General features: G+C 51.2%; 45 protein-coding genes, 1 tRNA gene and 1 rRNA gene. 14 read left to right on the top strand and 33 right to left on the bottom strand.

What is annotated here, in order from left to right; translation table 11 throughout:
* Positions 1 to 109 precede the first annotated feature (109 nt).
* The 4 genes from Q0418_RS08315 (at position 110) to Q0418_RS08300 (ending at position 5303) form a co-directional block, all read left to right on the top strand.
* A complete protein-coding gene (locus Q0418_RS08315) occupies positions 110 to 1033 on the top strand; it encodes a C39 family peptidase (protein WP_298483671.1) in 924 nt (307 codons plus the stop codon).
* A gap of 332 nt (positions 1034 to 1365) precedes the next feature.
* Positions 1366 to 2397, top strand: coding sequence for a dockerin type I repeat-containing protein (locus Q0418_RS08310; RefSeq protein WP_298483670.1), 1032 nt, complete (start codon positions 1366 to 1368; stop codon positions 2395 to 2397).
* 523 nt (positions 2398 to 2920) lie between these two features.
* The gene (gene feoB, locus Q0418_RS08305; protein ID WP_298483669.1) at positions 2921 to 5017 is read left to right on the top strand and encodes a ferrous iron transport protein B; all 2097 of its coding nucleotides are present in this window, start codon (positions 2921 to 2923) and stop codon (positions 5015 to 5017) included.
* Between the two features lie 112 nt (positions 5018 to 5129).
* Positions 5130 to 5303 carry a hypothetical protein gene (locus Q0418_RS08300; RefSeq protein WP_298483668.1) on the top strand — a complete coding sequence of 58 codons (174 nt, stop codon included), beginning with the start codon at positions 5130 to 5132 and terminating at the stop codon, positions 5301 to 5303.
* Positions 5304 to 5430: 127 nt separating this feature from the next.
* On the opposite strand, the gene rsmI is transcribed toward Q0418_RS08300, so the two are convergent.
* The 3 genes from rsmI to Q0418_RS08285 form a co-directional block, all read right to left on the bottom strand.
* Positions 5431 to 6264 carry a 16S rRNA (cytidine(1402)-2'-O)-methyltransferase gene (gene rsmI, locus Q0418_RS08295; protein WP_298483667.1) on the bottom strand — a complete coding sequence of 278 codons (834 nt, stop codon included), beginning with the start codon at positions 6262 to 6264 and terminating at the stop codon, positions 5431 to 5433.
* Positions 6265 to 6360: 96 nt separating this feature from the next.
* Complete coding sequence (locus Q0418_RS08290) at positions 6361 to 7953, bottom strand: DUF1653 domain-containing protein (protein WP_298483666.1); 1593 nt, start codon at positions 7951 to 7953, stop codon at positions 6361 to 6363.
* A gap of 21 nt (positions 7954 to 7974) precedes the next feature.
* Positions 7975 to 8559: an HD domain-containing protein gene (locus Q0418_RS08285; RefSeq protein ID WP_298483665.1), complete on the bottom strand. Its 585-nt coding sequence runs from the start codon at positions 8557 to 8559 to the stop codon at positions 7975 to 7977.
* Between the two features lie 529 nt (positions 8560 to 9088).
* On the opposite strand from Q0418_RS08285, the gene Q0418_RS08280 reads away from it, so the two are divergent.
* Positions 9089 to 9493, top strand: a complete 405-nt coding sequence (locus Q0418_RS08280) for a hypothetical protein (protein ID WP_298483664.1) — start codon at positions 9089 to 9091, stop codon at positions 9491 to 9493.
* Positions 9494 to 9594: 101 nt separating this feature from the next.
* Here the strand turns inward: Q0418_RS08280 and dnaJ are convergent, their stop codons facing one another.
* From dnaJ to hrcA, 5 genes are all read right to left on the bottom strand, one after another.
* Positions 9595 to 10752, bottom strand: a complete 1158-nt coding sequence (dnaJ, locus tag Q0418_RS08275) for a molecular chaperone DnaJ (RefSeq protein ID WP_298483663.1) — start codon at positions 10750 to 10752, stop codon at positions 9595 to 9597.
* A 97-nt stretch (positions 10753 to 10849) separates the two neighbouring features.
* Positions 10850 to 12694 (bottom strand): molecular chaperone DnaK, encoded by a 1845-nt coding sequence (gene dnaK, locus Q0418_RS08270; RefSeq protein WP_298483662.1) that lies wholly within the window; start codon positions 12692 to 12694, stop codon positions 10850 to 10852.
* A gap of 102 nt (positions 12695 to 12796) precedes the next feature.
* A complete protein-coding gene (locus tag Q0418_RS08265; RefSeq protein ID WP_298483661.1) occupies positions 12797 to 13465 on the bottom strand; it encodes a hypothetical protein in 669 nt (222 codons plus the stop codon).
* 14 nt (positions 13466 to 13479) lie between these two features.
* Positions 13480 to 14094: a nucleotide exchange factor GrpE gene (gene grpE / locus Q0418_RS08260; protein WP_298483660.1), complete on the bottom strand. Its 615-nt coding sequence runs from the start codon at positions 14092 to 14094 to the stop codon at positions 13480 to 13482.
* Between the two features lie 19 nt (positions 14095 to 14113).
* Positions 14114 to 15172, bottom strand: a complete 1059-nt coding sequence (gene hrcA / locus Q0418_RS08255; RefSeq protein ID WP_298483659.1) for a heat-inducible transcriptional repressor HrcA — start codon at positions 15170 to 15172, stop codon at positions 14114 to 14116.
* Between the two features lie 394 nt (positions 15173 to 15566).
* On the opposite strand from hrcA, the gene Q0418_RS08250 reads away from it, so the two are divergent.
* The 7 genes from Q0418_RS08250 (at position 15567) to Q0418_RS08220 (ending at position 20815) form a co-directional block, all read left to right on the top strand.
* Positions 15567 to 16088, top strand: coding sequence for a biotin transporter BioY (locus Q0418_RS08250; RefSeq protein WP_298483674.1), 522 nt, complete (start codon positions 15567 to 15569; stop codon positions 16086 to 16088).
* Entirely contained in the window at positions 16081 to 16467 is a 387-nt protein-coding gene (locus Q0418_RS08245; protein WP_298483658.1) for a DUF1284 domain-containing protein, read from the top strand. The genes Q0418_RS08250 and Q0418_RS08245 overlap by 8 nt, the downstream gene beginning before the upstream one ends.
* A 96-nt stretch (positions 16468 to 16563) precedes the next feature.
* Positions 16564 to 17952 (top strand): glycine--tRNA ligase, encoded by a 1389-nt coding sequence (locus Q0418_RS08240; RefSeq protein ID WP_298483657.1) that lies wholly within the window; start codon positions 16564 to 16566, stop codon positions 17950 to 17952.
* A gap of 545 nt (positions 17953 to 18497) precedes the next feature.
* Positions 18498 to 18731, top strand: a complete 234-nt coding sequence (locus tag Q0418_RS08235; protein ID WP_298483656.1) for a TM2 domain-containing protein — start codon at positions 18498 to 18500, stop codon at positions 18729 to 18731.
* Positions 18728 to 19129 carry a DUF2752 domain-containing protein gene (locus tag Q0418_RS08230; protein WP_298483655.1) on the top strand — a complete coding sequence of 134 codons (402 nt, stop codon included), beginning with the start codon at positions 18728 to 18730 and terminating at the stop codon, positions 19127 to 19129. Before Q0418_RS08235 ends, Q0418_RS08230 begins: the two co-directional genes overlap by 4 nt.
* A gap of 126 nt (positions 19130 to 19255) precedes the next feature.
* A complete protein-coding gene (locus Q0418_RS08225; protein ID WP_298483654.1) occupies positions 19256 to 20452 on the top strand; it encodes a carbohydrate-binding domain-containing protein in 1197 nt (398 codons plus the stop codon).
* A gap of 108 nt (positions 20453 to 20560) precedes the next feature.
* Complete coding sequence (locus tag Q0418_RS08220; protein WP_298483653.1) at positions 20561 to 20815, top strand: hypothetical protein; 255 nt, start codon at positions 20561 to 20563, stop codon at positions 20813 to 20815.
* A 367-nt stretch (positions 20816 to 21182) separates the two neighbouring features.
* Here the strand turns inward: Q0418_RS08220 and atpC are convergent, their stop codons facing one another.
* The 19 genes from atpC to malQ all read right to left on the bottom strand — a co-directional run bounded on the left by atpC (position 21183) and on the right by malQ (position 44483).
* A complete protein-coding gene (gene atpC, locus Q0418_RS08215; RefSeq protein ID WP_298483652.1) occupies positions 21183 to 21599 on the bottom strand; it encodes an ATP synthase F1 subunit epsilon in 417 nt (138 codons plus the stop codon).
* Positions 21600 to 21609: 10 nt separating this feature from the next.
* On the bottom strand, positions 21610 to 23001 hold the full coding sequence (atpD, locus tag Q0418_RS08210; protein WP_298483651.1) for a F0F1 ATP synthase subunit beta: 1392 nt from the start codon (positions 22999 to 23001) through the stop codon (positions 21610 to 21612).
* A 226-nt stretch (positions 23002 to 23227) separates the two neighbouring features.
* Positions 23228 to 24124, bottom strand: a complete 897-nt coding sequence (atpG, locus tag Q0418_RS08205) for an ATP synthase F1 subunit gamma (protein WP_298483650.1) — start codon at positions 24122 to 24124, stop codon at positions 23228 to 23230.
* 1 nt (position 24125) lies between these two features.
* Positions 24126 to 25634, bottom strand: coding sequence for a F0F1 ATP synthase subunit alpha (atpA, locus tag Q0418_RS08200; protein WP_298483649.1), 1509 nt, complete (start codon positions 25632 to 25634; stop codon positions 24126 to 24128).
* Positions 25635 to 25643: 9 nt separating this feature from the next.
* Positions 25644 to 26147, bottom strand: coding sequence for an ATP synthase F1 subunit delta (gene atpH / locus Q0418_RS08195; protein ID WP_298483648.1), 504 nt, complete (start codon positions 26145 to 26147; stop codon positions 25644 to 25646).
* On the bottom strand, positions 26144 to 26632 hold the full coding sequence (gene atpF, locus Q0418_RS08190) for a F0F1 ATP synthase subunit B (protein ID WP_298483673.1): 489 nt from the start codon (positions 26630 to 26632) through the stop codon (positions 26144 to 26146). Before atpF ends, atpH begins: the two co-directional genes overlap by 4 nt.
* Positions 26633 to 26702: 70 nt before the next feature.
* Positions 26703 to 26918: an ATP synthase F0 subunit C gene (gene atpE, locus Q0418_RS08185; RefSeq protein ID WP_295216255.1), complete on the bottom strand. Its 216-nt coding sequence runs from the start codon at positions 26916 to 26918 to the stop codon at positions 26703 to 26705.
* Between the two features lie 19 nt (positions 26919 to 26937).
* Positions 26938 to 27153: an ATP synthase F0 subunit C gene (atpE, locus tag Q0418_RS08180; protein WP_295216251.1), complete on the bottom strand. Its 216-nt coding sequence runs from the start codon at positions 27151 to 27153 to the stop codon at positions 26938 to 26940.
* 46 nt (positions 27154 to 27199) lie between these two features.
* Entirely contained in the window at positions 27200 to 27934 is a 735-nt protein-coding gene (locus tag Q0418_RS08175; protein ID WP_298483647.1) for a F0F1 ATP synthase subunit A, read from the bottom strand.
* Between the two features lie 427 nt (positions 27935 to 28361).
* On the bottom strand, positions 28362 to 30920 hold the full coding sequence (locus Q0418_RS08170; RefSeq protein ID WP_298483646.1) for a cellulase family glycosylhydrolase: 2559 nt from the start codon (positions 30918 to 30920) through the stop codon (positions 28362 to 28364).
* A gap of 285 nt (positions 30921 to 31205) precedes the next feature.
* Positions 31206 to 32150, bottom strand: a complete 945-nt coding sequence (locus Q0418_RS08165; protein WP_298483645.1) for an ROK family protein — start codon at positions 32148 to 32150, stop codon at positions 31206 to 31208.
* Between the two features lie 17 nt (positions 32151 to 32167).
* Positions 32168 to 33148: a type I phosphomannose isomerase catalytic subunit gene (locus Q0418_RS08160; protein WP_298483644.1), complete on the bottom strand. Its 981-nt coding sequence runs from the start codon at positions 33146 to 33148 to the stop codon at positions 32168 to 32170.
* A 52-nt stretch (positions 33149 to 33200) separates the two neighbouring features.
* Positions 33201 to 33974, bottom strand: a complete 774-nt coding sequence (locus tag Q0418_RS08155) for a GH25 family lysozyme (protein WP_298483643.1) — start codon at positions 33972 to 33974, stop codon at positions 33201 to 33203.
* Complete coding sequence (locus Q0418_RS08150; RefSeq protein WP_298483642.1) at positions 33971 to 36178, bottom strand: cellulose-binding protein; 2208 nt, start codon at positions 36176 to 36178, stop codon at positions 33971 to 33973. Before Q0418_RS08150 ends, Q0418_RS08155 begins: the two co-directional genes overlap by 4 nt.
* 638 nt (positions 36179 to 36816) lie before the next feature.
* Positions 36817 to 38253 carry an adenylosuccinate lyase gene (purB, locus tag Q0418_RS08145; RefSeq protein ID WP_298483641.1) on the bottom strand — a complete coding sequence of 479 codons (1437 nt, stop codon included), beginning with the start codon at positions 38251 to 38253 and terminating at the stop codon, positions 36817 to 36819.
* 494 nt (positions 38254 to 38747) lie between these two features.
* Entirely contained in the window at positions 38748 to 40049 is a 1302-nt protein-coding gene (locus Q0418_RS08140) for a right-handed parallel beta-helix repeat-containing protein (RefSeq protein ID WP_298483640.1), read from the bottom strand.
* Positions 40046 to 40459, bottom strand: a complete 414-nt coding sequence (locus Q0418_RS08135) for a hypothetical protein (protein WP_298483639.1) — start codon at positions 40457 to 40459, stop codon at positions 40046 to 40048. The genes Q0418_RS08140 and Q0418_RS08135 overlap by 4 nt, the downstream gene beginning before the upstream one ends.
* A gap of 110 nt (positions 40460 to 40569) precedes the next feature.
* A complete protein-coding gene (locus tag Q0418_RS08130) occupies positions 40570 to 42915 on the bottom strand; it encodes a glycogen/starch/alpha-glucan phosphorylase (RefSeq protein WP_298483672.1) in 2346 nt (781 codons plus the stop codon).
* A gap of 14 nt (positions 42916 to 42929) precedes the next feature.
* Positions 42930 to 44483 (bottom strand): 4-alpha-glucanotransferase, encoded by a 1554-nt coding sequence (gene malQ, locus Q0418_RS08125; protein ID WP_298483638.1) that lies wholly within the window; start codon positions 44481 to 44483, stop codon positions 42930 to 42932.
* Positions 44484 to 44651: 168 nt separating this feature from the next.
* Here malQ and Q0418_RS08120 point away from each other — a divergent pair, with 168 nt between their 5' ends.
* Both Q0418_RS08120 and Q0418_RS08115 read left to right on the top strand, forming a co-directional pair.
* Entirely contained in the window at positions 44652 to 45050 is a 399-nt protein-coding gene (locus Q0418_RS08120) for a putative ABC transporter permease (RefSeq protein ID WP_298483637.1), read from the top strand.
* Between the two features lie 173 nt (positions 45051 to 45223).
* Positions 45224 to 45406 carry a hypothetical protein gene (locus tag Q0418_RS08115; RefSeq protein WP_298483636.1) on the top strand — a complete coding sequence of 61 codons (183 nt, stop codon included), beginning with the start codon at positions 45224 to 45226 and terminating at the stop codon, positions 45404 to 45406.
* A gap of 461 nt (positions 45407 to 45867) precedes the next feature.
* On the opposite strand, the gene htpG is transcribed toward Q0418_RS08115, so the two are convergent.
* From htpG to rrf, 6 genes are all read right to left on the bottom strand, one after another.
* The gene (gene htpG, locus Q0418_RS08110) at positions 45868 to 47769 is read right to left on the bottom strand and encodes a molecular chaperone HtpG (protein ID WP_298483635.1); all 1902 of its coding nucleotides are present in this window, start codon (positions 47767 to 47769) and stop codon (positions 45868 to 45870) included.
* Between the two features lie 238 nt (positions 47770 to 48007).
* Positions 48008 to 48874 carry a dockerin type I repeat-containing protein gene (locus Q0418_RS08105; RefSeq protein WP_298483634.1) on the bottom strand — a complete coding sequence of 289 codons (867 nt, stop codon included), beginning with the start codon at positions 48872 to 48874 and terminating at the stop codon, positions 48008 to 48010.
* A gap of 25 nt (positions 48875 to 48899) precedes the next feature.
* Positions 48900 to 50063 (bottom strand): hypothetical protein, encoded by a 1164-nt coding sequence (locus Q0418_RS08100; RefSeq protein WP_298483633.1) that lies wholly within the window; start codon positions 50061 to 50063, stop codon positions 48900 to 48902.
* Between the two features lie 236 nt (positions 50064 to 50299).
* Positions 50300 to 50947 carry an HAD family phosphatase gene (locus Q0418_RS08095; protein ID WP_298483632.1) on the bottom strand — a complete coding sequence of 216 codons (648 nt, stop codon included), beginning with the start codon at positions 50945 to 50947 and terminating at the stop codon, positions 50300 to 50302.
* A 227-nt stretch (positions 50948 to 51174) separates the two neighbouring features.
* A tRNA-Ile gene (locus Q0418_RS08090) sits at positions 51175 to 51251 on the bottom strand.
* Positions 51252 to 51336: 85 nt separating this feature from the next.
* Positions 51337 to 51443, bottom strand: a 5S ribosomal RNA gene (gene rrf, locus Q0418_RS08085); the annotation flags it as partial.

The following is a 51443-nucleotide window of genomic DNA, read 5'->3' as shown; positions in this document are numbered from 1 at the left end:
TGCCTCCCCTGAAAGGGGAGGGGGACCATTGCGCAGCAATGGTGGAGGGGTTCTTACGCTAACAATAATTTATCGTTTTTCCTAATTGAGAAAAGCAGAGGATGACATTATGGCAAAGGTAACAAAAAAACAACTGGGCAGACGGCGGCGCATGGGACTACTGGTTCTCATTCTGCTGATCGCAGGGATCTGTTTTTCCATCTCCCGGTGTGTCTCTCACTTTCAGAAAAAAAGTGCCGAAGAAGTATCTGTTTCAGAAAACGGCGCTGTCACAACAACGATAACAACAACTTCATCTGCCACCGCTGTCCCCGGGGTATTATATCAGGGCACAATTCCCCTGGTAACAGAGGAAACACTCCCGGAAGAGCCGGCAGAGCTGCCCGCAGACATCTTCCAGCTGAATGTGACACCGATCATGCAGAATCCCGAGCTTCCTACCGGATGTGAGATCACCTCTCTCACCATGGCGCTGAATTATGCCGGCTACTCTGTGGACAAGCTGACCATGGCAGACGAATATCTGATTCGTTCCGATCCCTATCTGACCACTTTCGGTGAAGCATTTGTCGGCTCTCCCCACGATCCCACTGCCTGGGGCTGTTATGCTCCGGTTATCGAAAAAACGGCTGAAAAGTACATTGCCGCCCAGAACGGCACGGAAACGGTACAAAATCTCACCGGCTGTTCTCTGAAAACGCTCCTCTGGGAGGTGGCAAACGGAACTCCCGTTGTCACCTGGGCAACCATTGGTATGACAGACAAGGTGGAGGAACGGTACTACTGGACCACACCCAACGGAGACGATGCAGTATTTCTCATCAACGAGCACTGCGTCCTGCTCTGCGGCTATGACCTGAACACCAATACGGTTATTGTCTGCGACCCTCTGGAGGGTCTGGTCTCCTATGACATGACCATGTTTGAAGACCGATATGGGACGATGTATCGACAGGCTGTTGTCATCCGTGAAAACACATCCGATGGCAATGAGATCAACGGTGAAAGCGTCACTGCGGCAGTGGGAGAATAACGATTACAAAGGGGCTGTTGCAAGGACAGCAAAATCCTGATTCACGGGTCGATGTGGACATCACACCGTTTTCTTGTTGGATTTTGATGTTTGCAACAGCCTCTAAACTGTATATAGACGCCCTGAGGACACCATATTTTTCACAAATGAAAAGATTGTTTTTTGTGCAAAACATAGAAACTGATTCAAAAAATTTGATTTCTGCAACATTTTGCGGTGCTCATTTGTATCCATTATAGAATGGTTGATACAAATGACAATTTGATTCTGCGTTCTCTCCACAGCGGAATTGGATTCGGTTTTCTCTGCAATTTGAATAGGAGGTAATCTTTATGAAACGACACAATTGGATGGGCATTGCAATTGCCGCAGCTATGTTGACAGGTACGCTGTCCGGACTTTCCGTCAGCGCAGCAGACAACACTGTACCCGGCGATATTGACAACGATGGCTATCTCACAGGACACGACACTGCCATGCTTTCCCGGTATCTTCTGGACGACACCTACACCCTGACAGAAAATCAGCTGTCCCGGGCGGATATCACCGGAGACGGTCTCATTGACGAGGCAGATGTCACCTGGATCCATGTGAACCAGGAGTATGCCCTGGGGGATTATGATCTGGGTGGAGTAACAACACCTGACGATGCCTATTACATCATACTGCATATCATGGAGCAAACCATAGAAGAAATGACGCCGTTACAGCGCAATCTGGCTGACACAGATGCGAATGGCTTGATCTCTTACATGGATATAGAAGGCATTATGGACATTTACGCCAACGAAGGCGTTGGTCATGAGGCATTTTGCGGTGAACCGTTCTGCTACTACTATCATTATGAAGAAGGCAGTCTGGGAGAATACTTTATCCTTGGCGACCTGGACGGCGATTTGGTTCTTACCGACCATGACGCCCTGATGGCAGCAAAGATAGACACGCTGGAAACGCCGAAAAACACCACCACTCTGCACTTTTACATGAAGGGCGATTTGAATTATGATGGAAAGGTCGATCAGGCAGATTCCGACTGGATTCACGAACATGCAGAGTATGCCATCGGCGAACTGCGCAAGGACGGCACCCTGGGCGACTCCAATGCCGCTTATGAAGCGCTACGGATCTATGCGCTGGAATCGGTGGGAAAGGAAATCCAAATCGTAACTGGAGTAACCTATGATAATATCATTGTGCAGGATTACAAGCAATACAAAATCGGTGCGCTGGATTACAACCTGCTGGATGCCAATGCCGACGGAAAGGTCGATATGACGGACGCCCAGCTGCTGCTGACTTCTTCCGCATATGTCAGCGTGGGGCGTTCCTATGAATCTGCTTATCGGGATGTTATGCTTTCCTGATAGAACACTGTATTTTTTCAGAAAAATGAAGAGATGAGAGAAACTGTTTTGTGAAAAGCCGCCGGCGGTACTTTTGGGTATCGCCGGCGGCTTTTTGTCACGGCGTATTCTGCATAGCAGGCTTTCGGGATGCATATACTGTTAGCAAAATGAAGCTTTTGTTTATCGATATAATACCCCTCCACCGCCTGTTGGCGGTTCCCCTCCCCTTTCAGGGGAGGCATTGTGCGCAAAATTTATCATTCGCTAAATATGATCATTTTCAGCCTCCCCTGAAAGGGGAGGGAACCATTGCGCAGCAATGGTGGAGGGGTTCTCATGTCATCAGGGCATCTCTAAAAACCCCGAATCCGTCAGATGTGGTGCAGATTTGCGACAGATTCCCTTGCGGAAAAATGCAGGAATACTCGATGTATTTCAAGTTTTTTCGCAAGGGAAGATGGCGTAAAGATGCGCCGCAGATGACGGGTGAGCGGGTTTTTAGAGGTGACCATCTATAAAAAATACGAAAGGATCTGATCCCATGGGAAAGACTGCCGCATCCGCACAGCTGCCGGAGCTGATCGACACGCAGACCCCTGTTGTTGCCCTTGCCGGGATGCCCAATGTGGGGAAATCCACGGTGTTCAATGCCCTGACGGGACTGCACCAGCACACCGGCAACTGGGCAGGAAAAACGGTGGCAAGTGCCGTGGGTGTCACCATCTGCGGCGGTCGTCCGGTGACGCTGGTGGATCTGCCGGGGACGTATTCTCTCCGGGCACGCTCCGCAGAAGAGGCAGTGGCACGGGATTTTCTCTGCTTCGGCGAGCCGGATGCCGCTGTGGTGGTCTGCGATGCCACCTGTCTGGAACGTGGGATAACGCTTCTGCTCCAGGTTCTGGAGACCACCTCCCGTGTGCTGCTCTGCGTAAATCTCCTGGACGAAGCCGAAAACCGTGGCATCACCGTGGATCTGAAACAGCTGGAACAGCAACTGGGAATTCCCGTGGCAGGCGTCACCGCACGAAGCGGCAAGGGTCTGGATCGCCTGAAATGCAAGCTGGATGCACTGCTGCTGGGGGAATTTCCAGACCCTGCACCTCAGCCTATGCCGGAAGAAATCACCGCCGTCATACAGCCTGTTCTGGATGTTCTACCGGCAAATCTCCACGGGCTGCCGCCGGACTGGACAGCGCTGCGGCTGTTGGAACCGGAGCCGGAACTGCACGCACAGATTGCCGCCTACACTGGGATTTCCCTAGAGGAAGAACCTCTTTCCGCCGCATTGGAGCATGCCCACGGGGTGTTTTCCGCCGAAGCTTTTGCCGACAAGGTTATTGCCGCCATTGTCACCCGGAGCGAAGCCATTGCCGCCGCTGTCGTCACTGCGCCGGAAAATTCCAGCCAGCGTGACCGCCGCATAGACCGCATTCTCACCGGACGGCTGGGTTTTCCCATTATGCTGGTGCTTCTGGGTCTGATCCTGTGGATCACCATTGTGGGGGCGAACTATCCCTCCGCCTGGCTGTCTGCAGGATTTGCCCAGTTGAAAGAGGGCTTTTCCTGGCTGCTGGAGACGATACATACACCGGGATGGCTGTACAGTCTGCTCATTGACGGCATATATACAGTGCTCACCTGGGTCGTTTCTGTCATGCTGCCGCCCATGGCAATTTTCTTTCCCCTGTTTACGCTGCTGGAAGATTTCGGCTATCTGCCCCGAGTGGCGTTCAACCTCGACAAGCGCTTTCAGCGTGCCTGCGCCTGCGGTAAGCAGAGTCTCACCATGTGCATGGGCTTTGGCTGCAACGCCGCCGGCGTCACGGGCTGTCGCATTATTGATTCCCCCAGAGAACGGCTCATTGCCATTCTGACCAACAATTTTGTCCCCTGCAACGGGCGTTTTCCCACTATGATCACCTGCATCACCCTCTTTTTTGCTGTGGGCAGCGGCTTCGGGAAAACCCTTTCCTCTGCCGCCATGCTGCTTGGCATGATCGTGCTGGGCATTCTCGTTACCCTGGGCGTTTCCCGGATTCTCTCCCACACCATTCTCCGGGGTGTGCCATCCTCCTTCACCCTGGAACTGCCACCCTACCGGAAACCCCAGATCGGGCGTGTGCTGGTACGCTCTATTCTGGATCGTACCCTGTTTGTTCTGGGAAGAGCCTGTATGGTAGCGGCTCCTGCCGGTGCACTGCTGTGGGTATTGGCAAACTGCCGCATCGGCGGCGACAATCTCCTGACCATTCTCTCCGGATTTCTGGATACGCCGGGAAAATGGCTGGGTATGGACGGGGTTATTCTTCTTGCATTCCTGCTGGGATTTCCGGCAAATGAGATCGTCCTGCCCATTGCCCTCATGTGCTACACCTCCGGCACGACACTCACCGAGACCAGCGATATGACCCAGCTGTACACCATTCTGACAGACCACGGCTGGACGTGGCTCACGGCGCTGTGTGTACTGCTGTTTATCCTGTTCCATTTCCCCTGTTCCACCACCTGTCTGACTATTTTAAAAGAAACCAAAAGCTGGAAGTGGACAGCAGCGGCGTTTTGTATTCCCACACTGGTGGGAATTGTGTTCTGTTTTCTGGTGACATTGATCGCCCGTGTGGTGACCTGTATATTCTGACGAGATCCGGGCAAACTATGTGCAAGCGGCAAAAAACACCATGCCGCTCCGGTACCAACATGAAACGAGCAGTCTCCGACCGCACACAGAGGCTGTTTCATGGGGTACCGCCATGTGCGGAGAAACGGAGACCATGATGTCCAATCAGAACAACCAGAACCAGAATCAGAACAATCAGCAGAACCAGAACCGGAACAACCAGCAGAACCAGAACCGTCAGCAGCAGCAGAATCAGCAGAAGCAGAACCGCAACGAGCAGAACTGCCGCAACAACTTCGACAGATAACATTCGCTGAATGAACGAAAACGCCCCTGCCGCTTCGTGATTTGACACGAAATAGCAGGGGCGTTTTTATATGGATGTGCAAAGTGAAAAGGGTTGAGAAACGTTCTTTCTGAATGATGCATATGCCTTACTCATTCGTCTGCACGGCGTCATACAACTCGCTCTTCCGGTATCCCGTTTCAGCGGCAACTGTCTTGCACGCTTGGGTCAGTTTCTGCCCATCCTGCACCAGCTGCTGCACCCGTGCCACAGCTTCTTCCAGGGAGATCTCCTCCGGTTTTGCCGGTGCTGCACCAGCTACTACCAGGACAAATTCACCCCGGGGCGGCGTCTGCTCGTAATATGCCATGGCTTCTTTCAGTGTGGTGCGCCGCACCTCCTCGTGGAGTTTTGTCAATTCCCGGCAGAGGGAGATTTCCCGGTCTCCTCCGAAATATTTCGCCATATCCGAAAGCGTCCGGCACAGCTTATGAGGCGCTTCGTAGAAGATCATGGTTCGTGTCTCCTGCCGCAGCTGCTCCAGATGTGCACTCCGCTGGTTCTGATTCACCGAGAGAAATCCCTCAAAGGTAAATCGTGCCGTATGCTGCCCCGAGATCGCCAGGGCTGCAATTGCCGCCGATGGCCCTGGGACAACTTCCATGGGAATGCCCTGCTCATGACAGAGCTTTACCAGCGGTTCGCCGGGGTCGGAAATGCACGGCATTCCGGCATCCGTCACCACGCCGCAGGATTCCCCAGCAAGAATTCGGTCTGCAATGCTCTGTGCCACAGACTGACCGCTGTGCTCGTGATAGCTGACCGCAGGTGTGTGGATGTCATAGTGAGACAGCAGCTTCCGGGTCACACGGGTGTCCTCTGCGGCAATGAAATCCACCTCTTCCAGCAGCCGAAGCTGGCGCATGGTGATATCCTCCAGATTGCCGATGGGTGTACCGATAATATATAACGCACCACACATTTGAAAGATCTCCTTTCTATGCATTATGGAACAATACAGCAACAGCGGTCGGCGAATCCACGCCCACCGCTGCTTTGTATCTATAAAAAGCTTCGCTTAAACCATAGTAAATCTCGGCTGGTTGTCATGTGCTGTGCCAGTGAAGATCGACTTCGGCATTGCCCAGACGGTGCCGTCTGCTTCCTTGCGGTAAACCACCAGTTCTTCCTGTGTCTCCGCATGGCGGACAGAGGTCTGGAGCAGTACACAAATGGAACCATCCAGCAGATCACGATACCGTGCGCCCTCTTCCAGACGGGTGGGCTCCGGAATAGAGATTGCCTCTTCCACGGTCTCAATGTTGTTGACAATATCATCCTCTACCAGGATCATCTGGGAGAAGGGTGCCAGACGGATATAGGCGCCGCCGTTCTGTACTTCCACCGGCTGACCGCTGATTACATCCACCAGAGACGGCACATTTGTGCCAAAACGGAACTCGCTGGGGTTCTCGTCCAGGTTCAGTGCCACATAGACAGTTCTGCCGTCCTGTTCCTTGGCGAAGAGCAGCTGCTGGTTGCGTACTTCCACTGTCCGGTATGCACCGGTGCGCAGTGCCGGATATGCCCGGTAGATTCTGCCCAGCTTCACCAGATGGCGGTACAGATCCAGATTGCCGCTGCGGTTCAGCTCGTCCAGTTCCAGACACGGACGCAGACCGTCATCGGAATTGTTCTCATGACGACCCATAACACCGTATTCACTGCCGTAGTAAATGGACGGAATGCCCGGCATACCGTACATCAGCGTGTAGCACAGAGGCAGATAACGCTGATCCACCAGGGTGCTGGCAAGGCGATTGACATCGTGGTTGTCCACAAAGTTATACAGTGCGGTACCCTGATAGATACCGCCGTTGCCGAACTGACGGTTGATGCTGTAGTTGATCTCGAAATAGTTTTTATCATTATGAGAGGAATAAATTCCCTTGTAGCACTCGTAGTTGGTTACGCTGTCCAGCATTTCTGGGTTTGCCCAGCGCTTGTAGTCGCCGTGGATGATCTCACCCATGAGCCAGAATTCCGGATTGCGTTCCTTGCAGAATTTGTGTATCCGGCGGAAGAAATCGAAGTCCACGCAGTCTGCCGCATCGAAGCGGATACCGTCAATGTGGAACTCGTCCATCCACATGCCCACGGCGTCGATGAGATAATCGCACACGTGCCAGTTTTTCAGGTTCAGCTTTACCAGATTGTAATAGCCGTTCCATCCCTCATACCAGAAAGGGTCGCCGCAGGGGCTCTGACCGCCGAAGTTCAGACCTGCGAACCAGTCACAGTACGCCGAAGCCTGTCCCTTTTCCTGAACATCCTTGAATGCCCAGAAATCCCGTCCCACGTGGTTGAACACACCGTCCAGGATGATGCGGATGCCGTTCTTGTGCAGCTCGTCACAGATGTGTGCAAACATCTCATTGGTGCCCAGTCTGCGGTCAATGATACGATAGTCTGTGGTGTCATAGCCATGCTCTACAGACTCGAACACCGGACCGAAATAGAGGGCATCTACGCCCAGTTCTTTCAGATGCGGAATCCAGTCCAGCACCTTTTCCAGCCGGTTCACCGGCTCGCCGCCCTCGTTGTGCTTCGGCGCACCGCAGAAGCCCAGGGGATAGATGTGATACATCACAGCATTTTCATACCAACTCATTGTTTTTTCCTCCAACCGTTCTTAATTTGATCCTTCTAAATAATATGACGCCTCCATATCAGCGACGCTCACGGCCAATGCCAGGGGGAACATTTCCAGCGCTCTTCCCACGCTGTTCTTGTCCTCATTCCCAGAAAAGCCCATGTGATAGCGGATGGCAAACGCCTCCTCCCGGGTCAGCCGCATAAAGCCCTGGATCATGTAAACAGATTTTTCCCCGTGTCCATAGGGCAGCGTATCCCGGATGGTGTAATAGGGCACACGTTCCCATACGCCCTGTTCGTTTTTGGCGTTGCGATAATCCACCGCATAAAAATTTACCTTGCAGATGTCATGCAGCAGTGCCGTCACCGCAATGGTCTCCGGCGTGTAGTCCATACCATACAGTTCCCGGGTTCTGGGGCGTGCCAGATAGTCTTTCAGGCACTCGTACACATTCAGGCTGTGTTCCACCAGACCGCCCTCATAGGCGCCGTGAAAGCGTGTGCTGGACGGTGCTGTGAAAAAGTCGCTGGCATCGGAATCCAGCCACTCCAGCAGCCGATCTGCACCCCGGCGTGTGATATTTTCCTGATAAACGGCAATGAATTCTTCCCGTTTGGTCATACTGCGCACCTCCTCCGCCGTATTATTATATCATATTTTCACAGAATTGGCAAGTCTGTTGCAATAAAAGTTTGTAAACAAAGGGAATCGGGGGTTATTTCCGGATCATTTGCGGGATATCGGGGAATCATATGTCCATAATTCCTCTGTAAACATTCAGCGGTTATTTCCACACTTCTCCCAGACTTTCCACCGGGTTTTCCACAACTTGTGGAAAACAAAAAGTGCCCTTTTCTCGTATATTCCACTCATACGGTTACAGTTATTGCACATTTTGCATTTTTTCAATGACAAAATAATTACTACGGAAGCTTTATTTGTAATTGTTTTGTCATCAACTTTCCCGAAATTGTGGAAAACTCTGTTGAAATGTTGGGGAAATACTGCGGAAGAATTTGACGATATCTGTAAAACGCCCGAAAATCCGCATATTATTGCATCGTGGAAATGTGGAAAGGGAATAATTCTTGAAAGGTTGGAAAGACTAAGGAAGCAGAACTTCTGCAAACCAGCATGCGAGGTGAATACAATGAAAAGAACCTATCGATATCTGGCACTGCCCGCAGCACTGCTGTTGACAGCTGCCATGCTGACCGGCTGCGGCGGCAGAAACAATGATTCCAACGGAAACAATACCACAAGTACTGTCACAGAGGAAAACAAGAACAACACCGAAACCAACGTGGTTGACAACAACAATGACGACCACACCGACAATGACGGCAACGGTGTTGTTGGCGATGTGGTCACCGATGTGGAAAACGGCGCACGTGACATCGTGACAGGTGCCGGCGATGTGGTCAAGGACGCCGGTGACGCTGCCGGTGACGTGGTCAAGGATGCCGGCGATGCCGTAGGCGACGTCCTGGGCGGGGGAGAGAACTCCAAAACCGAGACTACCACACACACCGGGGAAAAGAATCAGAACAGATAACCGTCCGATTCTTTGGCAGGAATCCCCTGCCATACGTGAAAAAACCTACCGGATACCATAATGGTATGAGGTAGGTTTTTTGTTTATGCGGTTAATGCGAATTACTGCTGGTCAAACTTGCGCTTGAGCTTTTCAAAGAAATTCTGGCGCTTCACCTGGTTTTTTTCCTCCAGGGAATCATCAAATTTTTTCAGCAGTTCCTTTTGCTGTTTCGTGAGCTTTTTCGGCACTTCCACCACGACAGTCACATACTGGTCGCCATAGGATTCTCTGCCCAGATACTTCACGCCCTCGCCGCGGAGACGGAACTTGGTGCCGCTCTGGGTACCCTCAGGGATGTCATATTCCACTTTGCCCTTGATGGTAGGTACTGTGACCTTGTCACCCAGAACAGCCTGGGCATAGGTAATGGGGATCTCGCAGTAAATATCGTTGCCGTTTCGGGTGAACAGCTCGTGAGAACGCACGGTAACAGAGACGTTCAGATCGCCGCTGGTGCCGCCGTTGACACCTGCATCGCCCTGACCGCTGACACGGAGCACCTGCCCGTTGTCGATGCCAGCAGGAACTTTCAGCTCGATATCTGTTGTGGTGCGGAACCGTCCGCTGCCCCGGCACTTGCTGCACGGATTGGTGACGATCTTGCCCTTACCGCCGCAGCGGGAGCAGACCTTTGTGGTGGAGATCACGCCAAAGGGCGTCCGCTGGTTCACACGGACAGAACCCTGACCGTTACATTCCGAACAGGTGGTAGTGGTCGTATTGGCGTCCGAACCGGAACCACCGCACTGGTCGCACTTCACCATGTGGGTGACGCGCATTTTTTTCTTGACGCCCTTGCATGCCTCCATGAAATCAATGGTAACACTGCTGTTCACATCGCCACCCCGTCTGGGTGCGTTGGCGTTGGACGCAGTACTTCTGCTGCCGCCGAAACCGCCAAAGCCGCCGAAAATACTGTCAAAAATATCGCCCACATCGCCGAAGCCACCGAAGCCGCCGCCGTAACCGGCACCGCCGCCGTAATTGGGATCTACGCCGGCATGACCGAACTGATCGTACCGTGCACGCTTATCCGAATCAGAAAGCACCTCGTATGCTTCGTTGATCTCCTTGAATTTCTCTGCGGCTTCCTGGTCGTCCGGATGCAGATCGGGATGATACTTTCTCGCCAATGTCTTGAACGCCTTTTTGATCTCATCCTCGGACGCACCTTTTTTCAGCCCCAGCACCTCGTAATAATCCCGTTTTTCTGCCATGATATGCCGGCTCCTTTCCTATATACAACGATGCCGGGACAAGCCGAAACCTGCCCCGTCACCGCATCCTTATTTCACGGCGTTTCAGCCGATTATATTAAACTTCCTTAAAATCAGCGTCAACGACACCGTCATCATTTGCGCCGCCGCCAGCTGCACCGCCGAAGTCAGCGCCGCCCATATTCGGGTCTGCGCCCGGCTGACCGCCTGTCTGCTGATACATCTTCGAGGACAGTGCATAGAATGCCTGCTGGAGTGCATCGGACTTTTCCTTGATGGCTGCGCTGTCGCTGCCGCCCAGTGCAGTCTTCAGGTCTGCGATCTTGGCTTCGATGTCGGACTTGTCTGCCGCATCAACCTTGTCGCCGAATTCCTTCAGTGCGTTCTCGCACTGGAAGCACAGGCTCTCTGCGTTGTTCTTGGTATCCACTTCCTCACGGCGCTTCTTATCCTCTTCGGCATACTGCTCAGCTTCCTTCACAGCCTTGTCGATATCGTCCTTGGACATGTTGGTAGAAGCAGTGATCTTGATATCCTGCTCCTTGCCGGTGCCCAGATCCTTTGCAGTTACGTGTACGATACCGTTCTGGTCGATATCGAAGGTAACTTCGATCTGAGGTACTCCTCTCGGAGCCGGAGCGATGCCATCCAGACGGAAGGTTCCCAGCTGCTTGTTATCCCGTGCGAACTCACGTTCACCCTGGAGTACGTTGATATCTACAGCAGACTGATTATCCGCAGCAGTGGAGAAGATCTGGCTCTTCTTGGTGGGGATAGTGGTATTTCTCTCGATGATCTTGGTGCAGACACCGCCCATGGTCTCCAGACCCAGAGACAGCGGGGTAACATCCAACAGCAGCAGACCATCCTTGACGTCGCCGCCGAGAACGCCGCCCTGATATGCAGCACCCAGTGCTACGCACTCATCCGGGTTAATGCCCTTGAACGGTTCCTTGCCCAGCTTGGAGCGTACTGCTTCCTGTACAGCCGGGATTCTGGAAGAACCGCCGACCATGAGCACCTTGTTCAGATCTGACGGAGACAGACCGCTGTCGGACAGTGCCTGCTGTACCGGACCCATAGTAGCATCTACCAGGTCACGTGTCAGCTCATTGAACTTCGCCACAGTCAGGTTCATATCCAGGTGCTTTGCACCGCTTGCATCTGCTGTGATAAACGGAATGTTGATGTTGGTCGTGGTAGTAGAGGACAGCTCGATCTTTGCCTTTTCTGCGGCATCCTTCAGACGCTGTACTGCCATCTTATCGTTGGACAGGTCAATGCCCTCAGTCTTCTTGAATTCTTCAACCATCCAGTTGATGATTCTCTGGTCGAAGTCGTCGCCGCCCAGACGGTTGTTACCAGCTGTTGCCAGTACCTGCTGTACACCATCGCCCATTTCGATAATGGAGACATCGAAAGTACCGCCGCCCAGGTCATAAACCATAACACGCTGGTCATCTTCCTTGTCAATACCATAAGAAAGTGCAGCTGCGGTAGGCTCGTTGATGATACGCTTTACTGTCAGACCTGCGATCTGTCCTGCGTCCTTGGTTGCCTGACGCTGTGCATCGGTGAAGTATGCCGGAACGGTGATAACTGCTTCTGTTACCGGCTGACCCAGATAAGCCTCTGCATCGGTTTTCAGCTTCTGCAGGATCATTGCGGAAATTTCCTGAGGTGTATACTTCTTGCCGTCAATGTCTACTTTGTAGTCGCTGCCCATGTGGCGCTTGATGGAGGAAATGGTGCGCTCCGGGTTTGCGATTGCCTGGCGCTTTGCCGTCTGACCAACCAGACGCTCGCCGGTCTTGGAGAAGCCCACAACAGACGGTGTGGTTCTTGCGCCCTCTGCGTTGGGGATAACAACGGCGTTACCGCCCTCCATAACTGCGACGCAGGAGTTTGTGGTTCCCAGGTCGATACCAATAATTTTTCCCATAGTAATCTCTTCCTTTCTGCATTTCCCGCTTTGGCGGGGACATATCAAAAAAATAGATTGTAATGATTTATATGAACTGTCCTTTCGGGCAGGAGTTTTTTGCTATAGCCGCATGGTGTCGTGATAGGTCTGCAATTCCTCCGGCTCCAGAGTATTGCCCTCTGCATCTGCACCGATCAGCGCATAATAGACGCTTTCATCACCGGTCAGTCCGTACAGCGCATACGCCTCCGGATTCTCCACCTTGCAAACCACCCAGCTGCTGCCGATATAGCCATCCTGTATCTGTGTGCTGTCAGATGCTTCCAGCTGTGATTTCAATTCCTCCGCAGATGCAAACTGCATTTCATGGGACACCGTAAGCAGCAGTGAATCTCCTTCCGGCGTTGTCACAGCATACTCATAAAGAGGCTGTTCTCCGGAAATAAGAAGATAAACTTTCGTGACCGTCCATTCCCCGGAAACGATCTGGGACGGTGCGATCATTGCCACACCGGGATAATGTTCTCCCAAAGATTCCAAAAATGCATCATAGCTGTCGAATTCCAGATTCGACTGTCCGCTTTCCTGGGAATCTGCTGCTGTTGCAGCGGCGGATGCCGTCTGACTTTCTGTAGAAGCACCATCTGCACTGCTCAATGTCAGTGCTGTTGTTTCCACAGCAGAAACGTCCGTTCCGGTCTGTTCCACCTTCCCGGAATCGCATCCCGTCATCCACGCCACAGTCAGAAGCATTGCCGCTGTCATGAGCGATGCTGTATGTTTTTTCAAGAGCACCCTCCTGACTAAACAGAAACGGCAACCATTGCCGGACGGATGAGCCGGTCACCCAGCATGTAACCCTTCTGGAATACCTCACAGACCTTGTCGCTTTCATAGTCGCTGTCGTCCACCTGCTTGATGGCATTGTGCAAATTGGGATCAAATGTCTCACCCAGTGCTGCAACCTCTGTAACGCCCAGCTTTTCGAATGCCTTCTGAATCTGGGTGAAGGTCAGCTCCACGCCTTTTTTATAATTCTCATCGGTACAGGGTGCCTCCAGTGCACGCTCAAACGTGTCCATAACACCCAGCAATTCCTTGACGCAATCCACCTTGGCATCGCCGTAAATCTTTTTCTTCTCCTCCGTGGTGCGGTTCCGGTAGTTCTGATACTCTGCCATAAGCCGCAGGTACTGGTCTTTCTGCTCTGCCAGTTCTGCCTCTTTCTTTTCCAGGGCATCCTTCAGATCTTTTTTCTTCTTCTTTTTGTCGTCCTTGGTTTCCTTTTCCGGCTCCTCCGCTGCCTTTTCAGCAGTTTCCGGCTCCGGTGCAGCTTCTGCTTCCGGCGTTGTTTCTGTTTCCGGCGCAGTCTCCTCTGTGGTTTTTTCCTGTTTCAGATCGTCCTTTTCGTTTTCCATCAAAAGCACATCCTTTCCTCTACAATTGCTCCGGCTGATCCGGTTTCTGTTCCAGTTTGAGTTCTTCTGGCTCCTCTTCCGAAATCAGATGCGAAATCTTCTCGGTGAAATATTCAATATATGGAATGATCTTGGCGTAATTCAGCCGCACCGGGCCAATGACGCCAAGGGAACCGGCTGTGTGCTCACCTTTCTGGTATTTGGACACGATCATGCTGGAATTGCCGATGACAAAATCGTTGCCCTCTTCGCCGAACATGACCTTGATACCCTGGAAGGAATCGTCCAGCAGTCCGGACAAATCCTGCTTGTGCAGCATAAACTGTGCCACTTCGGCTTTGTCCAGATCCTCGCAGGAAAACAAATTCTGCTCGCCTGTGACGTACAGCTCATTTTTTTGCAGATCTCTGGACATTTCGCAAATGCCCTGTACCAGTGGGCTCAGCGTCATCATATAGGTGCCCATGGCAGTGACCATCTGCTCCATCTTTTCATCCGACAGATCCGAAACGGAAACGCCCTCCAGATTTTCCTCCATAAAGTGTTTGAAGAAATCCATATGCTCATGGGTCAGATCAAACTGAAGGCGACAGGCACGGTTCTTGATCTTGCCGTCGGATGTGATCAGGAGCACCACATACATCCGCTTTCCCGTAGGGATCACATCCACCTTTGTAATCACGGAATATTTCGGTGCAAAATTGGAGACCACTGTAGCACACTGGGTGATCTGGGAAAGTGCCGCCGTGGCACTCTGCAAGATCAGATCCTCCGTCAGCTGGGATTCATCCCCCAGCATCTCATCTAGTCGTTCCCGCTCTTCCTCGGGAAGGGTGCTGCTGGCGCCGATCTCTTCAATATACATGCGATAGCCGCTGAATGTGGGCACACGCCCTGCCGATGTGTGGGGCTGTTCCAGATAGCCCAGTTCTTCTAAAACTGCCATGTCATTGCGGACTGTCGCAGCCGACACGTGAATGTCCGGCAGCTGTGAGATGGTCTTGGAACCCACCGGCTCACCGGTACGAATATATAAATCAACTACCGCCGATAAAATCCGACGTTTCCGAGCATCCACACTGACCATCCTTTCTGGCAGATTCACTTTTCAAGTGTTAGCACTCAATCTCTCTGAGTGCTAACACTAATTTACCACGATTTCAGTCAATTGTCAAGGGCGTTTTTTTATTTTCGTGATTTTTTACAATGTATTCATGAATCGAAGTGCTGTTTTTATCTATTTTTATCTATTTCCTATCCTGCGACAGAATATTAGTCAACCAAATTTAATATAATATTCGGTTGACAATTCGCATATCCTATGGTATAATCATATTTGTCAACCGTTAGCACTCTTTTACGGTGACAAATGAGAAAAGGAGTTATGTCTTATGAAACAGCAAACACAAACCACAATTCCCACGGAAACCGGCACATCTGTCTCCCGGAATCAGCATCAGAAGATCGTTGCCATGGTGCAGATCGCACTTTTTGCCGCCATTATGGCAGTCTGCTCCTGGATCCAGATTCCCATGACCGTACCCTTTACATTACAGACCTTTGCGATTTTCTGTGCGCTGGGGACGCTGGGCGGAAAATCCGGAAGCATTTCCGTGCTGGTATATATTGTCCTGGGTGCAGTAGGCGTTCCTGTCTTTGCCGGTTTTTCCGGCGGCATGGGCGTGCTGATGGGCACCACAGGCGGTTACATTATAGGATTCCTGTTCACAGCGCTGTTATACTGGGCGATCACTCACTTTTTCGGTGAGAAGCTCCCGGTGATGATCATCGCCATGGTGCTAGGGCTGCTTGTGTGCTATGCTTTCGGCACAGCATGGTTCATGATCGTCTATGCCAATGCCAACGGTGCTGTGGGACTGATTACCGCTCTGGGATGGTGTGTATTCCCCTTTATTATCCCCGATCTGGTAAAGATCGCCCTTGCCATCCTCATTGCAAAGCGTATTCCGAAGCGCTTCATCCATCGTGTATAAGCTGCGTCCCCACCACGGGCTTTGTATCCAGTTTTTCTGCGGACACGGCTACAGCGAAGCATTTACGGCAAATATGGCGGAAAAAATCGCACTGTTTGACCGGGAAAATCCCATGCTCTCCCTGGCTGTGGGTGCAGACTGCATTTGCGAAGCCTGTCCCCACAATTTTTCCCAGGGATGCGATGCCGCTGAAAAAGTTGCCGGATATGACCACGCTGTGCTGCGGCTGTGCGGACTGGCGGAGGGGGATGCGCTGCACTGGAGTGACTTCCGGCAGTTGGTGGAAACATGTATACTCTCTCAGGGCAGATTGGCGCAGATCTGCGGCGATTGCAGTTGGTTTTCCATTTGTGAGAGACAGTGTCAGCAGGAGTCTTAACAATCATCACAATGCATTTTAAGAAAATACTTGACAATTCGCCCGTTTTCCGGTAAAATATAAAAGATATCATTTTTATATAAGGGAGAATGCAAAATGCTGACCAATGAACAAAAAAGCATGGATAAAATCGTAGACCTCTGTAAATCCCGCGGTTTCGTATACCCCGGCTCGGAAATTTACGGTGGTCTGGCTAACTCATGGGACTACGGCCCCCTGGGTGTGGAACTGAAAAATAACATCAAAAAGGCATGGTGGAAGAAATTCGTCCAGGAGTCCCCCTATAACGTAGGTCTGGACGCTTCTATCCTCATGAACCCGGAAACATGGGTTGCCTCCGGTCACCTGGGCGGCTTCTCCGATCCCCTCATGGACTGCAAGTCCTGCAAGACCAGACACCGTGCAGATAACCTTATCGAAAACTTCGACGGCACCAATCCTGCCGGCTGGACAAATCAGCAGATGATGGATTATATCCGGGAAAAAGGTATCACCTGCCCCAACTGCGGCAAGGCGGACTTTACCGATATCCGTCAGTTCAACCTGATGTTCAAGACCTTCCAGGGCGTTACTGAGGACTCCAAGTCTGAGCTGTATCTCCGCCCGGAAACAGCTCAGGGTATTTTCGTCAACTTCGCCAATATCCAGAGAACTACCCGGAAAAAGCTGCCCTTCGGCGTTGCACAGATCGGTAAGTCCTTCCGTAACGAGATCACACCGGGTAACTTCATTTTCCGTGTCCGTGAATTCGAGCAGATGGAACTGGAATTCTTCTGCAAGCCGGATACTGACCTGGAATGGTTCCAGTACTGGAGAGGCTATTGCAAGAACTTCCTGCTGTCTCTGGGCATCAAGGAAGAGAACCTGCGGCTCCGTGACCACGATCCGGAAGAGCTGTGCTTCTACTCCAAGGCAACCACTGACTTTGAATATAAGTTCAGCTTCGGTTGGGGCGAATTGTGGGGCGTAGCAGACAGAACCAACTACGACCTGACACAGCACCAGAATCACAGCGGCAAGTCTCTGGAATACTTCGATCCGGAGACCAACACCAAGTACATCCCCTATGTAATTGAGCCATCCCTGGGCGTAGAACGTCTGTTCCTGTCCATCGTCACCGAGGCTTATGACGAGGAAGTGGTTGATGCCGAGAAGAACGATACCCGTGTGGTAATGCACTTCCACCCGGCACTGGCACCCTTCAAGGCTGCTGTTCTGCCTCTGTCCAAGAAGCTCAGCGAAAAGGCGCAGGAAGTCTATGCACAGCTGGCAAAGCACTTCCCTGTTGACTACGATGAGACGGGTTCCATCGGCAAGCGCTACCGCCGTCAGGATGAGATCGGTACACCGTTCTGCATCACCGTGGACTTCGAGACTGTTGAAAATGACAACTGTGTTACTGTCCGTGACCGTGATACCATGGAACAGGTACGTATGCCTATTGGTGAACTGGTAGATTACCTCAGCGGCAAGATGGAATTCTAAGAGAATTTCTGATTTGACTATTTACAGACGTCCTTCTGCGAAAGGGCGTCTGTTTTTTATTCTGGCAAGAAAAAAGCACCGGGTTTCCGGTGCAGAATGCTGTCACAGCATTGACAAGCTTGTCAGAATTTGCTATAATAAAAACGCAAAGAGAGCATATCCAAGCGGATACATAATACAAATTTATGTATGTGTATAGGCGGTCAAATCCAACTCCCAGCCGTAGTGATACGGTATCAGGGAGGTGTTGCTTTATGTCGTGGTCTGATTTTTGGGACTTCCTCATGGTCGTTTGCCAAGTGATAATCATTCTGCAAAATTGCAGCAAAAAACGGAAATAGCCGCCCCAGTTACCAGCCGAGCGACTATTTCTTAGTGCATTTTCTGGGAGCTGACCGCCGAAACGATACCGCTCTCTTTGTCTTTATTATATCAGATTTCCGGCGTATTGTCAAGCACGGAACAAATTTTTCACGCAATTTTCCCCTTGCAATTCCAGACAAAATACGCTATAATAAAACTAACTTATCAAAAGGAGCGATCTTATGGCACAATATGTCACTGTCACCAGCGATAAAAGCAAAATTGCTGCACTCATTCTCTGTCTCCTGGGCTTCTGCGGCATCGGCGGACTGCACCGGTTCTATGTGGGAAAAATCGGCACAGGACTGCTCTGGCTGCTGACTGGCGGCTTCTTCGGCATCGGCACCGTTGTGGATCTTATCTGTATTCTGCTGGGTTCCTTCCGTGACAACACTGGCACACCCCTGCGGAAATGAAACGGCGTACTGCAATTGGCATCAGCCTGGCAGTTCCCATCTGTATTTTCGCCGCCATACTCTGCCGCAATAAAATCGCCGCACTGGCGGAATCCGCAGGCTTTCCCGATTGTACTTTTCACCAGCTGACGGGATATCTCTGTCCGGCATGCGGCAACACTCGTGCTGTTCTGGAGCTGCTCCACGGTCATATTCTCCGTTCCCTGGGGTATAACCCCATGATCCTGACCCTGGCAGCAGCGCTGGCGTTGCTCTATGCGGAAACTGTCTGCCTGGCACTGGGAAAACCGATACGACTTCTGCCGAGAAGCAATGCACTGCTGTTTACCGTGGTAGGGATCGTGCTGGGATACGATATCATCCGAAACTTTTTCCCGTGGATGACCCTTTGTCTTTGAAGCGAATTCCGGGCAACTGCCCCCACGAAATCGTCCCTGCCGGTTTTCAATGTTATTTTCAACTTTCTACGCTATACTGGTACCATGAATTATTCTGACCGATTTCTTTCAGAAAGGATGGATCTGATGTACAACCGAAAACTTTTCGCAATTGTCTGCGCCGCAATTCTGCTTGTCTGCGGCGGCTGCGGCAGCAATGATAGCGGTGAAACTGTCACAATGGATGCCGCCAACAGCTACAGCGATGACGAGTCGTCCGTCTCCACAAACAAGGACGATTCCAGCACCGGCAGCAAGAAAACCACTACCAAAGCCACAACCACCAGCGGCAAAGGCGGCAGTTCTACTACTACGGCAAAATCCACCCAGACAGCTGCCAACAGTACCACAAAAAAAGGCGGTACAACAGTTGCGCCTGTCTATCAGAACAACAGCCAGCAGAACAACGGCGATGCAGGGGCAGGCAATTCCAGCGGCGGCGGCAATTCCACGTCCGACGGAACAGCTGCACCTAAGACAACAACTGCGCCGGCTGGGAATCAAGCACCGGCTGCCACAACTGCTGCGCCTGTAGAAACCGAGCCGCCGGAAGAAATTGACGCTACCATTTACATCACCCTGAACGGTTCCAGCGCACAAGTCAGCGATGCCGCCGCAGTTTCCGTCAGCGGCGGTGCGATCACCATTCTCCAGGGCGGCAGATATGAAGTGTCCGGCACCCTGAACGATGGGCAGATCGTGGTCAATGCACCCAAAACGGATAAGGTCAACCTTCGCTTCAACGGCGCAGGCATCTCCTGTTCTACTTCTGCGCCCCTTTACATTATAAGCGCCGACACCTGCACCCTCCATCTGGACAGCGGCTCCACCAACTATGTGGAGGATACTGCTGGAAACGCCCTGTCCGCCTGCATTTCCAGCAAGGACGATCTGACCATTAAGGGCGACGGTCAGCTGACGGTCATCGGCAACAAGAAGCATGGTATCAAGTCCAGCAATGATGTGAAGATCAAAAATGGTACATTGAATATTTCCGCTGTAGCCACCGGTGTTTACGGCGAGGACAGTGTGCAGATCTCCGGCGGCAATACGGTGATTTCTGCTTGCAAGGACGGTATCAAGGCGAGCAATACCACCGAAGCAGACAAGGGATTTGTGACCATTGAAGCCGGCTATGTGGATGTACAGAACGCTGCCGGAAATGGCATTGAAGCCATTACTGGTATTACCATCAGCGGCGGTGCGGTGAATATCCATTCGGCGAAAAAGTCTGTGAACTGTGATTATCAGTCCATTGCAGATGGATGTTTGTTTGAATATTGACGATTTCAGGGGCGAACATTGTTCGCCCTTTTTGATAATATCCAACAATAAGTCTCCATTCTGGGGTTCGTTACATTCCAACATCGCCGCAGGCGGCAATGAAGTTTTTTGATCCAGCAATTTTTCAAAAATGCTGGTGGGGTCAAGGGGCAAAGCCCCTTGTCGCCGCCCGCAGGCGGCGAAACGCCCCGGCGCATTCTTTTGCGCCGCGGAGAGGGTGGTGAGAAAAAGCGACAGCTTTTTCGAGGCGGGGCGAACAAGACCGCCCCGCCTTGTAAAGCCTTTTCAACAAGCAAAACCTTGAAAACGTCCCGGCGGGACGTTTTCAACGAATATTTCAACGAACAATTTCAGCTTTTTTGAGAAAAAGCCTTATCTTTGCAATATTGAACAATGCTGAATGTTTAATTCGTCAAAAACGTTCCACCGGAACGTTTTTGAAATTTCAGTTACTGAAAGAGGTTTACAAGGGGAAAGCGGTCTTGTTCGCTTTCCCCTCGAAAAGCTGTCGCTTTTCTCACCCCTTTTCTCCGCGCGCCGAAAATACGGCGCGGGGTGTTTCGCCGCCTGCGGGCGGCGACCAGGGCTTCCGCAGCCCTGGACCTGCGCCAGCTGGGCTCAGCTGGACCAGCTTGATGGGCTGCCTTTTTCTGAACAGAAACAAAACTGCTCCTTTTTTCCTGTTAATACAACAAGAAACCGCCTTTCCACATGGGAAAAGCGGTTTTTCTTATATCTCATGATTATGCCGTTTAGAAATCTTCAATCGGTTCATAGCACGATTCAGTGCCGCCTGGGTGTGATAATACTGCATAATACTCTGCCGGTGGAGCAGCCGTTCCTTAGCACGCTCCGCTGCCTCTGCGGCACGCTTGGCGTCGATCTCCTCGGGCAGCTCAATGGCGTCCCCCAGAATCAGCACATAGTCCCGGCGAATCTCAGCGAATCCCTCACTGATAGCGGCATAATGCCACACGCCGTCCACCTGATATTTCAATTCCCCAGGACTGACCACTGTTACCATGGACTCATGCCCCGGCAGAATGCCCACCATGCCGTCCATGGTCGGGAATACCAGATGTTCAGACGGTCCCACATAAAACGGGCGATCCGACGCCAGAATCTCCAGCGTAAATGTATTTTCCATGATACATCCCTCACGATTCCTTCATGGTCTGTGCCTTTGCAATTGCCTCATCAATGGTTCCCACATTAAAGAACGCATTTTCCGGCAGTTCATCCATTGCACCTTCCACAATCATCTTGAATCCGCGGATGGTCTCCTTCAGCGGCACATATTTACCCGGCGTACCGGTAAATACCTCTGCCACATGGAAGGGCTGGGACAGGAATTTCTGGAGCTTTCGGGCACGATAAACCGCAAGCTTATCGTCCTCATCCAGTTCTTCCATACCCAGAATGGCAATGATATCCTGCAATTCCTTGTACCGCTGTAACAGCTCCTGTACCTTTCGTGCCACACGGTAGTGCTCTTCGCCTACCACATCCGGCTCCAGAATACGGGAAGTGGACTCCAGCGGATCCACTGCGGGATAAATACCCTGCTCCACGATCTTACGGGACAGTACCGTAGTGGCATCCAGATGGGCAAAGGTCGTTGCCGGTGCCGGGTCTGTCAGGTCATCTGCCGGCACATAAACTGCCTGTACAGAGGTAATGGAACCGTTTCTGGTGGAAGTGATACGCTCCTGCAATTCGCCCACTTCGTTTGCCAGAGTCGGCTGATAACCAACGGCAGAGGGCATACGTCCCAGCAGCGCTGAAACCTCCGAACCTGCCTGTACATAACGGAAAATATTGTCAATGAACAGCAGCACATCCTGATGCTTTTCATCACGGAAATATTCCGCCATGGTCAGACCAGTCTGCGCCACACGCATACGGGATCCGGGCGGCTCATTCATCTGACCGAATACCAGGGCAGTCTTTTCAATAACGCCGGATTCCTTCATTTCGTTCCACAGGTCGTTGCCCTCACGGGAACGCTCACCTACACCGGTGAAAATCGAATAACCGCCGTGCTCTGTGGCAACGTTGTGGATCAGTTCCTGGATCAGGACTGTTTTTCCCACACCTGCGCCGCCGAAGAGACCGACCTTACCGCCCTTTGCATACGGTGCCAGCAGGTCAATGACCTTGATGCCGGTTTCCAGAATTTCCACTACCGGGCTCTGATCCCGGAAGGAAGGTGCGGCACGGTGGATGGGCCAGTGATCCTGTGCGTCCACCTCACCTGCCTCATCAATGGCTTCGCCCAGTACATTGAACATTCTGCCCAGGGTCGCTGTGCCCACGGGAACGGTAATGCACGAACCGGTGGCGGTAACTTCCATATCCTTGGCAAAGCCCTCCGTAGATGAAAGGCTGATGCAGCGGACAATCCCATTGCCCATATGCTGTGCCACTTCCATGACACAGGTCTTTCCGCCGTTATCCACAGTGAGCGCATCCTTGATCATGGGAAGCTTTCCCGGAAAAGCCACATCGATAACCGGCCCTAAAACCTGTACGATCTTTCCTTTTTCCATACAATTGTCCTTTCTAGCGGCGGCTTCGCCCTCTAAAAATTTTTGCTTTCTTGTATGCTGATAAATTAACGATATTGGGAATCACCCCTCCACCACTGCTGTGCAATGGTCCCCCTCCCCTTTCAGGGGAGGCTACATATCGGCTCCCCTGAAAGGGGAGCTGGCACGGCGAAGCCGTGACTGAGGGGTTTTACCATAAACGATATATCTTTCCTACAATCTGCCTTTACAGTTCCGCAGAACCTGCGCCGCTGACGACTTCGGTGATCTCCTGTGTGATCGCCGCCTGACGTGCTCGGTTATACTGGAGCGACAGTGCCTGGAGCATATCCTTTGCGCTGGTAGTGGCGGAATCCATGGCGGACATTCTCGCCTGCTGTTCGCTGCAAAATGATTCAACCATAGCACCATAGATCAGACCCTTCATAAAGTTGGGGGTCAAATGTTCCATGACAATATTGGGGCTGGGGAAAAATTCCGCCTCATGGTGGCGCGTGATCTCACCCTCTTTTTGCACAAAGTGCTCTGCGTCCAGAGGCAGCAGCTGCAAGATCTTCGGCTCATAGGTAATAGAGGAGACCATATCTGTGAAGATAATATACAGATCGTCCAGCTTTTCCTCATCAAAGGCTTTCAGCATCTGCTCTGCAATGCGGCGTGCACGGTACAGAGTGGGGTTCTGGGGCGTATACACAAACTCCGGATCCACATCCAGTTCTCCGGCACGTGCCTTCCGCTGGAAGTACATACGACCCGCATTGCCCATGATATACAGGCTGCTGTGCTTGCTGGACGCCATCCGTTCCTCGGTCAGCTTGATGATATTGTGGTTATAGGAGCCGCACATGCCCTTATCTGCGGTAATGACAATATAGCCCACCTTGCGGTCCTCCGGTGCGATATGCGCACGCCGGTCAAAGTAACGCATGTCAATATCTTCCGGTGCACGGGACAAAATGCTTCGCATGGCATAAACCAGCTTGTCGAAATAGGGCTGGGTCGCCGCCAGATCTTTCTTTGCCTTTTTGAGCTTTGAGGAAGAGATCAGATACATGGCGTTGGTGATTTTCATGATATCGTTGATGCTCTTGATCCGATCCCGGATTTCACGCATGTTGCTCATATCAGTTCACCTGCTTCTTATAGGTACGAACCAGATTCAGCAGCTGTTCCAGATGTTCGTCGGACAGCTGTCCTGTTTTTTTGAGTGCAGATACCACATCTGCGCCGTTTGCCTCCACATAGTTGGTGAGACCCTCACGGAATCCGCGGAGATCGCTCAGTGCCACATCATCCAGCAGCTTGTGGGATGCGGCTGCCAGAATGACAACCTCCTTCCACATGGCAAGGGGATGATAGAGGGGCTGCTTCAGCAGTTCCATGAGTACGTGACCGTGATCCAGCATTGCCTGTGTGGCAGGATCCAGATCGGAACTGAACTGGGTGAACACTTCCATTTCCCGGAACTGTGCCAGCTCCACACGCATCTGACCAGCAACCTTTTTCATTGCCTTTGTCTGTGCAGCGCCGCCCACACGGGATACCGACAGACCTACGTTTACCGCCGGACGCATACCGGCGTTGAACAATTCGCTCTCCAGGAAAATCTGTCCGTCTGTAATGGAAATGACATTCGTGGGAATATAGGCGGAGATATCCCCTGCCTGTGTTTCGATGATAGGCAGGGCTGTGATGGAGCCGCCGCCGTGGGCATCGTCCAACCGGCAGGAACGCTCCAGCAGACGGGAGTGCAGATAGAATACATCACCCGGATATGCTTCACGCCCCGGCGGACGGTGGAGCAGCAGGGACATGGCACGATATGCCACAGCGTGCTTAGACAGATCATCATAGACAATGAGCACATCCTTACCCTGGCTCATGAAATACTCTGCAATTGCCGTACCTGCATAGGGTGCGATATACTGCACCGGCGCAGGGTCGCTGGCAGAAGCAGACATAACAATGGTATATTCCATTGCGCCGTTCTTTTTCAGGGTGGAGACGATCTGCGCAACTGTGGAGGACTTCTGTCCGATGGCAACATAAATGCAAATGACATCCTGTCCTTTTTGGTTTATGATCGTATCGACAGCAATGGAAGTTTTACCTGTCTGGCGGTCGCCGATGATGAGCTCACGCTGTCCCCGACCAATGGGGAACATGGCGTCAATGGAGAGAATACCAGTCTGCAGGGGCACGGTGACAGATTTCCGCTGTGCCACACCCGGGGCTTCATGCTCAATGGGGAAATAGTCCTCTGCCGTCAGCGGTGCGCCGCCGTCAATGGGGGCACCTAGTGCATCCACAACTCTCCCGATCATCTGCTGGCAGACACCGATGCCGGCACGCTTTCCGGTACGAACTACAGAAGTACCCTCTGTGATGCCATAATCGCTGCCGAGCAAAACAACACCAATGGTCTTGGTTTCCAGATTCTGTACAATCCCTCGTACACCGTTCTCGAACTCTACCAGCTCGCCGTACATGGCATGCTGCATACCGAATACCGTGGCAATGCCGTCGCCCACACGGACAACGGTACCGGTCTCCTGTACGCCGGACTTCCGGTCAAAGTCCTCGATCTCGCTTTTTAAAACGGATATAATCTCACTTGCATTCATGGTACTCATGTCTTACCCTCACCTCCGTATCAGGCTCTTCCGCATGGACTTCAGGGAAGAACGCACGCTTCTGTCATACGTTTCATCTCCCACATGCAGGATAAAGCCACCCAGCAGCGCCGGATTCTGCCGCAGCTCCAGCTGCACCTCCGGCTTGCCGGTTTTTGCGCAGATCATCTGCTTCATCGCCGACAGCTGCGCATCCGTCAGCGGCGTCACATATTCCAGCACGGCATGGGCACACTGCCTCTGCCGGCGTTCCAGTGCTTCATATTCCGAAAAAATATCCAACACGCTGTCGATCTGACCATTGCGGCAGACCACCTTCAGAAATGTCCGCAGGGCTTCGGGAAACACCCGGTCGATGACCCCGAACTTTTCCGTCTCAGGGATCGTGGGGTTGGACAGAGCGTCCGTCAGCTGGGGGCATGTTTCAAAGGCGTTTCTGGCATCCGGCACCGTCTCCGATGCCGCCGGCAGAGTCAGCAGCACTGTGGCATAGGATGTCACTGCCTGTTTCATTCGCCTGCCCCTTCCTCAGAAAGAAACGCATTTACCAGTTCCCGGTTCGTCTCGTCGTCCAGCTGCTTTTCCATGAGCTTCGACGCCGCTGCCAGCGCCAGATCGGCGATCTCGCCCTGTACACCTTCCAGGGTACGCTGACGTTCCCGCTCGATTTCCTTCTGCGCCTCTTTCAGCATGGTATCTGCCTGCTGCTGTGCCTGGGCAGTGATCTCACTGCTCTGTACGCTGGCATTCTGCCGTGCCGTGGTAATGATCTCTTTTGCTTCCTGCTTGGCATTGCGCAGGGTCTCTTCATAATTGCCCTTGAGCTGTTCTGCCTCTGCGGCGCTCTGCTTCGCCTGTTCCAGATCTGCCTGCACCATCTGGGCACGCTTTTCCAGAATGGCGTTCACTCTGCCGAACAAAAACTTTTTCAGAAAGAAAAACAGCACCAGGATATTGATCACGGAAAACAATATGGTCCAAATATCAAAATCTAACATATCCACATTCACAGCTTTCTCGCAGGAAAGCCGTGCTCCTTTCTCCTGGATTTTCAGAAAACGCCGTTTCTTATTTCATAATGATCATCATCAGTGCAATGACAAATCCATAAATTGCAGTAGCCTCTGCCAATGCACAACCCAGCAGCAGCGCCTTGTTAATTGCGCCGGCAGCCTCCGGCTGTCTTGCGATGGCTTCAGTAGCCTTTGCGGTTGCATGTCCAATTCCAAATCCAGCACCAATTCCGGTTAATACTGCAATAGCAGCTCCAATTGCGACACCCATTTTCTGTTCCTCCTCATACTTACTTCATGATAATCATCATGAGTGCAATAACAAAACCATAAATTGCGGTGGCTTCTGCCAGCGCACAGCCCAGCAGCAATGCCTTATTGATTGCGCCTGCCGCCTCCGGCTGTCTGGCGATGGCCTCTGTTGCTTTTGCCGTTGCGTTGCCGATTCCAAATCCTGCACCGATACCAGTCAATACTGCAATAGCAGCTCCGATTGCTGTTCCCATGGTAATTTCCTCCTCATACCATCCAAAATAACTGTTTGAAACGCCACTATACCTTTTGCGGCATGGGGGTTTCTTCTTCTGTTTCTATGCCCTCTGCCATAAATAGCGAGGTCAGGAAAACAAAGACATACGCCTGGATCAAGCCGTCAAAGACATCAAAATACATACTGAACACCATTGGGGCTATCAATCCACAGACATGTTCGATCAGCTTCATGACAACAAATGCACCCAGCACATTGCCGAACAGTCGCATGCAGAGCGAAAGCGGACGAATGGCAAGTTCCATGATATTGATTGGCAGCATGATCGGCATTGGCTTGAGAAAAGATTTGAAGAAACCACCCAACCCGCCTCTGGCACGAAATGTTGCCGCTTCGATCAATATAATGCTCATCACTGCAAGGGCTGCCGTCACATTGATGTCCTTTGTGGGCGGTTTGATGCCAAACCCGAACATACCGATCACGTTCGCAATCGCAAGATACAGGAACACCGTGCTCAGATATGGCACATATCGTCTGCCTGCCTTTCCCATATTGCCCTCAAAGAAATCGGTGACCCAGGTGACAGCGAATTCCACCAGTGCCTGTCCCTTTTTCGGAACAATTTCCATCTTCCGGGTCAGAACCAGTACCAGCACCATTACCACCGCCATGATGAACCAGGTGATCACCACAGATTCGCTGATGTGGATCGGCCCCAATAACGGCACGTCAAAGGGACTTGTCCACACGATATTGGTTTGCAGCTGTTCCTGCAGCTCTTCGCCCATTGTCATTTGCAACCACCACCTTTTCTTTCCGCCTATGGGGAAACCGGCGAAAAATTCGCTTGTCCCAGGCAGATCATCGGCATTTACGCCGTTGTTTCTATTATTATAAGCCCGAAAGGCGAAAAAGTCAATCTCTTTTCCATATGATTTCTATTAGATTATTCTGTCGATTTTTTGTATTTTTCACAGATTATCGGCATTTCCTCGAAAAATGTTAAGTATTCAACGCAAAAATTTGATTTTTTTAGGTGCATTTTATCCTTTTGATTGGAAAACAATGTTCCTTCCGGGCGTCTGTCAGTTTTCACAAAATTTACGTTTGGGAAAGTCGATTTTTTGCATATTGCAAAAATGCCGAACCTGCACAATGCAGATTCGGCATTTATGATTTGATATGGAAGAGTTATGGCGACAAAGCGTCACAAAGCTCTGATCAGCCGTTGGACGGGAGTGTATTTACCAGATGAACCAGGAACTTCAGCAAAATAATCGCATCGCTGCCGTCCAGGTCACCGCTTGCATTCACATCTGCATTCAGTCTCTGCTGATCATTGGGCGTCACCTGACCGGCTGCGATCTTGTTCAGCATAACGGAGTCTGTGATATCCACTCTGCTGTCCAGATTTACGTCACCGTAGAATGCATTGGGGTTGCCGCTTACAGTTGTAGTGGATGTGGTAGTTGTGGAAGCGGTGGTCTCTGTGGTTGTTTCAGTCGCCGTCGTTGTTGTAGTAGTTGTAGTTGTTGTTTCAGAAGTTGTTGTGGTTTCTGTTGTGGTGGTAGTTGTTTCACCACCCGGCAGACCAGAAACTGTGAACTCGATCTCGAGGATCTTGGTGAGAGAAATATCCTTGCCGTTAATGTCCTTGATGGAAGGTGATGTCCATGTGTTCAGGACATTGCGTCTCAGGCTGACACCATCGTTGCCATAGGTCAGAGAACCGTCTGTAGGACCGGTGTAAGCGATCTCTTCGCCATCCAGTGTGACCTTGTCAACAGTGAGTACTACGCCGCAGTCAGCCACACGGTCGGTGCCGTCATAGTCTTCCGGCAGGAACTGATATACATTGATATCAGAATCCAGGATCAGGCATTCGATTGAACCGGTGCCTTCCCCTTCCGGAAGAATATAGGATGCTGTATAGCTGCCGTTTCCGGTAACGGCTACCGGAATAACGCCGTCAGAATCTTTATCCCAGAACTGATATGTACCAGCCTGACCAGCGGGCCATACCCAGCCGTAAGGTTCAATATCGATATTTGTAGTTGCAGTCGTTTCTGTTGTGGTTTCAGAAGAATCCGTGGTAGCAGTTGTACCGGTGGTAGTTGTAGTGGTATCCGAGCTGGTGCCGGGATCATCGACATAGAAGAAGTTATCGAAAATAACAGTCACAGAATTCAAGTCAACTGTAACCGTATCACCGGTAGCAGCAGACCATGTCCACCAGTTCTGCAGTTTCAGATAATCCATATCCAATGTACCGGTAACGCTGCTGGTAACATTGCCGTCATCGTCTGTTTCCAGTACAAATTCATGCTCACCGGAGGGCATTTCAAAGGTCGTTGTGGTCTCATTCGGTCCAATGCTGTTATCCAGATATGCCCAGACATCTTCGCCGCTTGCATCCAGAACATTAAAGCTCATGTTGATGTCGCCGCTACACTGCGCCGAATTCTTTGCAGAAGTCATTTTATAGTCCACAACAACAGAGCTTACCTGGAGACCCAGTTCCTTATAGGGCTTCAGATCTACGTTCAGGTACGGTTTTCCCTTATCATCAATCTCTGTGATATCCGCACCCTGGAAAGTCACACGGTCCGTCTTTTCCTTACCCGGATCGGTAGAACCGCCGTTTGCGATCTTAGTAAAGATCGCCTGGATATTGCTGTCGAACCAGCTGAGTGTCTCACGGTTGAACAGCGTGATCGTTCCGGAATTAGAGTCATCCCATACAACAGGACAAATACCATCCATGCCATATGCTGTAGAAGCAACTGCTTCCAGGAACTTTTCAATGGATTCCTGATCCTTGTTATAAGGCGTGTTATTGATGCCATATTTATCTGCATTGCAGACACCATATTCACCGATTACAACGCCTACGCCATTATCTGTGAACTTGGTTTTCATCTTCTGGAAATCGTTTTCCAGAATCGTATAATCAGAAGATGTGCCCCATGTCTCACGATGACCCCAGGAAGATGTGGTATCTGCCACACAGAATGTGGAGGGCTCGTAATAATGCACAGATACTGCCAGCATGTTCGCAGAATCTGTGGGCATGGAAAAGCTGTCGGACAATGCCTTTGCGGTATTGTTGCTGTCTGCGGTGCAGATCAGCAGACGATCGGCATTATTGCCGCCAGAAGCACGGACTGTGTCCACAAATGCCTGGTTATAGGTCATGGCATCGCTTGTGGAGAAGCTGACTTCATTCATGCCTTCAAACACCAGATGTTCGTCATAATCCTTGAAATAATCTGCGATCTGAGTCCAGAGCTTCTTGAACTTGTTCAGCTGAGAGGTATCCTTCTGCCAGTCCTCATCGTGATGTGTATTGATGATCGCATACATGCCGTTATCAATACAATAATCTACGACTTCCTTTACTCTGGCGAGATATTCGTCACCAACGGTTCCGTCAAAGGCACTCATGCTTGCAGTACCGGACTTACCGGTCATGTCCCACCAGGTGACAGGAATGCGGACGGTGTTGAAACCGGACTTCTTGATCTCCTTGATCATGGATTCCGTAGTGACAGGGTTGCCCCAGGCGGTCTCAATTTTCGTCGGTGTCAGAGAGGAATCCCAGGTATTGGTGCTGTCCAGAGCATTTCCCAGGTTCCAGCCCAGACCCATATCCTCTACCAATTCAACGGCGGTCATGTCTGCTGCGGATGCAACAGATACGCCGGCAGCCAGTGCAGTGGTCATAGACACACCGACTGCTGTTGCGGTCACCGCACTGAGCAGTTTCTTCATAAACTTCATGGGTATCGAACTCCTTACTTAAAATATTACCTTTATTGTATCACTTTTTTTGCACGCTGTCAATAGATTTCGTTCTCACGGGTTTATACTTTTTGGGTAAAACAGCAAATTGAACAAATGCCACCATCTGAAATTGTGCACCATGTTAATTCCAAATGCACTTCACAAAAAATGTCACAAAATCTGAGACATACAAAAAACTGCTGCAAAACGGCAGTTTCCCACGCACGGACGGCATGGATTTCCACTGTCAGCAGCAGTTGTTTTTGAAAAATTGTATGTCGCTTATTCCTGTGCATTGCCCAGGAATGCTGCACCGATGATACCAGCGTCATTGCCCAGTTCTGCAATAACGATTTCCGTATTCTTCTCGGAATTCCGGGTGTAGACTTCACGCTTTACGATTTCCTTCATGGGAACCAGCAGCGGGTCGCCCTCGTTGCACACGCCGCCGCCAATGCAAAGTACATCCGGCTGGAAGATGTTGATGGTATTGGTGATGCCGGCTGCCAGATACTTGATGTAATCGTCCACTACCTGCTTTGCTGTTGCATCGCCGGCACGCATGTAGTTGAAGGCTGTCCGTGCAGAAATACGCTCCTCGTTCTTCATGGCGCTGTCCGGATTTGCTGCCAGTGCTTCCTTGGTCATGCGAACCAGACCGGTTGCGGAAGAGAATACCTCGAAGCAGCCCTTTCTGCCGCAGGTACACTGAGGGCCGTCCACAGCGATCACCGTATGACCAATCTCAGCGCCGCCGAAGTTGGAACCGCTGTAGATCTTGCCGTCAATGACAATACCGCCGCCTACACCAGTGCCCAGTGTAATGCAGACTGCATTCTTTGCGCCCTTTGCTGCACCGGCAACATATTCGCCGTAAGCTGCCGCATTGGCATCATTTTCAATGAAAGTGGGCTTGCCCAGTGCTGTTTCCAGATACTTCACCATGGGCGTATTGTGGAATCCCAGGTTGTTGGAATACTCGATAATGCCTGTAGCGCTGTTTGCCACGCCGGGTGTGCCCACGCCGATCCACTCAATCTGATCCATGGTCAGACCAGCCTTTTCCACAGCCTCCTGAGAAACCTTTGCCATATCTGCGGCGATCTCCTCTGCCGGACGGGGCAGATTGGTCTTGACGCTTGCCTTTGTGAGAATCTCATAGTTCTCGTTTACCACGCCGGCAACGATATTCGTTCCGCCCAGATCAATTCCAATGTAATACTTCATAAGTCATATTCCTCCTTTTATTTCAAACGGACAGGCTTGTCCATTCTCGTCACGATAAACTGACAATTCCCCGTAACCTCATATTTCCCCAGGCATGCCGGGAACAGTACGCTGTCACCTTTGCTGATTTTCGCTGTACCGGAAGCCGTTTTCAGAACCCCTTCGCCAGTCAGCACCAACAAATGGTGGAATGTCTCTTCCCCTACGAAAAATGCCGCTGTTTCCGACACATTTACCACATCTGAGGCGAAATAATCGCACGCCTCCAGTTTTCGCACCGTACCGCCGGAAATATTCTGTTCCGGATACTGCACCGTGGGTGCCGTGGGACAGAGATTTGTGACATCCAGCGCCTTTTCCACATGCAGCGGCCGCAGCTTGCCGTCTGCACCTCGTCTGCCGTAGTCATACACCCGGTAAGTCGTGTTGGAATTCTGCTGGATCTCTGCCAGCAGGATGCCTGCGCCGATGGCATGAAGGGTGCCGGATGGGATAAAGTACAATTCACCGGGCTTCACTTCCACCCGGTTGAGAATTTCCGTCAGGGTCTGGTTTTCGATACGCCGGGCAAATTCTTCCTTGGAGACATTCTGATTCACGCCATAATACAGCGCCGCACCTGGCATACAGTCCACAATATACCACATTTCCGTCTTGCCCGGCTCGCCCTCTGCCGCCATGGCATAGGCATCGTCTGGATGCACCTGGATGGACAGATCCTGCTTGGCGTCAATGAGCTTGATGAGCACTGGAACGGTATCGCATCCGGCGCAGTTTGTACCGAGAAAAGCTGTGCCGTGTTTGTCTACATATTCCTGTAGATCCAGTCCGGCATCTGCACCGGAGCGCAGAATGCTGCTGCCGTCCTTGTGGCACGCCAGTTCCCAGCTTTCTGCAATTTTATCGGCATCGCTCACCTTTCCGAACTCCTCCCGCAGACGATTTCCGCCCCAGAGATAGTCCTTGCAGATGCCCTGTAGAAAAATCGGTTCAATCATATCCGTTATCCTTTCTGTTGGTATTATCACTCATCCACCGTGACTTTCTCCGTCAAAACGCCCTCAACCCGAACATCTCCCGGAATTCCTCCAGGCTGCCCCGATACACATTTAAATCAATATGTGTCTGATAGCCGTCATAGCCCTCCAGCATACCGGAATCCGTGTACTGCCAGAATGTCCAGTCAGAATATGGCTCATAATAATAGTTGCTGAGCCAGATGGGGTAATCATCAGCGAAATACCGCACATAATTGCGGTATGTGTTGGGCGCCGCATAGAGAATGGGCTTCACGCCGTAGTGTTCCTCCAGCAAGTCCAGCATTTCCTGCAAGTTCTCCCGTGTGGTATCCTTGTCCGGTTCCGTCTCCAGGGACGGATATAGTTCCACATCAATGACAGGCGGCAGGGTGTTTTCCGTCACCGGCACTGTGCGGATGAAATTCTCTGCCTGTTCCGCACCGCTGTCCTCAAACCGGAAAAAGTGATATGCGCCTACATAGACCGGTGCATCTTTTGCGCTCTCCCAGTTCAGCAAAAACTGGGTGTCACAGTGGTCGATACCCTCTGTCGCCTTGATGAATGCAAAGGTGATCCCCTGGGACACCAGAGCATCCCAGTCCACATTGCCCTGGTAATAGGACACATCCACACCGCGCACCGGATAGGTCTCCTCGTCCGGCACATCCGGTGCCTGCCGCCCGGTACTGGTGAGAAAAATGTGCAGCAGCCTGCCGCCTACTATCACTCCCACAACAATGCACACCAGCAATGTCAGGGTCACGATCCAGCGCAGAATATATTTTCCATAGCGTCTCGTTCTCACTTGGCAATATCACCCATTACAATTCCGCGCCCGTCTGTGGCAAAATACACTCTGCCATAGACATTGCTGTCGCCGGTGATATACTTGGGATTCAAGTTGCCGAACAGGTGCTGGTCGTCATTGATGCGCACCCAGCTCTCGCCCTTGTCTTCGGACTTATAAATGCCGTAGCCATTTGTGCCGTCATTGCCCTCTGCATAGATCACCGGATAATGCTTCTCATCCTTTGCCTTGCCGAAGCCGATGCTGTCCACAGTGGGAAGTGTTTTCACAGTCTGGAAGCTTTCTCCGGCATCCTCCGTGTACATGATCAGGGTGCTGCTGGACAGCCACACATGGCCTTCCTTTCCAAAAACAGAGACCGGCTCTGCAGAATCCGCTACCATCTGTCCCGTGGATTCGAAGGTCAGACCGCCGTCCTTGGATACATAGAACAGCCCATCGCAAGTTGCATAATAGATCTTCGGGTTCACACGGTCTGCCGTGATCTTTGCATTATAGCCCAGACCTTCTACATAATACCAGGTCTCACCGAAATCCGTGGTGACATAAGGCGTTCCGGAAATACTGTTTGGAATCCAGATAAAGGAACTGCCGTCTGCCGCCATTGCCACCTGACCGCCATTGGCGGGATCGGGCTTGTGTTTCACCGACTCCCAGGCTTTGCCGCCGTCCTTGGTATAGGTCAGGGTGGTGGTCTTTTCTTCGCTGGTATACACTGCAATATTGGGATCCATAAATGCACAATCCAGATCTGTGGGCTTGCCATTCTTCATAAAGTGGGCATCATCCGGGCATTTCGTCACATCCATATGGGCAAAGCCTGTGAGGTCGCCCATGATGGAATACAGCTGGGGCGAATCACCGCTTTCGTTTGCCGGCGGTGCAAGCATCTTGAACACTGCCGTCTCCTCAAGCCCGTATGCATCAAAGGCAATACGCACCGGCTCTGTGCCGATTTTTGTCATATTGGTGGTGGAATAAATGGTGGCACCGGTGCCGTACATCACTTCATCAGAATTGAAGGGGTTGATGTTGACATCAGCTACCCACCATCCGGTCTTTGCCTGATTTTCACCCCGTCCCCAGTCCAGCCAGGATGCCTCAGCGGTGTCCATCTGATAGCCCGTTTCGCTGGTGTTGTTATTGAACAAACCGCTCCAGGTCTTGCCGCCGTCGGTGGTATAATACAGATTATCCCCGTTATCCGACCACCAGCCCAGGGTAGAAACCACAACGGTGTCGGGATTCTGTGCATCCACCGAAATACCGCCAAAGCCGCCCTGTCTGCCGTCATTCAGATTTGGCGTGATATCCGTAAAGCTGTCCGATGCCGGGTCATAGCAGTACACTGCCCCTGCTGTGGGTGACATATTGGGGCCGCAGTTGTCAGAATATGCCAGATAGAGTTTTCCATTGGAGGAAAAGTCCGCATGGAGGGGGTACATACCCTTGGCGTTTTCCACCAGAGGTGTCCAGGTACTGCCGCCGTCAGCGGTTTTATAGATGCACACACCGTCTGTCATGGCAACACCCACATACATATCCTCAGAAGTGGGATCGAATTCCACCCACATGATACCGATGCTGTTGCTCTCCTGCTTATAGTTGCCCTTCACCGGGAAGGAAGTCACTTCCTCCCAGCTTTCGCCGTAATTTTCAGTTTTCCAGAGACCGCTGTCCCGGGAGCCGAACCATACTTCTTGATTGTTTTTAGGATTAACGGACATACGCTCGCCGCAGCCACGACCGGACTGGTTGCCGCCGCAGCTGAAAGGTGCATCAAACCGTGTCCAGGTCTCGCCGTAGTCCTCCGATGCAAACAGTGCGCCCGGATCGTTCATATATGTACCGCCGGCGAAATACACCCGATTGGGTTCCACCGGGTCGGTTGCCATGCTCTCAATGCCGATATAGCTCCACTCGTCCGAGCCGAGGAAATCCGTCAAAGGCACCCAGTTTCCGTCCTTCTGGCGGCGGTACAGACCGCCGATATCCGTTCTGGCATAGACCAGTCCCTCTTCCTTGGGATTATACTCCATGCCGGTGACATAACCGCCGCCGCCGATGGCAACGTTGCTCCAGGTATAGTCTGCGGATGTACTGCCCTCTCCGCCGGTGCTGCTGCAGCCTGTGCCGCAGAGCATGGCTGCGCTGAGCAGCAACGCCGAGACCCGCGCCCCGAGATGTCCTTGCTTCTTCATATGTGTTCCTCCTGTATTGCATTGCAGATCGCCCGACCGCAAATATTCTCTTAGTATAATCATACCCGAAAATCGGGAAATAGTCAATATGTGTTTGACAATTCTTTTGAAAAATATTGTAAGGCAACACCGCACAAAGAGCGCCTGACGGCTTTGCACGTCATATGCTTGCATATTTTCCGTCATATTTCACAAAAATGCTCGTGAATACACAAAGTATTCACTGCGCTTTTTGTTTCATCTGACGAAAAATCTGACATAGTTTATGCTCGTAGAGTACATCTGACGCACAATCTTTGTGCGGTATTGCCGTAAGTTTTCAGGCGATTTCTTTTTCGGGCTGTAAGGATGTGCTTTTTGCAGCTCTGATCTTCGGTAAATTATCCCACAAATATGCCTGTCCGACCTGCAATAGAATGCACTGCGTATAAAAATGAACCCTACAGAGTTGCAGCTCTGTGGGGTTCTGCCGTAAATAAAGGCACTTGTATCTTTTCAATTCAGTCTGATAACCTCTCCACCATTGCTGCGCAATGGTCCCCCTCCCCTTTCAGGGGAGGCAAATCAGGCTCCCCTGAAAGGGGATCTGGCACGGCGTAGCCGTGACTGAGGGGTTAAAACCTATACTGTGCAAAAACTCAGTTCTTCATCTCAAAATGCTCGCCCAGCATTTCTTTGTTGGCATCCAGAATGGGCTGGATGCACTCTGCTACGAATTCCTCGGTCTGCTGAGAACTGCGTCCGGTGAAGTTCTCCGGCTGCAGGATGGCGTCCAGTTCTTCCTTGGTAATCATAAAGTCGGGGTCGGCGAGGATCATATCGCACAGGTCGTTCTCCAGACCCTCTTCCTTTACGTGCTTTCCGGCGATCATGGAATATTCCCGGATCTTCTCGTGGAGTGCCTGACGGTCGCCGCCCTTCTTTACGGCATCCATCATGATATTTTCCGTTGCCATAAAGGGCAGCTCCCGCATGATGCGCTGGCGGATCATCTTGGGATAAACCACCAGACCATCAGTCACATTCAGCATGATATTCAGGATCGCATCCACTGCCAGGAATGCCTCCGGTACGGAAACACGCTTGTTTGCGGAATCGTCCAGTGTACGCTCAAACCACTGGGTACCTGCGGTGAATGCCGGGTTCAGGCTGTCGATCATGACATAGCGTGACAGGGATGTGATACGCTCACAGCGCATGGGGTTGCGCTTGTATGCCATAGCCGAGGAACCGATCTGGGTCTTTTCGAAGGGCTCTTCCATTTCCTTGAAGCTCTGGAGCAGACGCATGTCATTGGAGAACTTGCTGCAGGACTGGGCAATGCCGCTGAGAGTCGCCAGGATCTGAGAGTCGATCTTTCTGGAATAGGTCTGACCGGAAACCGGCACAACGCCGTCGAAGCCCATTTCTGCTGCGATTTTCTGTTCCAGCGTCTTGACCTTATCGGTATCTCCCTCGAACAGTTCCATAAAGGATGCCTGGGTGCCGGTGGTTCCCTTGGAGCCCAGCAACTTCAGGTTGTCAATACGATATTCCAGCTCCTGAAGATCCATGAGCAGTTCGTTCATCCACAGGGTAGCACGCTTGCCCACTGTAGTCAGCTGTGCCGGCTGGAGATGGGTATATGCCAGCGCCGGCATGTCCTTGTATGTCAGGGCGAACTTCGACAGATTTGCCAGAACATTGATGAGCTTCCGGCGGACGATCTGCATGGCGTCACGCATCACGATAATATCCGTGTTATCGCCTACATAGCAGGAAGTTGCACCCAGGTGGATGATGCCCTTTGCACCCGGGCAAACCTGACCATAGGCGTATACGTGGGACATTACGTCATGGCGGCGGCGTTTTTCCTCTGCTTCGGCAACGTCATAGTCAATGTTGTCGATATTGGCTTCCAGCTCGTCCACCTGTGCCTGTGTCACCGGCAGACCCAACTCCATCTCGGCACGTGCAAGTGCCACCCAGAGACGGCGCCAGGTGGTGAATTTCTTATCTGCGGAGAAAACATGCTGCATTTCCTCGCTGGCATAGCGAGTGCAGAACGGACTTTCATAGCTTGTGGTATTGCGCATAATTTCGTACCTCTTTCCGATTTTTTCGATTTGGTAAACCAGCGTATATTGGTATTATAACACATTTCGGCAGAGATGGCAAGGGTTTGTGTGAGAATTGGGATAGGTTCGAGGCGAACGCAGTTCGTCCCTGCAATTTCGTAGATCACTTGATTTGCAAGTAAAATTCAAGCATTCCTCTTGCAATCCTGTATAATATAAGTAACGAGAGCACACCGAAAGGCGGTCGGCTCCCATTTTAGAAATGCTATGAAAATAGCCGCCTAAGTTGGACGCCGGGGCGGCTATTTCCGTTTATTGCTATTTTGCAGAATTATGATAATCTGGCAAACGACACGATTCCTGTAGGGGCGAACATTGTTCTCCCCTACAGGAATCGTTGTATTTTCAACCGGGAACACGGGCGACCAATGGCCGCCCTACAAATTCTATTCATAACACAAAAGCAGTCAAAGCGCACCTGAAAATGCGCCATGACTGCTTTTTATTTTGCATTACTGCATGGTATAACGCTCCAAATTATACTGTTCCTCCGTCGCCGCAAACAGACTGCCGTCCTCGTAAGCAATCCAGTTATCCCACACGGTTGCGGTATTATACCAGCCATCCAGCAGATACATGGGTCTGCCGCCGGGATTTTCCGCAATATCCATGTACATCCGGTTGCCGTAGACCTGGGCGTCAAAGCCCCAGCCGTCCACCAGGACATGCATCTGTATCGCAGCCGTAATATTCCCGCAGCCGTTCCGATAACCCACGTTATCCCGGATCACGCAGTCATTGCCCTGGATATCCACAAAGCTGTCTGCATAATTTTCCCCAGACATACCCGTGCCGTCAAAGATGCACTCCGCCACAACAGTACCGGTGGTATATTCCTTGATATCCACATGCTCCGCACCCACATTGGGTCCCAACCGGCAGCCCATAATGGTGTTGTAATCGCAGGAATATCCATAGCCCGAGGTACTTTTGGCACTGCCCACATAGACCGCCTCGCCGTATGCCGGCGTGACAGTTCCCGTGTCGTGGACATAGCAGTCCTCTGCAGTGCAGTAGGAGCTGTCGTCCCGGAAGTGAATGCCCTCAGAGCCGATGTCATACACCTCGCATCGTGTGATGCGGCTGTAATTGGAATTGTCCAGCATAATACCCTTCTGCCCGGTGCTGATTTTCAAGTCCTGCACCTGCCACCAGTCCCCGGTGAGATAGAGCACATAATGGGATGCCGCATCCGTGCCGCAGAGCAATGCCGGATGTTCCGGGTCAGCACTGCGAATGGTAATGGGCTGTTCCGCCGTACCCTCCGCCCCGGAATAGAACAGAGAGCCTTTGGGTCCGGCAGATTCGCTCAGCTGATAGATACCCTCCGCCAGGACAATATCATCGCCCGGCTGGGCATCCGCCAGCGCCTGGAGCAGTTGGTCGGTATCCGATACTTCCACAAGCCGCACTGCCCCTTGGGGTGTAGTTGTTGTCACCGTTGTTTCTTCGGTAGTTTCCGCTGTGGTTTCTGTGGTTATCTCTGTCGTAGTTTCCGTTGTGGTTTCTGCCGTGGTTTCTGTAGTATCCGTTTGCGTGGTCACAGCCGCCTGCCGTGCCAGTGCCAGATCAAAGCCGTTGAGGATACCATCGCCGTTCTGGTCATAGGAACGGTCAGCACCGCCTTTTCCCAGCAGATGGGCGGACAAAACTGCCACAGGCTCTGCCGGTGTCTCTGCAAAAGCAGCCCATACAGGGAGTGCTGTGCCAAATAGTGCTGCTGCGCAGCAAAGTCCCAGGAATTTCTTGTTCATACCGTCTCCTTTTCCCCAATGGCGGCGTCTTCTTTTGACAACACTTCAGAATACGCAGATACGTTCTGACAGGTGGAATCCACATAAGCCAGGAATACTGCCGCAGAAAGCACCAGCACAGCCCCATGCAGATACAATGCCGCCGCCATAAAGGTATCCGACAGCAAACCGCCCAGCTGGGTCACTGCCGTCATCACTGCCGCAACGGCAAATGCAATGGCATAAGCGGTACACAGTGCACCGGCGGCACGCTGCCATTGTTCCATGGCATAGAGCCGATTTCCGTCCGGCGTCACTGCGTTTCCTGCCAGCAGAAAGCGCCACGGCTTTTTTCCAAAAAGCTTCACAGCAAACACCGTATCTGCTGCGGCAAACAAGCTAAACAGCAAAAATGCGATCCAAGAACCCATGTGGTTTTCCTCCTGTTCTTTTTTATCATAGGCAGTGCCCTCCACCGCCTTCGGCGTCCCCCTCTCCTTTCAGAGGAGGCCAGGGGAACAACGTACTACAGGGGTTATTTTCAGACCTCCACCGCCTGAATATCCCAGATATTTTCTGCGTAATCCGCAATGGTTCTGTCGGAGCTGAACTTTCCGGCATTGCATACATTGAGCCACTGCTTCTTAGCAAATGCCGTGCGGTCACAGTAATCCTGATTGCAGCGGAGCTTTGCCTCCACGTAGGATTCCAGATCGCCCAGCAGATAATAGTGATCCGGTGCGTGCCAGCTTGCGCCGTCCAGCAATGCATAATACAGTTCCCGGAAATCACCGCTGCCGCCGTCAGAGAATGTACCGTCAATGAGCGTCTCTACGACCCGGCGGATCTTTTCATTTTCGGCAAAGATCTTCCGGCTGTCGTAGGTAGGCACGATCTTTTCCAGATCCTCCACTCTTGCGCCGAAGATATAGTTGTTCTCCTCGCCTGCCTCCTGGACGATCTCAATATTTGCACCGTCATAGGTACCCAGTGTCACAGCACCGTTGAGCATCAGCTTCATGTTACCCGTACCAGATGCTTCTGTGCCGGCAGTGGAGATCTGCTCGGAAACATCTGCCCCAGCCACCAGCTTTTCTGCATAGGAAACATTATAGTTGGACACAAAGACCACTTTCAGCTTGTCAGAAACCTCCGGGTCAGAGGAAACCAGCTTGCCCACCTCGTGGATAAACTTGATGATCGCCTTTGCCCGGCGATAGCCCGGCGCAGACTTTGCGCCGAACAGGAATGTGGTAGGCGTAAAGTCCTTGATGCTGCCGTCCTTCAGTCCGAAGTAAATATACAGGATGGAGAACGCATTGAGCAGCTGCCGCTTGTATTCATGGAGACGCTTGATCTGGATATCAAAGATGGACGCCGGGTCGATCTCCACACCCTCTGCCTTGGCAATATAGGCTGCCAGCTGTTCCTTTTTGGTCTGCTTGATGGAGACGAAACGCTCCAGCACTGCCTTGTCGTCTGCATATTTTGCCAGGGGCTTCAGGGCATCCAGATTGACTTTCCACTCGTCAGAACCGCAAAGCTCTGTCAGCAGGGCAGACAGTTCCGGATTGCACAGTGCCAGCCACCGGCGCTGGGTGATGCCGTTGGTCTTGTTCTGGAACCGTTCCGGATAAATGCTGTACCAGTCTTTCAGCACGGAATCCTTCAGAATTTCCGTATGAATCGCTGCAACACCGTTGGTATGTGCACCCACATAGACAGCCATGTGCGCCATGTGTACCATACCGTTCTGTACCAGCTTCATGGCATCCCGCTTCTCCTTCGCCACGCCCAGGCGGTACATATCGTTCATGAACTGCTCCTGAATACGAAGGATAATGGCATAGACCTCCGGCAGCAGTTCCTCCACCAGGTGGCAGTCCCACTTCTCCAGTGCCTCCGGCATAACGGTGTGGTTGGTGTAGTGGAAAATCTTCTGCGCCATAGCGAACGCCTGCTCAAAGGTGTAACCGTTTTCCGGCATTGTCAGCAGACGAATCAGCTCCGGGATAGAAATTACCGGGTGTGTATCGTTCAGCTGCACTGCCAGCTTGTCTGCCAGATTATCCAGGGTACCATAGGTTGCCTTATGCTTTTTCAGGATGTTCTGCAAGGATGCAGAACAGAAGAAATACTGTTGTTTCAGGCGGAGTTTCTTTCCCTCCCAGGTGTCGTCATTGGGATACAGCACACGGGAGATATCCTCAGCATAAACCGTTTCGGCCGCTGCCTCCAGATACTTCTGGCGGTTGAACAGATCGAAGTCAAAGGTCTGTACCGGTTCTGCCTGCCACAGACGCAGCGTGCCGATGTGACTTGTCTTGCAGCCGATAATGGGCATGTCATAGGGCACGGCACGGACGGTCTGGCCGTTGTATTTTACCAGAACTGCGTCCTCTTCCCGGCGCACCGACCAGGCATCGCCGTATTTCATCCAATCATCTGGGACTTCCTTCTGGAAGCCGTCCTCGAAGTACTGCTTGAACAGACCGTATTTATAGCGGATGCCATAGCCGTCCAAAGGCAGATTCAATGTAGCGGCGCTGTCCAGAAAACAAGCCGCAAGCCGTCCCAGACCGCCGTTGCCCAGCGCAGCATCTTCAATGACTTCCAGATCTGCCAGCGAAACGCCCAGCTCTGCAAATGCCGCCTCGGCTTCTTTCATCACATCCAGCACCAGCAGGTTGTTATAAACGGCACGTCCCACCAGAAATTCCATGGAAAAATAGCAGGCACGGCGTGATGCTTCGTGGGCCTTGGTACTCTTTGTCCAGTCCTCTGCGATGGCAGCCATAACCGTCTCGCCCAGTGCCTGGTGCAGCTGCTGGGGTGTTGCGGTTTTGGGATCCACGCCGTGGAGTGCACTGCAAATGCCGTTCTTCATCTGTTCCTTTGTCATCATGATTTCTTCTCCCTTTTTCCTGTAATTGCAGCCTTCCGTGCTGCTTTTTTGATTCTCTTCGGCTTCGGGTCCTCCGGAAGCCGGTTGTATAATTCATTGAGCTGATAGATCCGCTTTGCAAGCCGCGGCGTAAAGTCGCTGGTCACAGTGCGGTACTGCCAGTTGCCCCCGGTAGTAGACGGCGTATTCATACGTCCCTCCGTACCTGCATCCAGGAAATCCTGCATCTGTGCCACAGCAAGCTTTGCCGTACTGCTCCAGGTGATCCGGAGCATTTCCGCCGGCAGATCCACGGTATTCCGACAGTGGAGATAGCGCTTTGCAAAGGCAATGGTCTTTGCCGGCGAACCGTGGATCCATCCCCGCAGGGTCATATTGTCATGGGTGCCCGTATAGGCAACACAATTTGTGGTAGCATAATTCTGGGGCAGATAGTCGCTCTTGGGGTCGCCGTCAAAGGCAAACTGGGTGACTTTCATGCCCGGATAGCCGCAGTCCTCCAGGAGCTTGCGCACTTCCGGAGTCACAAAGCCCAGATCCTCGGCAATGATGGAGATTTCTCCCAGTTCCTTTTTCACTGCATCAAACAGCGCCATTCCCGGTCCGGGGAGCCACTCGCCCACTTCAGCAGTGGTCTTGCCATAGGGCACGGCGTAATAGCTCTCAAAGCCCCGGAAGTGGTCGATACGCACGGTATCATAAAGCGTTGCCGCACTTCTGAGCCGCTCTGTCCACCAGGCGAATTTGGTTTTCTTGTGATATTCCCAGTCATACAGGGGATTGCCCCAGAGCTGTCCTGTGGGAGAAAAGACATCCGGTGGACATCCCGCCACTGCGGTGGGCACATGCTCCTCATCCAGCTGGAACAATTCCGGCTGAGACCAGACCTCTACGCTGTCATACGCCACGTAAATGGGAATATCTCCCACAATGGAGATGCCCTTCTGGTTACAGTATGCTTTCAGCGCATCCCACTGCTGATAGAACCAGTATTGCAGTACGCTGTAAAAGGCGATATCCTCAGCGTATTTTTCTCTTGCCTGCTCCAGCGCCTTTTCCTCACGCATGGCAAGGGGTTCTTCCCACTGATTCCAGGGCTTTCCGTGATGGGCATCTTTCAATGCCATAAACAGGGCATATTCCGGCAGCCACGAAGCATGGGTCTTGCAGAATACCTGATAATCCTCGTCTGTCTGCTTAAACCGGGAAAATGCTGTGCGGAGCACATGGAAACAATAGGTATACACCCGGGCGTAATCCACTCGCCGAGGGTCATCCCCCCAGGTGATGCCGCTGTAGTCGGGCGGTGCCAGATAGCCTGCCCGTTCCAGCCGTTGGAAGTCAATAAAATAGGGATTTCCGGCGTGTACCGAAAAAGACTGGTACGGAGAATCCCCATAGCTGGTGGGTGACAGGGGCAGGATCTGCCATACCTGGACACCGCACTCTGCCAGAAAATCAGCAAACACATATGCCGCATCCCCCAGCTTGCCGATACCAAAATCTGAGGGCAGACTGGAGATATGCATTAAAATTCCGCTTTTTCGCATGGATCATGATTCCTCCTTAGAATAGACAGCATTTTTTGCCGCCTGTATATTTTTCGTTCCTCTGCACAGGATAAGAGAAGCAATGTAGGGACGAATATGGTTCGCCCGGACCTCCCGTCCCATTATGCATTTCACATGTAAAAATTCTCTCAGAGAGAGGTGACACCAATGCACGCCAAACCCTATGAACTGTGCTGGTTTTTTCTGCTGGGCTGTTTTGTCTACAGTATGCTGGAAATTCTCTTCCGGGGCTTTACCCACTGGACCATGGCGCTCACCGGCGGCGTGGCAGCCGTAGCGCTGTATCTGCTCCATGCCGCCGCACCGCCCCGAACGCTACTGCTACAATGTCTCTGCGGTGCGCTCCTGATCACAGCCCTGGAATTCACCGTAGGTGTATTCGACAACATGGTCATGGACTGGCACGTCTGGGATTACAGCAATATGCCCCTGAATCTGTACGGACAGATCTGCCTGCCTTTTACGGGTCTGTGGTTTTTTCTCTGCATCCCGGCGTTCGGCATCTGCCATATTGTTTCCAGGCGGTTTCAAAAGCAGAGAGGATAGCCCTTTTGTCCTATGCAACTATCCTTATTATAGCATACTCCCATTTTTTTCGCAAGGGATTTTACAAAATAAGAACAGTATTTCGTATGAAATAATACGTTTCAATAATAATATAGACACATTTATAGTGCTATGCCGTAACATGCTGCAAAATGTAATTTGGGAGAACCCCTATGACAGATTATGAAGAGTTATACTATGCGTCCCAGCGAAAGCTGACGCACACCATACAGGTGCTGGAACAGGAGCTGTCACGTCTGAAAGCATTCCAATGCCGCTGCGAGGAGCAAGTGCTCCTGTCCGACCTGGAGCTGACACGGAATCCGATGCAGTCCCCGGAACAGCCGGAAAAATAGCAAATGCCCCATAGGATTTACCCATAGGACATTGTAGAGGGCGGACTGTTTTTATCTGTTAAGACGATTTCCGTGAATCCGCCGCACGGAAATCAATTTTTAAATTATATGCTGTGAAATGAATCATTTTATGTAGGGGCGAACATTGTTCGCCCGCCAAAAATCCAGGCAAACCGCAACGGGCGACCAATGGTCGCCCCTACAATAATCCATATTTTACAAAAATTGATTTCCGTGAATCCTTAAAATAGCTCTTGACAATTCCTTCGAATTAGGGTATAATAAGAATGAAATGTAAGTATCTCCAAACAGGTTCACAAAGACGAATCCCCGCAGAGCTGCCACTCTGCGGGGATTTTTTACACCCTTTTCCCTTTGCCTTACAAAAAAACCACCGCCGCAAAAGTCTCCCTCCGCGGCGGTGATCTATAATCTATCTTCTCTTTTTCAATGAATCAGCATTACATCAGATCGCAGATCCGGTTGGAGAATGCCACCGGATCCTCAATGGGCATACCTGCAATGAGCAGTGCCTGATCATACAGCAGCTTTGCATAGTCGTCCATCTTGTCGGAACCGGACGCCTGCAGATCCATCAGAGTCTGGTAAATGGCGTGCTCCGGATTGATCTCCAATACTGTATTGGCTTTCAGCTTTTCACCCTCGCTGCCCGGCATTGCGTTCAGGGTCTTTGCCATTTCCATGGACAGATCGCCCTGGCTGGACAGGCAGACCGGATGGGATTTCAGCCGACCGGACAGCTTGACGCTGCCGACCTTGCCGTCCAGTGCCTTCTGAACTGCCTCCAGCATATCCTTGCTGGATTCCTGCTTTTCTTCCAGTTCCTTTTTCTCTTCCTCTGTCTCCAGATCCAGATTGCTGTCCAGTACCGACTGGAATTCCTTTTCCTGATAATTCTGCATCATGCGGATAGCGAACTCATCCACATTTTCGGTAAAGTACAGGATCTCATAGCCCTTTTCCTTCACCTGTTCTGTCTGGGGCAGCAGTTCAATACGAGCAACGCTCTCGCCGGTTGCATAGTAGATCTTATCCTGACCCTCCGGCATCCGGTCAATGTACTCCTGAAGGGAAGTCAGCTTGCCGTCCTTGGACGACGGGAACAGCAGCAGATCCTGAAGCAGCTCCTTGTGCATACCATAATCGGAATAGATGCCGTACTTCAGCTGGAGACCGAAGGACTGGTAGAACTGCTCGTACTTCTCCCGGTCGTTCTTCATCATGCGCTTCAGTTCGTTCTTAATGGTACGCTCAATGCTCCGTGCGATCTGGCGCAGCTGGGCATCATGCTGTAACATTTCTCGGGAAATATTCAGAGACAGATCCTCGGAATCCACCAGACCCTTGACAAAGCTGAAATAATCCGGCAGCAGATCCTCGCAGCGATCCATGATCAGCACGCCGTTTGCGTACAGCTGCAAGCCTTTTTCATAGTCCTTGCTGTAATAATTGAACGGTGCATGGGACGGAATGTACAGCAGTGCATCATAGGTAATAGTCCCCTCGTTGCGCACGTGCATATGACACAGGGGATCGGTATAGTCGCCGCACTTATCTTTATAGAAGCTGTTATACTCTTCCTCGCCGATCTCGTTCTTATTCTTGTGCCACAGAGGAACCATGCTGTTGAGGGTAACGTTTTCGATGTAATCCTCATACTCGTCGGAATCCTCTTTCTTGCGGCTCTTTGTCATATCCATTGTAATGGGGAAGCGGATATAATCGCTATACCGCTTTACCAGGCTCTGGATACGGTACTGGTCGAGGAATTCGCTGTAATTCTCACCGCCATTGCCGTCCTCGTCAGCGTCCACATCGTCCAGCAGCTCCAGGATAATTTCCGTACCCACGGTATCCTTGTCGCAGGTATCCATGGTATAGCCCTCAACGCCCTCGGACTGCCATTCATAGCCCTGTGTCTCGCCGAATGCCAGGGACTTCACGGTCACACGCTTTGCCACCATAAATGCAGAGTAGAAGCCTACGCCGAACTGACCAATGATCTGGTTGTCATCGGACAGGCTGTTCTCCTTCTTGAACTGGAGAGAACCGCTGTTTGCAATGGTACCCAGGTGCTCTTCCATTTCCGCCTTGGTCATACCGATGCCGTTATCCGTAATGGTCAGCGTCCGGGCATCCTTGTCAATGGCAAGGCGAATGCCGAAATCGGACTTGTTCATGCCCACGCTGTCATCCGTCAAGGAGCGGAAATACAGCTTGTCAATGGCATCGCTGGCGTTGGAGATCAGCTCCCGGAGGAAAATCTCCTTATGGGTATAGATCGAATGAATCATCATGTCCAGCAGACGCTTGGACTCTGCCTGAAATTGTTTCTGTTCCATCTCTTTTTCTCCGTGCCCCACCGGGCACGACTCCTTTCTGCAATGTTGCAAGAGAATGCGCTATTAGCACTCTCTTTATTTAAGTGCTAACACTATTATAACACGTCTGCTAAGTTCGTCAAGCGAAAATCCAGATTGTTTACACTTTATTTACAAAGTAAAGCGGAGCATCTCCGAAGATCTGCTCCGCTCCATAGATCAAGTGTTGTAATTTTCAAAACAACATTCGTTCCGCTTCTCAGCCGGTATAAGGCAGGGTGCCTACCAGATGCACCAGAAATTTCAGCAATGTAAGGGCATCCTCAGCACCGAATTCGCCGTCACTGTTGCAGTCTGCCACGGCAAACTGACTGTCGCTGAGGCTCACACTGCCGTTTGCCATTTTGGTCATGAGTACAGCGTCAGTAATGTCTACTTTGCCGTCCAGGTTGATGTCGCCCACCGCTGTACCGCCGACAGGAGTAGCAGTCGTTGTGTCAGTTTCTTCGGGAGTAGCAGTTGTCGTAATCGGTCCTTCTATCGAGGTTTCATAATAAAGCACATATTCCAAAGTAGAGGGGTCTCCGCCGACTACCTGATCCCAGCCCCAGTCATAGGTCATTCCGTCCACATAGATCATCTGGGAGCGGAACATATTGTTTACCCAATAGCAGGACTCAGAATCATGATTTGTTCCCAACAAAAAATCCTTGTTGTTATCCACAGCATCCACCAGCACAGAATTCACGCCGCTGTAATAGGTTGCCGGATAGACATCGCCATTTTCATCGGTATCCATCTGCGCAGAAAAGTACCCGATCCATTCCGCATTCTGGCGCACCAGAACGATTGCAGTATCCACTTGTTCCATTGTCTGGAATCCATAAACTGCATAATAATCACTGTATGTGTAATCTTCTTTTGCAGTCAGTTCGCCGTCAAATTCATACCGCCAGGAAGTGAAATACCCTGCAATGGACGCTTCCACCAGTTCCTTTTGAGAATCGCTGACGCATTGGGGATAATCTGCGAGGTTGGTTTCTGCAAATACTGTCATGGCGCTTGTGGCGCTGATTGTCAATGCAAATGCAGTCACCATTGATATTATCCTTTTTGTTCCTTTCATAAAAATCATCCTTTCTAGTATAAATTCAGGTTCCAGGTGCAAACACATACGAGTAAGTATCGCACCATCGTGTAAATGACTTGTTACCATAAGCACTATATTGTGGTGTACCTTCAGCTGCATAAACAAAGCCATCACCTGTAGAAGATGTTGCATTATTATATAGCACCTCAACAGGTTCTGGAAAATTCGAATCAACAACCGTATAAATCGCAGTATTTCCCGTCCCACACGACACACCACTAATAATCATAAGATGTTTACCACCAGAGCCACTCATAGTAATAAGAACAGGATTATCCCAATATAATTCGGTAAATAACTCTGTTGTAGTCATTGTTGCCCTTGTGGCTGTAACATCAGAAATGGAACTATGGCTTGAACCCACATACGAATCTAATAAGCCATAACATCTCAACCCTTGTTTTATATAAACAGGATATCCTAATGGTACCGTTGATGATGCACCAGTTGCATTAATTACTGTTTGATTTACATCAACAGCATCGACATATCCACCATCACCTTCATACAAGCCATTCATATAATTATATTTGGCTGCTATTGCAGCTGCCCAACAAAGACCGCCATTGATACTCACATTTGGGACAACTTCCACAGGGCAACTTGCCGAAAGACCTGTTGATGAAAATGAATTTGCGATATTGTCATGTGTCTGGTCTAACGAGTTCAATGAAATGTTGGAAGTTTCAATTTCATTTGCATTTACAACTTCTGATGAATCAACACCATAGAATGAAGAACCATCGTAAATCAATGTTTCATCATTGTAACGACCTAATGCAACTTCATCACCATCTTCGTATGCTTCTTGAACTACAGTAAAATCTCCACTTCTAAACGATGAATAAAAATTACCCTCAATCTGTTCTAAGTACAGCAAACCAATTACATCATCACCATAGTAGGTGATGTATTCACACGCATATTCAGTGCCGTCTTCGAAATTGTAAAAAGGAATCGCATCACTTAGAGAAACATCTTCCATAGACGCATATTGAGTATCACTAAGATATGCACTTAACGCATCATCAACATATGCAATCTCCGCATTCCCAGCCTCTTCCGCTGCCAACACATAATCGGTATACTGCAAAGAACCCACAGCAACAAAACCAACTGCTATTACACCTGACACCAGACATTTCCATTTTTTCGACTGAATCATATTGATTGACCTCCTTGTTTTTTTGTACTGCGCAATACTTACTTTGTAATTATAGCATACCCTATTTCATCGAATTTGTCAATTGATAAAACAAACAAATTCCACACAGTTATTTTTACATCGGAGTGTCGAAAAAAATCGAATCAACCATTAATTATATTATATGTGATTTTTATAAACTTGTCAATAGTTAAATTTCACAAAATTCAACAAATTGTTTTGCGCAAATAGCCACATCACTCCCCAAACTTTTCCAAAAACTGCCGCACATCCAGCAACGTTTTCTGCACCGTCACGACCATCTGCCGCAGTTCCAGATTGGGCGCAATCTGATCCGGCACCATAATGACACGCATTTTCGCCCCGGAAGCGCTGCGGATCCCGTTGGGCGAATCCTCCACCGCATAGGTAAGCGCCGGCTCGGTGCCCAGTTCCCGGCACGCCGTCTCATAAATTTCCGGATCCGGCTTGCCGTGCTCCACCTGTTCCCCTGTGATAATTGCTTCAAAATATTCTGTCATTTTTGCTGACTCCAGGTGATGCATGGTGCTCTCCCGTCCAGTAGAGGTTGCCAGTGCGATTTTCCACTCCTGTTCTTTCAGCCAGTCTAGCAACTCATAGGCACCCGGCTTCACCGGCATACCATCCGCCAGCATCTCCGCCATAATGGCATGGTTCCGCTGGTGAAACGCCGGATAGTCGAAGTCCGGGAAATGCGCCGCAAAAAATGCCGCCGTATCCCTGCGGTTCAGTCCCCGACAACCAGCCACCGCCTTGTCGATTCCGGCAAACCCCATCTCCTCAGCCGCACGCCGCCACGCCTGATCCCCTACACGCTCCGTGTCAAAGAGCACACCGTCCATGTCAAATACAATTGCTTTCATTGGTTCCCTCCTGGAATTTTTGTTAGTTTCATTGTAGCATGGAAATTGAATGGTGTCAAGTTAGCGTCATATGTTATCCGGTAAGATTGTACCAATGTAGGGGCGAACATTGTTCGCCCGCTGGGTTGCTTTCAAATTTTTTTGGCGAACGCAGTTTACCCCCACACTAGCCGCTAATGCAAAAAGAACTGCCGCATCAAAATACAGACGCAGCAGTTCTCATAAATTGGTGGGCCATCGGGGACTCGAACCCAGGACCGACCGGTTATGAGCCGGTAGCTCTAACCAACTGAGCTAATGGCCCGGAAGCGGGGCGTGGGGATAAACCTGTAAGCACCACAAACGGAAAAACAAAAGGCGCAATCCAAAAGATTGCGCCCAGTAAAAAGAGCCGGCATTGACCAATTTTCCCAGGTCGAGATGACCAAGTATCGTAGGCGCAAAAGAGCTTAACTTCCGTGTTCGGAATGGGAACGGGTGGAACCTCTTTGCCATA

Origin of the sequence: uncultured Ruminococcus sp. (genome assembly GCF_937915125.1) — a bacterium.
GTDB lineage: Bacteria > Bacillota > Clostridia > Oscillospirales > Ruminococcaceae > Ruminococcus_C.
This window is presented reverse-complemented; position numbering and strand designations above follow the sequence as displayed.

Excerpts from the sequence above, each read along its gene's own strand:
- Q0418_RS08225 (WP_298483654.1), top strand. The coding sequence starts at position 19,256 with ATGTACAACCGAAAACTTTTCGCAATTGTCTGCGCCGCAATTCTGCTT.
- Q0418_RS08285 (WP_298483665.1), bottom strand. The coding sequence starts at position 8,559 with ATGACCAAACGGGAAGAATTCATTGCCGTTTATCAGGAAAATATCACA.
- malQ (WP_298483638.1), bottom strand. The coding sequence starts at position 44,483 with ATGCGAAAAAGCGGAATTTTAATGCATATCTCCAGTCTGCCCTCAGAT.
- atpG (WP_298483650.1), bottom strand. The coding sequence starts at position 24,124 with ATGAGCAACATGCGTGAAATCCGGGATCGGATCAAGAGCATCAACGAT.
- atpF (WP_298483673.1), bottom strand. The coding sequence starts at position 26,632 with ATGTTAGATTTTGATATTTGGACCATATTGTTTTCCGTGATCAATATC.
- atpE (WP_295216255.1), bottom strand. The coding sequence starts at position 26,918 with ATGGGTGTCGCAATTGGAGCTGCTATTGCAGTATTAACCGGAATTGGT.
- feoB (WP_298483669.1), top strand. The coding sequence starts at position 2,921 with ATGGGAAAGACTGCCGCATCCGCACAGCTGCCGGAGCTGATCGACACG.
- atpE (WP_295216251.1), bottom strand. The coding sequence starts at position 27,153 with ATGGGAACAGCAATCGGAGCTGCTATTGCAGTATTGACTGGTATCGGT.
- Q0418_RS08175 (WP_298483647.1), bottom strand. The coding sequence starts at position 27,934 with ATGACAATGGGCGAAGAGCTGCAGGAACAGCTGCAAACCAATATCGTG.
- Q0418_RS08290 (WP_298483666.1), bottom strand. The coding sequence starts at position 7,953 with ATGAGTTGGTATGAAAATGCTGTGATGTATCACATCTATCCCCTGGGC.
- Q0418_RS08120 (WP_298483637.1), top strand. The coding sequence starts at position 44,652 with ATGCACGCCAAACCCTATGAACTGTGCTGGTTTTTTCTGCTGGGCTGT.
- purB (WP_298483641.1), bottom strand. The coding sequence starts at position 38,253 with ATGCGCAATACCACAAGCTATGAAAGTCCGTTCTGCACTCGCTATGCC.
- Q0418_RS08310 (WP_298483670.1), top strand. The coding sequence starts at position 1,366 with ATGAAACGACACAATTGGATGGGCATTGCAATTGCCGCAGCTATGTTG.
- Q0418_RS08150 (WP_298483642.1), bottom strand. The coding sequence starts at position 36,178 with ATGAAGAAGCAAGGACATCTCGGGGCGCGGGTCTCGGCGTTGCTGCTC.
- atpD (WP_298483651.1), bottom strand. The coding sequence starts at position 23,001 with ATGGAAAAAGGAAAGATCGTACAGGTTTTAGGGCCGGTTATCGATGTG.
- Q0418_RS08115 (WP_298483636.1), top strand. The coding sequence starts at position 45,224 with ATGACAGATTATGAAGAGTTATACTATGCGTCCCAGCGAAAGCTGACG.
- Q0418_RS08170 (WP_298483646.1), bottom strand. The coding sequence starts at position 30,920 with ATGAAGTTTATGAAGAAACTGCTCAGTGCGGTGACCGCAACAGCAGTC.
- Q0418_RS08160 (WP_298483644.1), bottom strand. The coding sequence starts at position 33,148 with ATGATTGAACCGATTTTTCTACAGGGCATCTGCAAGGACTATCTCTGG.
- Q0418_RS08300 (WP_298483668.1), top strand. The coding sequence starts at position 5,130 with ATGTGCGGAGAAACGGAGACCATGATGTCCAATCAGAACAACCAGAAC.
- atpC (WP_298483652.1), bottom strand. The coding sequence starts at position 21,599 with ATGGAAAATACATTTACGCTGGAGATTCTGGCGTCGGATCGCCCGTTT.
- Q0418_RS08135 (WP_298483639.1), bottom strand. The coding sequence starts at position 40,459 with ATGGGTTCTTGGATCGCATTTTTGCTGTTTAGCTTGTTTGCCGCAGCA.
- Q0418_RS08230 (WP_298483655.1), top strand. The coding sequence starts at position 18,728 with ATGAAACGGCGTACTGCAATTGGCATCAGCCTGGCAGTTCCCATCTGT.
- Q0418_RS08140 (WP_298483640.1), bottom strand. The coding sequence starts at position 40,049 with ATGAACAAGAAATTCCTGGGACTTTGCTGCGCAGCAGCACTATTTGGC.
- Q0418_RS08280 (WP_298483664.1), top strand. The coding sequence starts at position 9,089 with ATGAAAAGAACCTATCGATATCTGGCACTGCCCGCAGCACTGCTGTTG.
- rsmI (WP_298483667.1), bottom strand. The coding sequence starts at position 6,264 with ATGTGTGGTGCGTTATATATTATCGGTACACCCATCGGCAATCTGGAG.
- Q0418_RS08240 (WP_298483657.1), top strand. The coding sequence starts at position 16,564 with ATGCTGACCAATGAACAAAAAAGCATGGATAAAATCGTAGACCTCTGT.
- dnaK (WP_298483662.1), bottom strand. The coding sequence starts at position 12,694 with ATGGGAAAAATTATTGGTATCGACCTGGGAACCACAAACTCCTGCGTC.
- Q0418_RS08100 (WP_298483633.1), bottom strand. The coding sequence starts at position 50,063 with ATGATTCAGTCGAAAAAATGGAAATGTCTGGTGTCAGGTGTAATAGCA.
- Q0418_RS08250 (WP_298483674.1), top strand. The coding sequence starts at position 15,567 with ATGGTGCAGATCGCACTTTTTGCCGCCATTATGGCAGTCTGCTCCTGG.
- Q0418_RS08105 (WP_298483634.1), bottom strand. The coding sequence starts at position 48,874 with ATGAAAGGAACAAAAAGGATAATATCAATGGTGACTGCATTTGCATTG.
- Q0418_RS08235 (WP_298483656.1), top strand. The coding sequence starts at position 18,498 with ATGGCACAATATGTCACTGTCACCAGCGATAAAAGCAAAATTGCTGCA.
- dnaJ (WP_298483663.1), bottom strand. The coding sequence starts at position 10,752 with ATGGCAGAAAAACGGGATTATTACGAGGTGCTGGGGCTGAAAAAAGGT.
- atpH (WP_298483648.1), bottom strand. The coding sequence starts at position 26,147 with ATGAAACAGGCAGTGACATCCTATGCCACAGTGCTGCTGACTCTGCCG.
- Q0418_RS08165 (WP_298483645.1), bottom strand. The coding sequence starts at position 32,150 with ATGAAGTATTACATTGGAATTGATCTGGGCGGAACGAATATCGTTGCC.
- Q0418_RS08130 (WP_298483672.1), bottom strand. The coding sequence starts at position 42,915 with ATGAAGAACGGCATTTGCAGTGCACTCCACGGCGTGGATCCCAAAACC.
- grpE (WP_298483660.1), bottom strand. The coding sequence starts at position 14,094 with ATGGAAAACGAAAAGGACGATCTGAAACAGGAAAAAACCACAGAGGAG.
- atpA (WP_298483649.1), bottom strand. The coding sequence starts at position 25,634 with ATGAGTACCATGAATGCAAGTGAGATTATATCCGTTTTAAAAAGCGAG.
- htpG (WP_298483635.1), bottom strand. The coding sequence starts at position 47,769 with ATGGAACAGAAACAATTTCAGGCAGAGTCCAAGCGTCTGCTGGACATG.
- Q0418_RS08095 (WP_298483632.1), bottom strand. The coding sequence starts at position 50,947 with ATGAAAGCAATTGTATTTGACATGGACGGTGTGCTCTTTGACACGGAG.
- Q0418_RS08315 (WP_298483671.1), top strand. The coding sequence starts at position 110 with ATGGCAAAGGTAACAAAAAAACAACTGGGCAGACGGCGGCGCATGGGA.